General features: G+C 70.6%; 55 protein-coding genes (2 of these 55 cut by a window edge). 27 read left to right on the forward strand and 28 right to left on the reverse strand.

What is annotated here, in order from left to right; translation table 11 throughout:
• Positions 1-772, forward strand: partial view of a malate dehydrogenase (quinone) gene (gene mqo / locus NQV15_RS14090; protein WP_232401356.1) — the 3' portion only. Its footprint begins 758 nt before the window's first position; 772 of the gene's 1,530 nt are visible here — the last part of the coding sequence; its start codon lies beyond the left edge, outside the window; its stop codon occupies positions 770-772.
• 117 nt (positions 773-889) lie between these two features.
• Here the strand turns inward: mqo and purE are convergent, their stop codons facing one another.
• From purE to NQV15_RS14115, 5 genes are read right to left on the reverse strand one after another with little or no spacing between them, the layout of a single operon-like run.
• Positions 890-1,414 carry a 5-(carboxyamino)imidazole ribonucleotide mutase gene (purE, locus tag NQV15_RS14095; protein ID WP_232401355.1) on the reverse strand — a complete coding sequence of 175 codons (525 nt, stop codon included), beginning with the start codon at positions 1,412-1,414 and terminating at the stop codon, positions 890-892.
• Positions 1,411-2,535, reverse strand: coding sequence for a 5-(carboxyamino)imidazole ribonucleotide synthase (locus NQV15_RS14100; RefSeq protein WP_232401353.1), 1,125 nt, complete (start codon positions 2,533-2,535; stop codon positions 1,411-1,413). The genes purE and NQV15_RS14100 overlap by 4 nt, the downstream gene beginning before the upstream one ends.
• Positions 2,536-2,544: 9 nt before the next feature.
• Positions 2,545-3,534 carry an adenylate/guanylate cyclase domain-containing protein gene (locus NQV15_RS14105; RefSeq protein ID WP_232401351.1) on the reverse strand — a complete coding sequence of 330 codons (990 nt, stop codon included), beginning with the start codon at positions 3,532-3,534 and terminating at the stop codon, positions 2,545-2,547.
• Positions 3,521-4,033: a PH domain-containing protein gene (locus NQV15_RS14110; protein ID WP_232401349.1), complete on the reverse strand. Its 513-nt coding sequence runs from the start codon at positions 4,031-4,033 to the stop codon at positions 3,521-3,523. Before NQV15_RS14110 ends, NQV15_RS14105 begins: the two co-directional genes overlap by 14 nt.
• 13 nt (positions 4,034-4,046) lie before the next feature.
• Positions 4,047-4,856: a biotin--[acetyl-CoA-carboxylase] ligase gene (locus tag NQV15_RS14115; protein WP_232401347.1), complete on the reverse strand. Its 810-nt coding sequence runs from the start codon at positions 4,854-4,856 to the stop codon at positions 4,047-4,049.
• A gap of 33 nt (positions 4,857-4,889) precedes the next feature.
• On the opposite strand from NQV15_RS14115, the gene NQV15_RS14120 reads away from it, so the two are divergent.
• The 6 genes from NQV15_RS14120 to NQV15_RS14145 all read left to right on the forward strand — a co-directional run bounded on the left by NQV15_RS14120 (position 4,890) and on the right by NQV15_RS14145 (position 8,982).
• Positions 4,890-6,500 (forward strand): acyl-CoA carboxylase subunit beta, encoded by a 1,611-nt coding sequence (locus NQV15_RS14120; RefSeq protein ID WP_232401344.1) that lies wholly within the window; start codon positions 4,890-4,892, stop codon positions 6,498-6,500.
• Positions 6,497-6,838 carry an acyl-CoA carboxylase subunit epsilon gene (locus NQV15_RS14125; RefSeq protein WP_232401342.1) on the forward strand — a complete coding sequence of 114 codons (342 nt, stop codon included), beginning with the start codon at positions 6,497-6,499 and terminating at the stop codon, positions 6,836-6,838. Before NQV15_RS14120 ends, NQV15_RS14125 begins: the two co-directional genes overlap by 4 nt.
• A gap of 61 nt (positions 6,839-6,899) precedes the next feature.
• Positions 6,900-7,463: a hypothetical protein gene (locus tag NQV15_RS14130; protein ID WP_232401340.1), complete on the forward strand. Its 564-nt coding sequence runs from the start codon at positions 6,900-6,902 to the stop codon at positions 7,461-7,463.
• Positions 7,460-8,125 carry a hypothetical protein gene (locus NQV15_RS14135; RefSeq protein WP_232401337.1) on the forward strand — a complete coding sequence of 222 codons (666 nt, stop codon included), beginning with the start codon at positions 7,460-7,462 and terminating at the stop codon, positions 8,123-8,125. The genes NQV15_RS14130 and NQV15_RS14135 overlap by 4 nt, the downstream gene beginning before the upstream one ends.
• Positions 8,122-8,712 (forward strand): Maf family protein, encoded by a 591-nt coding sequence (locus NQV15_RS14140; protein ID WP_232401333.1) that lies wholly within the window; start codon positions 8,122-8,124, stop codon positions 8,710-8,712. Before NQV15_RS14135 ends, NQV15_RS14140 begins: the two co-directional genes overlap by 4 nt.
• 123 nt (positions 8,713-8,835) lie before the next feature.
• Positions 8,836-8,982, forward strand: coding sequence for a hypothetical protein (locus NQV15_RS14145; RefSeq protein WP_257125056.1), 147 nt, complete (start codon positions 8,836-8,838; stop codon positions 8,980-8,982).
• A gap of 28 nt (positions 8,983-9,010) precedes the next feature.
• Here NQV15_RS14145 and NQV15_RS14150 read toward each other — a convergent pair whose 3' ends face one another.
• From NQV15_RS14150 to NQV15_RS14165, 4 genes are all read right to left on the reverse strand, one after another.
• Positions 9,011-10,342 (reverse strand): glutamate-1-semialdehyde 2,1-aminomutase, encoded by a 1,332-nt coding sequence (locus tag NQV15_RS14150; protein ID WP_232401328.1) that lies wholly within the window; start codon positions 10,340-10,342, stop codon positions 9,011-9,013.
• Complete coding sequence (locus tag NQV15_RS14155) at positions 10,335-11,669, reverse strand: O-antigen ligase family protein (RefSeq protein ID WP_232401326.1); 1,335 nt, start codon at positions 11,667-11,669, stop codon at positions 10,335-10,337. Before NQV15_RS14155 ends, NQV15_RS14150 begins: the two co-directional genes overlap by 8 nt.
• Positions 11,662-12,483, reverse strand: coding sequence for a hypothetical protein (locus NQV15_RS14160; protein ID WP_232401324.1), 822 nt, complete (start codon positions 12,481-12,483; stop codon positions 11,662-11,664). The genes NQV15_RS14155 and NQV15_RS14160 overlap by 8 nt, the downstream gene beginning before the upstream one ends.
• 148 nt (positions 12,484-12,631) lie before the next feature.
• Positions 12,632-13,699: a glycosyltransferase family 4 protein gene (locus NQV15_RS14165; RefSeq protein WP_306459347.1), complete on the reverse strand. Its 1,068-nt coding sequence runs from the start codon at positions 13,697-13,699 to the stop codon at positions 12,632-12,634.
• Between the two features lie 71 nt (positions 13,700-13,770).
• On the opposite strand from NQV15_RS14165, the gene NQV15_RS14170 reads away from it, so the two are divergent.
• From NQV15_RS14170 to NQV15_RS14180, 3 genes are read left to right on the forward strand one after another with little or no spacing between them, the layout of a single operon-like run.
• Positions 13,771-15,195 carry an oligosaccharide flippase family protein gene (locus tag NQV15_RS14170; protein WP_232401314.1) on the forward strand — a complete coding sequence of 475 codons (1,425 nt, stop codon included), beginning with the start codon at positions 13,771-13,773 and terminating at the stop codon, positions 15,193-15,195.
• A complete protein-coding gene (locus tag NQV15_RS14175; protein ID WP_232401312.1) occupies positions 15,192-17,102 on the forward strand; it encodes a glycosyltransferase in 1,911 nt (636 codons plus the stop codon). Before NQV15_RS14170 ends, NQV15_RS14175 begins: the two co-directional genes overlap by 4 nt.
• A complete protein-coding gene (locus NQV15_RS14180; protein ID WP_232401303.1) occupies positions 17,099-18,145 on the forward strand; it encodes a glycosyltransferase family 4 protein in 1,047 nt (348 codons plus the stop codon). Before NQV15_RS14175 ends, NQV15_RS14180 begins: the two co-directional genes overlap by 4 nt.
• On the opposite strand, the gene NQV15_RS14185 is transcribed toward NQV15_RS14180, so the two are convergent.
• Positions 18,087-19,205 carry a glycosyltransferase family 4 protein gene (locus tag NQV15_RS14185; RefSeq protein ID WP_232401302.1) on the reverse strand — a complete coding sequence of 373 codons (1,119 nt, stop codon included), beginning with the start codon at positions 19,203-19,205 and terminating at the stop codon, positions 18,087-18,089. The genes NQV15_RS14180 and NQV15_RS14185 overlap by 59 nt on opposite strands.
• A gap of 73 nt (positions 19,206-19,278) precedes the next feature.
• On the opposite strand from NQV15_RS14185, the gene NQV15_RS14190 reads away from it, so the two are divergent.
• Positions 19,279-20,337 carry a glycoside hydrolase family 6 protein gene (locus NQV15_RS14190; RefSeq protein ID WP_232401300.1) on the forward strand — a complete coding sequence of 353 codons (1,059 nt, stop codon included), beginning with the start codon at positions 19,279-19,281 and terminating at the stop codon, positions 20,335-20,337.
• Here NQV15_RS14190 and NQV15_RS14195 read toward each other — a convergent pair.
• The gene (locus NQV15_RS14195) at positions 20,312-21,403 is read right to left on the reverse strand and encodes a methyltransferase C-terminal domain-containing protein (protein WP_232401298.1); all 1,092 of its coding nucleotides are present in this window, start codon (positions 21,401-21,403) and stop codon (positions 20,312-20,314) included. The two genes, NQV15_RS14190 and NQV15_RS14195, sit on opposite strands and share 26 nt — an antisense overlap.
• 53 nt (positions 21,404-21,456) lie before the next feature.
• Here NQV15_RS14195 and NQV15_RS14200 point away from each other — a divergent pair, with 53 nt between their 5' ends.
• Entirely contained in the window at positions 21,457-22,008 is a 552-nt protein-coding gene (locus NQV15_RS14200; RefSeq protein WP_232401296.1) for a dTDP-4-dehydrorhamnose 3,5-epimerase family protein, read from the forward strand.
• Between the two features lie 2 nt (positions 22,009-22,010).
• Here the strand turns inward: NQV15_RS14200 and NQV15_RS14205 are convergent, their stop codons facing one another.
• The 5 genes from NQV15_RS14205 to NQV15_RS14225 form a co-directional block, all read right to left on the reverse strand.
• On the reverse strand, positions 22,011-23,036 hold the full coding sequence (locus NQV15_RS14205; RefSeq protein ID WP_232401294.1) for an NAD-dependent epimerase/dehydratase family protein: 1,026 nt from the start codon (positions 23,034-23,036) through the stop codon (positions 22,011-22,013).
• 1 nt (position 23,037) lies between these two features.
• A complete protein-coding gene (locus tag NQV15_RS14210) occupies positions 23,038-23,700 on the reverse strand; it encodes a PIG-L deacetylase family protein (RefSeq protein ID WP_232401292.1) in 663 nt (220 codons plus the stop codon).
• Entirely contained in the window at positions 23,697-24,485 is a 789-nt protein-coding gene (locus NQV15_RS14215; RefSeq protein WP_232401281.1) for a glycosyltransferase family protein, read from the reverse strand. The genes NQV15_RS14210 and NQV15_RS14215 overlap by 4 nt, the downstream gene beginning before the upstream one ends.
• Entirely contained in the window at positions 24,482-25,741 is a 1,260-nt protein-coding gene (locus tag NQV15_RS14220; protein WP_306459348.1) for a class I SAM-dependent methyltransferase, read from the reverse strand. Before NQV15_RS14220 ends, NQV15_RS14215 begins: the two co-directional genes overlap by 4 nt.
• Before the next feature lie 85 nt (positions 25,742-25,826).
• Positions 25,827-27,011, reverse strand: a complete 1,185-nt coding sequence (locus NQV15_RS14225) for an acyl-CoA dehydrogenase family protein (protein WP_232401277.1) — start codon at positions 27,009-27,011, stop codon at positions 25,827-25,829.
• A 96-nt stretch (positions 27,012-27,107) separates the two neighbouring features.
• Between NQV15_RS14225 and NQV15_RS14230 the strand changes: the two genes are divergently transcribed.
• Together NQV15_RS14230 and NQV15_RS14235 are read left to right on the forward strand one after the other, a co-directional pair.
• Entirely contained in the window at positions 27,108-28,991 is a 1,884-nt protein-coding gene (locus NQV15_RS14230; RefSeq protein WP_232401265.1) for a vWA domain-containing protein, read from the forward strand.
• Positions 28,992-29,060: 69 nt separating this feature from the next.
• Complete coding sequence (locus tag NQV15_RS14235; RefSeq protein WP_232402083.1) at positions 29,061-30,842, forward strand: acetyl/propionyl/methylcrotonyl-CoA carboxylase subunit alpha; 1,782 nt, start codon at positions 29,061-29,063, stop codon at positions 30,840-30,842.
• 64 nt (positions 30,843-30,906) lie between these two features.
• On the opposite strand, the gene NQV15_RS14240 is transcribed toward NQV15_RS14235, so the two are convergent.
• The 5 genes from NQV15_RS14240 to NQV15_RS14260 all read right to left on the reverse strand — a co-directional run bounded on the left by NQV15_RS14240 (position 30,907) and on the right by NQV15_RS14260 (position 38,443).
• Entirely contained in the window at positions 30,907-31,284 is a 378-nt protein-coding gene (locus NQV15_RS14240) for a phage holin family protein (protein WP_232401264.1), read from the reverse strand.
• A gap of 41 nt (positions 31,285-31,325) precedes the next feature.
• Positions 31,326-32,957, reverse strand: a complete 1,632-nt coding sequence (locus NQV15_RS14245; RefSeq protein WP_232401262.1) for an N-acetylmuramoyl-L-alanine amidase — start codon at positions 32,955-32,957, stop codon at positions 31,326-31,328.
• Positions 32,958-33,006: 49 nt separating this feature from the next.
• Positions 33,007-36,201 (reverse strand): SpoIID/LytB domain-containing protein, encoded by a 3,195-nt coding sequence (locus NQV15_RS14250; protein ID WP_304523580.1) that lies wholly within the window; start codon positions 36,199-36,201, stop codon positions 33,007-33,009.
• 169 nt (positions 36,202-36,370) lie between these two features.
• Positions 36,371-37,741, reverse strand: a complete 1,371-nt coding sequence (locus NQV15_RS14255) for an NAD(P)H-quinone dehydrogenase (RefSeq protein WP_232401252.1) — start codon at positions 37,739-37,741, stop codon at positions 36,371-36,373.
• A 51-nt stretch (positions 37,742-37,792) separates the two neighbouring features.
• Positions 37,793-38,443 (reverse strand): biliverdin-producing heme oxygenase, encoded by a 651-nt coding sequence (locus NQV15_RS14260; RefSeq protein WP_232401250.1) that lies wholly within the window; start codon positions 38,441-38,443, stop codon positions 37,793-37,795.
• 174 nt (positions 38,444-38,617) lie between these two features.
• Here NQV15_RS14260 and NQV15_RS14265 point away from each other — a divergent pair, with 174 nt between their 5' ends.
• The 6 genes from NQV15_RS14265 (at position 38,618) to NQV15_RS14290 (ending at position 45,099) form a co-directional block, all read left to right on the forward strand.
• The gene (locus tag NQV15_RS14265; RefSeq protein WP_232401247.1) at positions 38,618-39,721 is read left to right on the forward strand and encodes a heme/hemin ABC transporter substrate-binding protein; all 1,104 of its coding nucleotides are present in this window, start codon (positions 38,618-38,620) and stop codon (positions 39,719-39,721) included.
• A gap of 8 nt (positions 39,722-39,729) precedes the next feature.
• Positions 39,730-40,818 (forward strand): FecCD family ABC transporter permease, encoded by a 1,089-nt coding sequence (locus NQV15_RS14270; protein ID WP_255670166.1) that lies wholly within the window; start codon positions 39,730-39,732, stop codon positions 40,816-40,818.
• A 5-nt stretch (positions 40,819-40,823) separates the two neighbouring features.
• Positions 40,824-41,621, forward strand: coding sequence for a heme ABC transporter ATP-binding protein (locus NQV15_RS14275; RefSeq protein WP_232401244.1), 798 nt, complete (start codon positions 40,824-40,826; stop codon positions 41,619-41,621).
• Complete coding sequence (locus tag NQV15_RS14280; protein ID WP_232401242.1) at positions 41,603-42,727, forward strand: hypothetical protein; 1,125 nt, start codon at positions 41,603-41,605, stop codon at positions 42,725-42,727. The genes NQV15_RS14275 and NQV15_RS14280 overlap by 19 nt, the downstream gene beginning before the upstream one ends.
• Positions 42,717-44,120, forward strand: a complete 1,404-nt coding sequence (locus tag NQV15_RS14285) for a hypothetical protein (protein ID WP_232401240.1) — start codon at positions 42,717-42,719, stop codon at positions 44,118-44,120. Before NQV15_RS14280 ends, NQV15_RS14285 begins: the two co-directional genes overlap by 11 nt.
• A 64-nt stretch (positions 44,121-44,184) precedes the next feature.
• A complete protein-coding gene (locus NQV15_RS14290) occupies positions 44,185-45,099 on the forward strand; it encodes a hypothetical protein (RefSeq protein ID WP_232401237.1) in 915 nt (304 codons plus the stop codon).
• 60 nt (positions 45,100-45,159) lie between these two features.
• On the opposite strand, the gene NQV15_RS14295 is transcribed toward NQV15_RS14290, so the two are convergent.
• Entirely contained in the window at positions 45,160-45,720 is a 561-nt protein-coding gene (locus NQV15_RS14295; RefSeq protein ID WP_232401235.1) for a TetR/AcrR family transcriptional regulator, read from the reverse strand.
• An 18-nt stretch (positions 45,721-45,738) separates the two neighbouring features.
• Between NQV15_RS14295 and NQV15_RS14300 the strand changes: the two genes are divergently transcribed.
• The 4 genes from NQV15_RS14300 to NQV15_RS14315 all read left to right on the forward strand — a co-directional run bounded on the left by NQV15_RS14300 (position 45,739) and on the right by NQV15_RS14315 (position 49,762).
• The gene (locus NQV15_RS14300) at positions 45,739-46,530 is read left to right on the forward strand and encodes a purine-nucleoside phosphorylase (RefSeq protein WP_232401234.1); all 792 of its coding nucleotides are present in this window, start codon (positions 45,739-45,741) and stop codon (positions 46,528-46,530) included.
• 25 nt (positions 46,531-46,555) lie between these two features.
• Positions 46,556-48,169, forward strand: coding sequence for a phospho-sugar mutase (locus NQV15_RS14305; protein ID WP_232401232.1), 1,614 nt, complete (start codon positions 46,556-46,558; stop codon positions 48,167-48,169).
• A 3-nt stretch (positions 48,170-48,172) separates the two neighbouring features.
• Positions 48,173-48,688: a hypothetical protein gene (locus NQV15_RS14310; protein ID WP_232401230.1), complete on the forward strand. Its 516-nt coding sequence runs from the start codon at positions 48,173-48,175 to the stop codon at positions 48,686-48,688.
• 306 nt (positions 48,689-48,994) lie between these two features.
• Positions 48,995-49,762, forward strand: a complete 768-nt coding sequence (locus NQV15_RS14315) for an SDR family NAD(P)-dependent oxidoreductase (RefSeq protein ID WP_232401229.1) — start codon at positions 48,995-48,997, stop codon at positions 49,760-49,762.
• 29 nt (positions 49,763-49,791) lie between these two features.
• Here NQV15_RS14315 and NQV15_RS14320 read toward each other — a convergent pair whose 3' ends face one another.
• From NQV15_RS14320 to NQV15_RS14335, 5 genes are all read right to left on the reverse strand, one after another.
• On the reverse strand, positions 49,792-51,033 hold the full coding sequence (locus NQV15_RS14320) for a cytochrome P450 (RefSeq protein WP_232401227.1): 1,242 nt from the start codon (positions 51,031-51,033) through the stop codon (positions 49,792-49,794).
• On the reverse strand, positions 51,030-52,181 hold the full coding sequence (locus NQV15_RS14325; protein ID WP_232401226.1) for a thiolase family protein: 1,152 nt from the start codon (positions 52,179-52,181) through the stop codon (positions 51,030-51,032). The genes NQV15_RS14320 and NQV15_RS14325 overlap by 4 nt, the downstream gene beginning before the upstream one ends.
• Positions 52,178-52,549 (reverse strand): Zn-ribbon domain-containing OB-fold protein, encoded by a 372-nt coding sequence (locus tag NQV15_RS18240; RefSeq protein ID WP_404801305.1) that lies wholly within the window; start codon positions 52,547-52,549, stop codon positions 52,178-52,180. Before NQV15_RS18240 ends, NQV15_RS14325 begins: the two co-directional genes overlap by 4 nt.
• Before the next feature lie 95 nt (positions 52,550-52,644).
• Positions 52,645-53,382 (reverse strand): SDR family oxidoreductase, encoded by a 738-nt coding sequence (locus NQV15_RS14330; RefSeq protein WP_232401224.1) that lies wholly within the window; start codon positions 53,380-53,382, stop codon positions 52,645-52,647.
• Positions 53,379-53,804, reverse strand: coding sequence for an EthD family reductase (locus tag NQV15_RS14335; protein WP_232401222.1), 426 nt, complete (start codon positions 53,802-53,804; stop codon positions 53,379-53,381). Before NQV15_RS14335 ends, NQV15_RS14330 begins: the two co-directional genes overlap by 4 nt.
• Positions 53,805-53,872: 68 nt before the next feature.
• Here NQV15_RS14335 and NQV15_RS14340 point away from each other — a divergent pair, with 68 nt between their 5' ends.
• The gene (locus NQV15_RS14340; RefSeq protein WP_232401220.1) at positions 53,873-54,163 is read left to right on the forward strand and encodes a ferredoxin; all 291 of its coding nucleotides are present in this window, start codon (positions 53,873-53,875) and stop codon (positions 54,161-54,163) included.
• Position 54,164: 1 nt separating this feature from the next.
• Here NQV15_RS14340 and NQV15_RS14345 read toward each other — a convergent pair whose 3' ends face one another.
• A complete protein-coding gene (locus NQV15_RS14345; RefSeq protein WP_257125058.1) occupies positions 54,165-54,755 on the reverse strand; it encodes a TetR/AcrR family transcriptional regulator in 591 nt (196 codons plus the stop codon).
• Between the two features lie 170 nt (positions 54,756-54,925).
• Here NQV15_RS14345 and NQV15_RS14350 point away from each other — a divergent pair, with 170 nt between their 5' ends.
• Positions 54,926-55,249, forward strand: a complete 324-nt coding sequence (locus NQV15_RS14350) for a 2Fe-2S iron-sulfur cluster-binding protein (protein WP_232401215.1) — start codon at positions 54,926-54,928, stop codon at positions 55,247-55,249.
• Positions 55,246-56,060 carry the 5' portion of an NAD(P)/FAD-dependent oxidoreductase gene (locus NQV15_RS14355; protein WP_257125059.1) on the forward strand. 406 nt of this gene lie beyond the right edge of the window, so 815 of the gene's 1,221 nt are visible here — the first part of the coding sequence; its start codon is at positions 55,246-55,248; the stop codon falls past the right edge of the window. Before NQV15_RS14350 ends, NQV15_RS14355 begins: the two co-directional genes overlap by 4 nt.

Here is a 56,060-nt window from a genome sequence, read left to right on the forward strand (position 1 = left end):
CGGCGCCGGTGGCGGCGCTCTGCACCTGCTGCAGAAGTCCGGCATCCCGGAGATCCGCGGCTTCGGCGGCTTCCCGGTCAGCGGCCAGTTCCTCAAGACCACCAACCCCGACCTGGCCAAGGGCCACCACGCCAAGGTGTACGGCAAGCCGCCGGTGGGCGCTCCCCCGATGTCGGTGCCGCACCTGGACACCCGTGTCGTCAACGGCCAGCTGAGCCTGATGTTCGGCCCGTACGCCGGCTTCTCACCGCGCTTCCTGAAGGCCGGCAACCTGACCGACCTGCCCCGCTCGATCCGGCCGAACAACCTGTTCTCGATGCTCGGCGTCGGCATGAACTCGATGCCCTTGACGGTCTACCTGATCAAGGAGCTGCTGAAGTCACGCAGCCAGCGGGTCGAGAGCCTGCTGGAGTTCGCCCCCAGCATCGACGGCGACGACTTCGAGCTCATCACAGCCGGCCAGCGGGTCCAGACCATCCGCCGCAACGGTGCGTCCGGCACGCTGGAGTTCGGCACCTGCACGGTCAGCCACTCCGATGGCACCATCGCAGGCCTGCTGGGTGCGTCCCCGGGCGCGTCCACCGCGGTCGCCGCGATGGTCGACGTGCTGGAGAGCTGCTTCCCCGACCGGCTCGCCGCCTGGCGTCCGCGCCTGGTCGACATGATGCCGTCCTACGGCACCGACCTGATGCAGGACACCACGCTGCTGTCAGACCTGCGCCGCTGGTCCGACAAGACCCTGCGCCTCACCGAGGAGCGCGAGCTCTCCTGACCTGAGCCCCGGGGGTTGCGGTTTACCACGGTCCCTCCGCAAACGTCGTCCGCCCCAGGGAGATTTCCCTGGGGCGGACGCTGTTTGCGGAGGGACCGTGGTAAACCGTCGGCTGGGTCAGCGGAAGCCGGCTCCGCCGGTCGGGGGGTTGCGGACCTTCTCGCCCTTGGCGCGGGCGGCGTCGGCGAGATCGGCCTGGAAGGCGATCATCCGCTCGGTCAGCGCGGCGTCGCCGGCGGCCAGGATGCGGACGGCCAGCAGCCCGGCGTTGCGGGCGTTGCCGATCGAGACCGTGGCCACGGGCACCCCTGCCGGCATCTGGACGATCGACAGCAGCGAGTCCATGCCGTCGAGGTGCTTGAGCGGCACCGGGACGCCGATGACCGGCAGCGGCGTGACGGCCGCGAGCATGCCCGGCAGGTGGGCTGCGCCGCCGGCGCCGGCGATGATGACCTCGAGGCCGCGGCCGTGCGCGTCACGCCCGTAGGCCAGCATCTCGTCGGGCATCCGGTGCGCCGAGACGACATCGGCCTCGTAGGCGATGTCGAACTCCTTGAGCGCCGTCGCCGCCGCCTCCATCGTGGGCCAGTCGGAGTCCGAGCCCATCACGATGCCGACGCGGGGCGAAGCTGCTGAGGTCATGAGTCGACTCCTGAGGTGAAGAGCTGGGCGGCGCGACGGGCCCGGGCGAGCACGTCGTCGAGATCGTCGCCGTACGCGGTGACGTGACCGACCTTGCGGCCGGCCTTGACCGCCTTGCCGTACAGGTGCACCTTGACGTCCGGCTCGGCGGCGAGCACGACGGCCCGCTGCGCCTCGAGGTCGTCCACGGAGCCGCCCAGCACGTTGACCATGACCGCCCACGGGGCTCGGGCGTGGGTGCACCCCAGCGGCAGGTCGAGGACGCCCCGCAGGTGGTTCTCGAACTGGCTGGTCTCGGCGCCGTCGATCGACCAGTGGCCGGTGTTGTGCGGACGCATCGCGAGCTCGTTGACCAGGAGGCGGCCGTCGGTGGTCTCGAACAGCTCGACCGCCAGGATGCCGGTGACGTCGAGCTCGGTCGCGATCTGCTCGGCCAGCGCCTTCGCGGAGGCGGCCAGATCAGCGTCCAGACCGGGCGCGGGGGCGACGACCTCGGCGCACACGCCACCGACCTGCCGCGACTCCACGACGGGGTACGAGCGCACCTCACCGGACGGGCTGCGGGCCACGAGCGCCGACAGCTCACGGCGGAAGTCCACGAGCTCCTCGGCCAGGAGCGGACGATCGGCGGCGAACGCCTCGTCGGCATCGGCGGCCGAGCGGACGACCCACACGCCCTTGCCGTCATAGCCGCCGCGGGTCGTCTTCAGCACCGCGGGGAAGCCGAACGCTTCCAGATCGGCGACCGACGAGATCGGGGCGTTGCGCGGGCAGGGGGCGCCGAGCTCGGCGAGGCGGACCCGCATCTGGGCCTTGTCCTGCGCGTAGAGCAGGGCGTGCGGGCCGGGCCGGCAGGCGTGGCCCTCCGCCTGCAGCGCCTGCAGGTGCTCGGAGGGCACGTGCTCGTGATCGAAGGTCACGACCGGGGCATCGGCCACGACGGCCCGCAACGTGTCGAGGTCGGTGTAGTCGCCGACGACGTGATCGGGGACGACCTGTGCGGCCGAGACGCCGGGCGCCTCGGCCAGGAGGCGGATGCGCAGCCCCAAGGCGATCGCGGGCTGCTGCATCATGCGGGCGAGCTGTCCACCGCCGATGACGGCGAGGTCTGGTGTGGGCACGGCACGAGCCTATCGGGAGCGGAACCCACGACGTTCGCTCACCGTGATCGGCGAGATGTTGCCGAATCCACGCAACGGGCGCGGCGGCAGCGTCCGGGTGTCGAACTCGTCGCCGATCGCGGCGGCGGTCGCACTGTCGACCAGCACCCGGTTGCTGCGCGCGACGTGCGAGAGCCGCGCCGCCAGGTTGACCGGCGGTCCGTACACGTCGCCGAGCCGGCTGACGACCGAGCCGGTCGCCAGACCCACGCAGATGTTCGGCAGCTCGGAGCGCTTCGCGATCTGCTTGACCATGTCCAGCGCGGTGCGGGTGCCCTCCGCCGGGTCGTCGCTCACGAACAGCACGGCGTCCCCGAGCGTCTTGATGACCCGGCCACCGTGTGCCGTGACGATGTCGGACGCGCGGATCTCGAAGTTCTCGACCAGGGCGCCCAGGCTGTTGTCGTCGAGGTCGTTGGACAGCGACGTGAACCGCGACAGATCGGCGAAGCCCACCGTCATGACGGTCGACAAGAGCTCCTCGTCGGCGGCTCCGAGAGCTTCCATGCGGGCCGTCGCGGCGGCCAGGTGGCGCCGCCACGCGTAGATCATCAGGTGCTCGAGGTTCGGCGCTGCCTCCTCGGCCAGCACGACCGCCGCGTCCAGCCGGGTCTCGGCGCGGCCGGCCTGGACGTCGCGCTCGATCTGCTCGACGAGGGTCGTCACCTGCCAGTCGGCCAGGCGCGACATCGTCGTGCCGAGTGCCCGGGTCATCTGGAAGATGGTCTGCTCGTCCAGGACGTCGCCGTCGAGCGCCGCGGCCACCGTCGCGAGCGCGTCGACATCGGCGTCCCCGTAGGCGACGCCGTCACCGGTGTCGGCGAAGCCCAGCGCGCGCCACAGCCGCTGCCCGTCCTCGACCGACAGCCCGCCCTTGTCGGCGGCCTCGGCGCTGGTCAGGTTCAGCTCGCCGCCCAGGATCAGCTGGACGAGCCTCTCGCGCAGCTCAGACCGGTTCATCGTTCCTCTGCTGGTCGTGCATCTCGAACACCAGGTTGGTGACGGTGCGGTGGAACGCCTCGACGCGCGGGATGTCGTCCAGCTCGAGCCCCGCCTGCTCGCTGGCGTCGTGGATGATCAGCGTGCCGCAGCCCAGGAGGCGGTCGTTGAGGTTCTTCTCGAAGGCGACGTCGTTGATGCGGCTGAGCGGGATGACCCGGCCCGTGCGGGTCAGGATCCCCTTCTGCTCGACCAGCCGCTTGTTGGTCAGCGTGTACGTCCACAGGTACCAGCCCAGGAAGGGCAGGACCGATCCCCACGCGATCAGGATCGCCGCGATCGCGATGACGACCCAGCCCGCCTTGCCGTCGCCCTTGTCACCGATGCTGGCGATCAGGAAGCCGGCCGCCACGCACACGGCCAGCAGGACCAGGAACGGCACGAAAAGCTTCTTGACGTGCGTTCGCGTGGTCTCGACGGTCTGCTCACCGTCGATCATCAGCTTGCGGGGAAGGCTCATGCGCCCAATTCTCTCACTTCGCGGGGCGCACGTGAGTCACGTCGCCCGCGCTGATCGCGCGCCCGTCGACCAGCAGGCGCCCCAGCTCGTCGATGCCGGTCGCGCGGCCCTCGAGCACCTCGTCGCGCGGGAGCATGACCCGGACCTGCGATCCGAGCGTCACGCAGCGCCGGGCGTAGGAGTCCCGGATGCCGGCCGCCGGGTCTCCGCCGGTCGCCGACCAGGCCCGGTAGAGCGCCTCCAGGTTGCGCAGCAGCGCCCGCAGGACGACCGTGCGGTCGGTCTTGGTGGCTCCTTCGAGGGCCAGCGAGGTGGCACCCGGCACCGGGAGCTCGTCGCGGCGCAGGGTGACGTTCAGGCCGATGCCGATGACCGCGGCCGGGCCCTGCGGGGTCTCGACCCGCTCGAGCAGGATGCCGGCGATCTTGCGCCCGTCGACCAGGACGTCATTGGGCCACTTCAGCCCGGACTCGACCCCGCACTCGTGCACCGTGGCGTCGACGGCCAGGCCCACGAGCAACGGCAGCCACACCCAGCGCGCGGCCGGAACCGCATCGGGGCGCAGCAGCACCGAGACGATGGCACCGGACCCGGCCGGCGAGCTCCACGTCCGGTCGAGCCGGCCGCGGCCCGCCGTCTGCTGATCCGTGGTGTGGATCGTGCCCTCGGGCGCCCCGGCGCGGGCGGCGGCCGCGACATCGGCATTCGTGCTGCCGGTCCGGTCCGTCACGACCACCTCGGTCCAGAAGCGCCCCGGGCCGGTGAGCGCCGCACGCAGGGCCGCGACGTCGAGCGGCGGACGGTCGAGGTCGCGGTATGACATGAGAACAGCCTCACATATCGGTGACCGCCGACGATGGCTACGCTGACCCCCGTGACTGAACACGAGATCGAAGTGAAGCCCGAGCTGCACACGACTGCCGGCAAGCTGGCCGACTTCATCGAGCGTCGCGACACGGCGCTCGTGGAGATGGCGGAGCGTGCGCACGAGAAGCAGTCCGCGCGAGGACGCCAGAGCGCCCGCGACCGCATCGACCAGCTGCTCGACGAGGGCTCCTTCGTCGAGCTCGACGCGCTGGCCCGCCACCGCGCGACCGACTTCGGACTGGACAAGAACCGTCCCCTCGGCGACGGCGTCATCACCGGCTACGGCACGATCGACGGCCGCCAGGTGTGCGTGTTCAGCCAGGACTTCAGCGTCTTCGGCGGCAGCCTGGGCCAGGTCTACGGCGAGAAGATCACCAAGGTCATGGACCTGGCGATCAAGTCCGGCTGCCCCATCATCGGCATCAACGAGGGCTCCGGCGCCCGCATCCAGGAGGGCGTCGTCTCGCTCGGCCTGTACGGCGAGATCTTCAAGCGCAACGTCCACGCCTCGGGCGTCATCCCGCAGATCTCGCTGATCATGGGCGCCAACGCCGGCGGCCACGTCTACTCCCCCGCCGTCACCGACTTCGTGATCATGGTCGACAAGACGTCCAACATGTTCATCACCGGGCCGGACATCATCAAGACCGTCACCGGCGAAGAGGTGACGATGGAGGACCTCGGCGGCGCCCGCGCGCACAACACCAAGAGCGGCAACGCCCACTACATGGGAGCCGACGAGCAGGACGCCATCGAGTACGCCAAGGCGCTCATTTCGTTCCTGCCGCAGAACAACATGGAGGAGCCCGAGGTCTACCCCGAGGTCGCCGATCTGGAGCGCACCGAGACCGACCTCGCCCTCGACACGCTGATCCCCGACTCGGCCAACCAGCCGTACGACATCAAGACCGTCATCGAGGCGGTGCTGGACGACGGCGACTTCCTCGAGGTCATGCCGCTGTTCGCGCAGAACATCGTGATCGGCTACGGACGCGTCGAGGGCCGCAGCGTCGGCGTCGTGGCGAACCAGCCGATGCAGCTGGCCGGCTGCCTGGACATCGACGCGTCCGAGAAGGCCGCCCGGTTCGTCCGCACCTGCGATGCGTTCAACATCCCCGTCCTGACGTTCGTGGACGTGCCCGGCTTCCTGCCCGGCACCGACCAGGAGTGGGACGGCATCATCCGCCGCGGCGCGAAGCTGATCTACGCGTACGCCGAGGCGACCGTCCCGCTCATCACGGTCATCACGCGCAAGGCGTACGGCGGTGCGTACGACGTCATGGGCTCCAAGCACCTCGGCGCCGATCTGAACATCTCGTGGCCCACCGGCCAGATCGCGGTCGTCGGCGCGACGGGCGCCGTCGGCATCCTGTACCGCAAGGAGCTCGCGGCCTCGGACGACCCCGACGCCCTGCGCGCCCAGCTCATCACCGAGTACGAGGACACGCTGTGCAACCCGTACCTGGCGGCCGAGCGCGGCTACGTCGACGCGGTCATCGAGCCGAGCCAGACCCGCGCGGAGATCGTCAAGGGACTGCGGCTGCTGCGCACCAAGCGCGAGACGCTGCCCCCCAAGAAGCACGGGAACATCCCGCTGTGAGCGACGAGACGGGCGTTTCGACAGGCTCAACGGACGCTTCGACAGGCTCAGCGGGCGAAAGCGGCTCAACGGGCGAAAGCGGCTCAACGGGCGATAGCGGTTCAACGGGCGCAGAGGGGCACACGCCGATCCTGCGCGTCGTCAAGGGCGACCTGACCCCCGAGGAGGTGGCGGCGCTGGTGGCCGTCGTCGCGGCCCGCAACGCCGCCGCGGCGAACGCCGCAGCGCGCAGCGCGAAGCCGCAGCCCCGCTCGGAGTGGGGCCACCCGGCCCGTCAGGTGCGTCCGGCGCACGCCTTCGGCCCCGACCAGTGGCGCCGCTCGGCCTTCGGCCGCTGAGATCCGGCGAGCACCCGGGCTTCATCCGGCCGCCGTGCCGGGCGTCTGGGACGATGGAGCCATGTCCCTGACCCCGCTGACCGACGTGTCTGCGGCCGACTGGTTCGTCGACGCGCCGGCCGACCAGTGGACCAAGATCTGCCTCGGACCCCCTGGGTACGCGGCCTATGCCCGCCTGCACCTCGTCCCGGCCGATGACGAGGACGCCGACGACGGCGACATCGACCTCACCCGGTTCACCGCCGAGGCGCTGCGTCGCATCCTGCCCCGCTACACCGCCACCCCGGACGACTGCTTCTTCGGCCAGTGGGAGGGCAGCGGGTGGGAGCCCCCGACGCCGCCTGCGCTCCAGACGTTCCCGAGCGCCCCGGAGACCCCCGGTGAGCTGCCGTGGCGCCGGTACCACCTGTACTCGGGCAGCCTGCAGGACAGCGCCGGCTGGGACGGCGGGGACCCCGCCCACCTCATGTGGCCGGCCGACCGCGCCTGGTTCGTCGCCAAGGACGTCGACCCCGACTGGGTCGCCGTCGCCGGCAGCCACGAGCTGATCGACCAGATCCTGGCCGAACCGACCCTGGCCGCGGCCCCGTCGGCCTACCAGGCCCTCGACTGGGATCAACGATGAACCTCACTCCCTGTGCCGATCTGTCGGTGGCTCAGTGGCTGACCGAGGATCCGGCTCCCGCGACCCTGCGTGCGCACGTCGGCCCGTCCGGCTTCGCGGCGTACGCGCGGGTGCTGCACTCGCCCACCGGTCAGGGCGACCGCTTCGAGGGCCACCTGGACGCGCCGCTGCTGTCGGCGCTGGTCGAGGACCTGGCCGGTCACACCTCGAGCCCGGACGAGTGCTTCTTCGCCCTGTGGGAGGGCTACGGGGACATCCACGGCGGCGAGGCCGCCCGGTTCCTGACCGCCTTCGCCGGCCCGCCCCTGTGGCCGGCCCGGTTGTTCACCAAGGACCGGCCGAAGGCTCCCCCACCGCCGGCGTTCCCCGTGCACGTGATGAATGGTCCGCTGCTGGAGGTCAACGGCGAGAAGCATTTCTTGTTCACCGGACCACTGACCGCGGCGGGACGGTGGGGCGCAGCCGGCTGGGGCAACGGCGCACCCCGCGACATCAACAGCCCCAACCTGATGTGGCCCGCCGACCGGGCCTGGTTCGTCACGACCAGCATCGAGGGCACCTGGACCGGCGTCGGCGGGTCCGCGGCCCTGATCGCCACCCTGCTGGGCGACCCCCGCCTCGAGGTCGTCCGCCAACGCTACGACGAAGGAGCCCTGCGGTGAGGATCGTCCTCGCATCCCAGTCCCCGGCCCGCCTCGCGACCCTGCGCGCCGCGGGCATCGAGCCGGAGGTCGTCGTCTCCGGCGTCGACGAGGACCAGATCACCACGACCGATGCGGCGAACCTGGCCACGGCGCTGGCCCAGCTGAAGTGTCGCGCCGTCGCCGCCCAGGTCGAGCCCGACGCCCTGGTCATCGGCTGTGACTCCGTCCTCGCCTTCGAGGGCGAGATCTTCGGCAAGCCCTCCGGACCGGCCGAGGCCACCGCCCGCTGGCGCCGCATGCGCGGCAGGAGCGGCGTCCTGCACACGGGGCACTGCGTCCGTCGCGGCGGCGAGGAGTTCCTCGAGGCCGCATCGACGATCGTGCACTTCGCGGCGATCACCGATGCCGAGATCGACGCCTACGTCGCCACCGGCGAGCCGCTGCACGTCGCCGGCGCCTTCACGCTCGACGGCCTCGGCGGTGCGTTCATCACCGGCATCGAGGGCGACCACCACAACGTCGTGGGACTGTCGCTCCCGCTGCTGCGCGAGCTGGTCGGCGACCTGGGAATCAGCTGGCCTGACCTGTGGAACCGTAGTTCCTGATCACTTTCGTTGGTCATGCGCTCCCAGAAGTGGGAGAATGGAATCACGATGGCAACCACACCGCGCAAACGTAGATACCACGCATCCAGTCCCTTCCAGGCCGGTCCGGAGGTCGTGCACGAGGTGTACGAGGTCGGAGCCCGCGTCTCGCACGACACCTACGGCATGGGAACGATCGTGAGCCTCCAGGGCACCACATCGGCCCAGGTCGACTTCGGGGACGGGCCCAAGCACATCCCGCTTCCCTGCTCCAAGATGTCTGCCCTGTAGTCCTCCAGCCCCACCGCAGCACCCGGCTTCACGGCAGCCGACGAGGAGCCGCGGTGCGACGGACCGCGGGTGCGACCGGACGACCCCTCAGCAGGCCCTCGACCGATCCCGCCTCCGCCGCCTTGCGGTAGACCGCGCAGGCATCGGCGACGACGTCGATCGTGTGGTCGACGTCGGCTGCGGTGTGCGCCGCCGAGGTCACGAAGGACTGACCCAGGACGCCGCCGGCGATCAGTTCCTGCAGGAACAGGGTGCGCCAGGCCTGGCTGGGCCGACCGTCGGGATCCCGCGTGCCGAACACCAGGCAGGACGGACGTCCGCTGACCGTGACGAGCTCGCCGACGCCGGCGTCCTGCGCGGCGGCGCGCACCCCGTCGGCGAGGCGGCGCCCGGCGTCCTCCATGCGAGCGACCGGATCGCCGGTCGTGTACGCCTCGGCCACCGCCAGGAACGCCGCGAGCCCCGTCGTCTCGGCCCCGTGGGTCGTCGACAGCAGGAACACCCGGTCGTCGTCGGTGCGCAGGCCGCCCAGCTCCATCAGGTCGCGGCGCCCGGCCAGTGCTGAGACCGCGAACCCGTTGCCCATCGCCTTGCCCCAGCACGACAGGTCCGGCCGGATGCCGTAGACGTGCTGCGCCCCGTGCGGCGACCACCGGAAGCCGGTGATCATCTCGTCGAGGACCAGGAGCGTCCCGTGCCGGTCGCACGCCGCCCGGACGCCCTCGAGGAATCCGGGCTGCGGCTCGGCGGAGCCCGTGGCCGCCTCGAGGAACACGCAGGCCACGTCGTCGCCGGCCAGCGCCGCCTCGACCGAGTCCAGGTCGTTGTAGGCGAACCGGGTCGTCAACGAGCGGGCGGCCGCGTCGACGCCGGCGTTCATCGCGGTCGTGCCGATGAACCAGTCGTCGACGGAGAAGAAGGGCTGGTCGCAGACCGCGATCCTCTCCCGCCCGGTGGCCGCCCGGGCCAGCCGGACCGCGGCCGTCGTGGTGTCCGACCCGTTCTTGGCGAACTTGACCATGTCGGCCGTGGGGACGAGGCGCAGGAACGTCTCGGCGGCCTCGAGCTCCAGCGTGGTGGGGCGGCTGAAGCTCGTCCCGCGTCCGATCGCAGCCGTGACGGCCTCGACCACGGGCCGGTACCCGTGGCCCAGGGTCACCGAGCGCAGGCCCATCCCGTACTCCACGTACTCGCGCCCGTCCACATCCCACACGCGCGCCCCCGAGCCGCCGGTCAGGATCGGCGCCATGCCCTCGGGATACTGGTCGGACCCCCGCGCATACGTGTGCGCACCGCCCGGGACGAGCTGGTGGAGCCGCTCCTGCAGCTGTGCCGACCGCGGCATCGACGGTTCAGTCATGGAGGGCTCCGTCCGATGGGCTGGTCGCGACGGCCGACGCTCCCGCCAGGGCGACCAGCACGTACAGCAGGTTCGAGATCTGGGCGAATCCCCCGATGTCCAGGATCAGCGCGATCACGATCACCGCGCTGAGCGCTCCGAGCACGCCGTTGACCAGCTCGAACGTGCCGGCATCGGCCGAGCTGACCGCGCGGCGGGATGCCCGCACGCAGATGAGCCAGGCGCCGGCGAGCATCAGCAGCAGGCAGCCGAGCCCGAACAGGCCGGTCTCCACGAGCCGCGTCAGGTAGTGGTTGTCGAGCACCGGCTGCCGGGCCACGTCGTAGGTGCCCGCCCCCTGCCCGAACAGCCAGTGCTCGGGCAGGATGCCGAGCGCATAGGACAGGCCCGAGGATCGCGATCCCAGCGATCCGTCCTCCGATCCGTTGAGCACGACCCCGGCCAGCCGGGTCGCGATCGGGACGCCACCGATGACGGCGACGGCCACCGCGCCGACGACTCCCACGCCCCCGAGGACGACCCGCCGGACCGGCCAGCGCCACGCCATGACGACCAGTGCCGCGGCGACGCCGACGACCGCGGAGCGGGAGATCGTGGCGACCGCACCCAGGCCGATGACCGTCGCCAGCACTGCCCACACGGCGTGCGGCAGGCCCCGCGCGCGCTGTGCGAGGGCCAGGCCGAGTGCCAGCGGGAAGCACACGGTCAGGATGGCGCTGAGCTCCAGCGGATGTGCCGCGCTGCCCTGCGGACGCAGCGCGCCCGCGCGCAACAGGTCGACCGGGCTGCCGTCATCACCGTGCTGGACCAGGCCGGGCAGCACCAGGTGCTGCGCCGCGTCGAAGCCGGTCAGCACCTGCCCGAGGGCCAGGACGGCACTGACGGACGCGCCGATCACCAGGCCCTGCACGACACGGGTCAGCGCAGCCGGGGTCCTCACCACGACGAGGACGAAGATCGCGGCGGCGAGCAGGCAGGCCTCGCGGCTGACCAGCGTGAGGGACTGGCCGGACCACTCCGCCGCCGGACCGCGCAGCATCAGCGCGGCACTGGAGACCAGCGTGCTGAGCATCGTGCCCATCACCAGCAGGGCCGTCGCGCGGTGCGGCGGTGCGATCCGTTGGCCCGCCGACCAGCACAGGATCAGCAGCGCTCCGGCCACGTACCAGGCGATGACGACCGGGGTCAGACCCAGCGTGAACGGCACGACGGCCGACTGCCGGGTCGCCAGCAGCCACCCACACGCCACCGCCACGGTCGTCGCGCCCACCCCGACCCGGTGGTCGACCACGACGACGGGGCGCATCATCGGCGCCGGGTCAGGCACGGCGCGAGCGCCGCTGGGCGGTCGCCTCGAGCGCGCGCACGTCCGTCCCTCGTTCGGCCGCGAGCAGGGCCTCCGTCCGGCGCCAGGCCTCTCGTGCCTCGGCCCGGCTCAGGGCGACGTTGCGGCCGCTGCGCTCCCACTCCTCCTGCAGACGCGCACGGATCGCCGCCTTGGGGACGCCGCTGCGCGACCGCCCCCCTCCCCGCGCGGAGGGCTGCAGCGCGACGAGCCCGAGCAGCGCGGCGAAACCGCACGCCAGCCCGAGCACACCGGCGGCGCGGAGCCGGGCGCTGCCGACGGCCGATCCTGCGCCGGGCGGCGTGGAGATCACGGCCGTCGCCCGCGCGGCTCCGGGGACGTTCGCCGACTCCTGGATCTCCGCGAGCTGGACGGACACCTGGTCGACGAGCGCGGCGGCGGCGCTGCGCGCGCCCTCGGCGGTCGACGCCGACGCGACCAGCGCGACCATCGGGGTCAGCTGGGCGATGGCGGAGTTCTCGCTGCTGAGGGTGTCCGCGCTGTAGGCCCCGTCGCCGCCCGCGTCGGCGACAGCCTCCTGGACCTGGTCACTCTGCAGCTGCGAGCTCACCGTCAGGGCGAGCTGGGACATGTTGTAGTCCAGGTTGACCAGGGGGTTGCTGCTGGCGGTGCCGTCCGAGCCGGCCGGCGGGAGGATCAGCACGCTCGCGGTGCTCTCGTACGTCGTCGAGGCCGATCGCCACCCGTACCCGGCTCCGCCGAGAGCGATGAGCACGACCAGGACAAGCCCCATCGGTCGCCGCAGCAGCGATCGCACCAGCTCGTCAACCCGCACCGTGAGACTCCCCCGTCTGGTTCGCCACCCGGACCGTGCGGCCCGGACGATCGTCCGTCTCCCATGAAGAGAGGGCACGGGCCGAACAATGACGGCCGGTCGCGCGGGTTCAGGCGATCGGCCGTGTGTCTCCGGTCACGGCGGGCAGCTACACGCTCGACGCGAGGATGCCCGCCAGGACGGCCGACATCCCGGCGGAGGTGAACTCCGCCCGGGCCCGTGCGGCGGCGGCGCGGCCCATCTCGGCGCACCGCTGCGGATCGGCCAGCAGCTCACGCAGCGCCGCGGCGAAGGCATCGACGTCGTCCGGGGGCACCAGCAGGCCGTCGACGCCGTGCTCCACGTAGTCCGACATCCCCGGGTTCGCGGTCACGACGACGGGCCGTCCGCTCGCCATCGCCTCCAGCACGACCGTCAGCCCCGAGCCGGTGCTCGTGCGCTTCAGCGCGACGGCCACGACGGACGAGCGGGCGTAGAGACCGCGCATCGCACCGTCCATGCGCCGCGTGTGCAGCGTCCCGAGGTCGTCGGGCAGCTCGATCGGATGGCTCGTCGCGAGCTCCAGCCGGACCGCCGGGACGTGCCGGCTGACCCGGCGGACCGCCTCGACGAGCAGCGCGTGGTCGCGGAACACGTCCTCGCCCGCGCTCACGACGGTCGCGGTCGCCTGCTCCCACGGCTGCTCGGCGTAGAAGTCCGTGTCGATGCCCAGCGGGACGTAGTGCAGGCGCTCCGCCGGGACCTGCCACTCGCGGCCCAGCATGGGCAGCATCGCGCTGCACTGCGTCCACACCGCGGCCGCCCGTGGCAGGGCCCGCGCGGCCAGTCGCCGCTGCAACGGCGCTGCGGCGGCGCGTGAGGTCAGCCACCCCACCCCGGTCACCACGGGGGCGAACCGGCTGCGCGGCACCGCGAGCGCGGCGGGAACTCCCGTGCGCTCGTCATAACCGAGCACGACGTCACTCTCCGTACGAGACATGCGCCGCAGATCTGCCCCGACCTCGACGAGCTCCAGCCCGGAGGTCCGGTACCGGACGGACCGCGCGATGCGGGCCACCGGCCCGGTCAGCTCCCGACCACCGAAGGTGACGTCCCACCCATGATCCTGCAGGTGGTGAAGTCCATATGGTGAGGCATCGGGGACCTCGCCGCGCTCGTGACGGTGAGCCCATCGGGACGCCGACGTCCCCACCGGCAGTGGAATGTGGACCCGCACAGCACGACCTCCCCTCGGCGACAGACGGTGCAGACACTACGGTGTCCGCCGGGCCACCGACGGTGAAACGCATGGCTGTCGCCTTCGGCTACCAGCTGGTGTTCCGGATCCTGGGCATGATCGCCTCGATCGTGACGGTGGCCCTGACCGTGCGGCACCTGGGCGGTGAGTCGTACGGGCACCTGACCACCGCGATCGTGTTCGTGAGCCTGTGGACGAGCTTCAGCGAGCTGGGCATCGGGGCCGTCGTGGTGCGCCGCGCGACCTCCGGCAACGGCGACCTGCAGCGGCTCGTGCAGGTCAACACCGGTCTGTCGATCCTCTACTGCGTCCCGCTGGCACTGGTGACGACCGTGACGGGCCTGCTGGTCTACCACGACGATCCGGAGGTCCGCACGGTCCTGCCGGTCATCACGCTCGGGCTGGCGCTGACGACGATCGCCTCGTGCGTCGCGCCCGTCTTCTTGGTCACGGTGCGGTTCCGGGCCGTCGCCTGGTCCGATCTCCTCAGCCGGGGGCTGTCGCTGGCGCTGACCGTCGTCCTGCTGCAGACCGGCGCCGGCCTCATGTGGTTCGCGGTCGTGCAGGTCGTCCCGCCCGCGGTCGTGCTGATCATCCAGGGGGCCGCCGCCTCCCGGGTCATGCGGTGGCGTCCGGTCTTCGACCGGCGCGAGAGCTGGGCGCTGCTGCGCGAGAGCCTGCCGCAGACCGCGGTGCTGATCATCGGTGTCCTGTACTGGCGCCTCGACGGGGTGCTGCTGAGCGTGCTGGACTCCCCCGTCGAGGTGGGCACCTACTACCTCGCCACGACGCTGGCGTTCACCCTGTCGGTCGTGGCCACGTTCTTCGAGTCCTCGACGCTGTCCACCATGACCGGCCTGTGGGCCGCCGACCGGCGCCGGTTCAGCGACTTCACCGCCCGCAGCATCGAGACGATGCTGTTCATCGGGCTGCCGGTCGCCGCCACCGGCGTGGTGCTGGCCGAGCCGGTCATGCGGGCCATCGGCTCCGAGACGTTCCTCGGCCACGGCGCACCGGCCCTCGCCCTGCTGTTCGTCGCCGTCGGCATCACCTTCTTGAATGGCACGCTGAGCCAGGCCCTGTTCGCCGCCCACCAGCAAGGCTTCCTGGTGCGGATCAACGTGATCAACCTGGTCATCAACATCGCGCTGAACCTCGCACTCATCCCGCTCTGGGGGGCCGTCGGCGCGGCCCTGGCCCTGGCGGTCACCGAGCTGATCGGGCTGGTCGTGGTGTCGGTGCGGCTCTCCCAGCTCAGCGAGTACCGGACGCCGTGGGTGTTCGTGCTGCGGCTCCTGGTGCCACTGGCCGCGTCGACCGCGGTCGCCCTGCTGCTGCGACCCGCGCCGTTGCCCGTCTCGCTGGCAGCAGCGGCGGCGACCTATCTGGCGGTGAACGCCGCGCTCGGCCCGGTACGCGTCTCGACGGTGCGCGCGATGCTGGCCCAGGACACCGCCGACGGGGAGGACGCATGACGACGCCACGCCCGCTCGCGGTGCTGTGCGTCGCCTATCGGACGCCCGAGCTCCTGGAGTCGTGCCTGACGAGCATCTCGGCGCACCTGCCGGGGGTCCCGGTCCACGTGCACGACAACTCCGCCGAGCACGCAGCACAGCTCGACCCCGTCGTCGGCCGGCACCCCGACGTCCACTGGCACCGGGGAGGGCCGAACATCGGCTTCGCCGCCGCCGTCAACGCACTGGCCGCGCAGGTGCCCGGGCACGACCTGCTGCTGATCAACCCGGACGCCGTCCTGCAGGGGCCACTCACCGCGACCCTGGCCGCCGTCCGCACCCCCGGCGTCGCGGCGGCCGCGCCGCTCGACGTCCTGACCCGGTCCGCCACGTCCCGGCCGTGGGACGTCGCCCATCGGCCGCGCGGCCTGGCGCGTGCCCTGGTCTCGGCCTCCGGCTACGCCGAGCGGCTGCGCGGCACCCCGCTGTCGGACCTGTACCCGGCGCGGCCCCGCGAGGTCGGCGGCTACCTGACCGGCGCCTGTCTCGCGGTCAGCCGGGCGGCCTGGGACGAGATCGGGCCGTTCGACGAGGAGTACTTCCTGTACGGCGAGGAGTCCCAGTGGCAGGAGCGCGCCCGCGCCGCCGGGTGGCGACTGGTGCTGGCCGACGAGCCGGGCGTCGTCCACGAGGCCGCCGGGACGGTCGCCGCCGATCCCGCGGCGTCCCGGCGATCGCACGACCTGCTGCGCGCCAATGTCGCCCTGCAGATCGAGCAGGGCACCTCGGCCCGGCGAGCCGACCTGTACCTGGCCGGGACGTCGGTGCTCGACCGGGTCCAGCGCTCGAAGCGCGCCGCCCGCGTCCCCGTCCGGAGGTCCGGACGTCCTCCGGTGCTCCTGACGATCAACCGCCTCGACTACGGCGGCGCGGAGCGGCACCACGTCGTGCTGGCCACCGAGCTCGCCCGCCGCGGCCACGACGTCACGATCGTCGCGATGCAACGACTCGGACCCCTGGTCGCCGAGATCCCCCACACCGTGCGGGTCGTGCGACAGCCCTGGTGGGCCCCGGCGATCGACGTGCCGCCGGGCCCGGCCGTCCTGGTCACCGGCGACACCAACACCGAGACGGGCTTCGGCACGCTGTGGCGGGCCGGACGGCGCGATCGGCACTGGCTGGTCGGTGCGCACGTCCCGCCTGATCCGCTGGCGCCCACCTACTCGGCCGGGCTGGCCCGTGCGATGAGCCGGGCCGATGGCTTCGTCGCGCTCTCGCCCCGGCACCGCGACGAGGTCTCGGCCCATCAGCGGGTCGCGCGGCGCTGGTTCGTCGCCCCCAACGGCGTCGCCCACGCCGACGGGCTCCTGGACGTCCCGGAACGGACGGTGCCCGACGGCCCGCTGCGGCTGGTGATGCTCTCGCGCATCGTCGAGCTGAAGAACCCGCACCTGCTCGTCGAGGCGCTCGACGGGCTCCGCGAGCTCCCGTGGACGCTCGACATCTTCGGCGACGGGCCCGACCGCGCACGGCTCGAGGCGCTGACCCCGGCGCACCTGCGCGATCGGGTGCGGTGGCGCGGCTGGTCCCCGGGACCGGATCATGCCTTCGCGGGGGCCGACCTGGTGTGCCTGCCGAGCCGTTCCGAGGCGTTCCCGTTGACCATCCTGGAGGCGATGGCCCGGCGCCTGCCGGTCATCGCCTCGGCGACCTGCGCCGTCCCCGACATGCTCGACCACGGCAAGGCCGGCATCGTCGTCGACGATGTCACGGTCGAGGGGTGGCGGCGGGCACTGGCCGAGGTGCTGTCCGCGCGCGAGGACCTTCCCGCGATCGCCGCGCGCGGTCTGGAGCGGATGAGGGACCACTACACGATCGAGGCGATGGCCGATGCCTATCAGGACGCCTTCGCCCAGGTGATGGCATGAGGGTCCTGTGGCTGTCGCCGTGGCTGCGACCCCTGGCGCGGGTGCACGCCGATGCCCTGCGCTCGGCCGGCCACGAGGTGCGGATCGTGACATCGGACCAGCACCCGGAGTCCGGGCCGGCACGCCCCGACGAGTGGGTGCTGGACCCCCGGCCCAAGCAGCCGTCCACGTACCGGCCGTTCCTGCGGGTCCGCAGCGAGGTCGCGGCCTTCGGCGCCGAGGTCGTGGTCACCGAGCTGGTGCGCGATCCCCGGTGGCTGACGCTGGGGCGCGGCCTGCCGCGCATCGACGTCGTCCACGACGACCGTCCCCATGACGCCGCGGAGCAACGGCCACGCTGGGAGCGGGCGGTCTTCGACCGCTGGCAGTCGCGCTCTGACCTGACGATCTTCTTCAGCCGGTTCGTCGCCGATGCCGTCGGCCGCGAGCCGCGGGTCGTCGTCCCGCTCAGCAGCGATGTCGCGGACGCCGCGGTCCCGCCGTTCGTCGAGGCCGACGGCCGGCGTGACTTCGTGCTCAGCGGACGGCTCAACGACTACAAGAACATCCCGGTCGCGCTGGCGGCCTGGCGCCTGCACCGGTCCGGTCCGCACCACCGGGGCGACCGGCTCGTGCTGATCGGCGACGGCGACGTGCCGCACGACCTCCCCGAGGGCGTCCGGTGGCAGCGGGGGCCGTTCCGGTACGCCGACGAGCTGACGACCCTGGCGCGGGCCAAGGGCTCCTTGGTGCACTACCGGCGGGCCACCCAAAGTGGCGTCCAGATGCTCGCGATGCAGCTGGGCGTCATGCCGGTCGTGTCACCCGAGGGCGCGCTGCCCGAGCTGCAGCCGTCCGGTGGACCGGTCGTGGGCGTGGACGACCCGCGCGGCCTGGCCGACGCCCTCGACACGCTGGCCGATCCGCACGAGGCGGTCCGGGCCGGCCGGGTGGCGCGCCGGGCCTATCTGGACCGGCATGCCCAGAGCCGGGTCGCAGCAGCCCTCAGCGATGCGGTCGCGCAGGCCGCCGCCGGCCGGCGAGGTCGATCCACAGCCCGGTGAGCCGGTCGTGCCAGCGCCGCACGTCGAAGCCCGCCGAACGGGCCTCGGCTGCCCCGGCGATCCGGGTGCGCAGGTCATCGTCCTCGACGAGGCGGCGCAGCGCCTTGCCCAGGCCCTCGATGTCCCCGGCGGGCACCAGGAGGCCCTCGACGCCGTCACCGACGACGTCCGGAATGCCACCGACCGGGCTGACGAGGGGCGCGAGCCCGTGCGCCATGGCCTCCAGCAGTGCCATCGGCAGCCCTTCCTCGTGACTGGGCAGCAGGAACACCTGCGAGACGCGCATGAGCTCGTCGCGCTCGGCCGGTCCCTGCCAGCCGCGGACCTCGACGACGCCGGCCACGTCCGCGTCGGCGACCGCCCGGCGCACCTGCTCGATCTCGCCGTCGCCGGCCAGCACGATCCGCAGCCGGCTGCGGACCTCCGCCGGGAGCGTCGCCACCGCCGCCACGACGTCATAGCTGCCCTTGCGGTGGCCCAGACGGCCCAGGCTCACCGCATGGACCACCCCACCCGGGGCCGCGGCGCGTGCCATCTTCTCGCGGTCAGGCAGGACGACCGGGTTGTGCAGCACCTCCAGGCGTTCGGCGGGCAGGTGCAGGCGGGTCCCGAGCTCGTCGACGTGCTGCGTGGCCAGCACGAGCCACCGGTCGGCGGCGACGCCGCGACGGACCAGCGTCCGTCCCCACGCGGGGAGACGGTCGAACCAGCCGGCGAAGTCATAGCTGTGCGCGTGGACGACGGTCGCGGTCCCACGCAGCCGGGCCGCGGCCAGCGGCAGCGACTTGCGCACGACGCTGCCCCCGTGCGACAGGTGCACGTGCAGCACGTCGACCCGGCCCGCCACGATCAGCGCGGTCGACCAGAGCATCCCGCGCACGCCGATCCACACCCGCCACGGCAGCGAACGGTCGACATACGTCGCGACGACCCGAACCGCCACGCGCGGATCGGGATGGGCCGCCATCAGGGTCAGCACCGAGGCCATGCCTCCCCGGCTGTCCGGGCCCGACGGCGCCGGCCCGATCGTCAGGACCCGCACGCTGCGAAGTTCACCCATTGACCCGGCCCCGTCCCGCTCGCGCCCCTACAGTGGCAACCATGTGCGTGGACGTGGTCAGACAGGTCAGGGCGTGAGGCGCGGTGGCGCCCTCGCCGCCTTCGCGCTGGCCGTGGCTGCGGTGCTGGTCACGGCCGTCCTGATCGGCCGGGACGGTGGCGACGGCGCCAGTGCCGGCAACGGCCGCGCCGAGGCCACGGACGACGCCCCGGCGGCCGTCCAGATCGAGCGTCCTCCGATCGATCTGGGCAAGGGGCTGCTCAGGGTCCCGAACGAGACCGCTGCCTGGTTGGACCGCCAAGGGCGCAAGGCCGATCCGGCCGTGCGGAAGCGGATCGGCGCCCAGCCCGATGCGTTCTGGCTGGTCGGCGATCCCAAGCCGGACCGGCTGCTGGGACGCCTGATCAAGCTCGCCCGCACGAAGGACCGCACGCTGCAGCTGGTGCTGTACAACATCCCGGAGCGCAACGATCCGGCCGGCGGCGGCGGTGCCTCCGATGCGGCGGCCTACGCCAAGTGGGTCGAGAAGATCTCGGCCGATCTCGGCGACACCCGCGCGATCGTCGTGATCGAGCCGGACGCCTTGCGGTTCACCGATCGCCTGGCCCCCAAGGACCCGGCCCGCGCGGAGCGGATGGACTCCCTGCGCCTGGCCGTCGCGACGCTCGTCGAGCGCAATCCGCGCGCCCGCGTCTACGTCGATGCCGGCACCGCGTCCGGGCCCGGGTCCGTCGTGCCGGCCCGGATGGCCGAGCTGTTGACCGATGTCGGCGTGTCGGACTCGGTCGGGTTCGCCGTCAACGTCGCCGGCTACTCGCCCGATCCCGAGGCCACCGCCTATGCGCGCAAGATCCGCAATGCGCTGATCGACCGGCACGGGCTCAGCGATCCGCGCTACGTCGTCGACACCGGCCGCAACGGCAACCCGGTGTGGGACTACGAGCGGTGCAACCCGCCCGGTCGGCTGCTGGGCCGCCCACCGGAGCTCGTCGAGGACCCGGACGGGCTCGACCTGCTGCTGTGGATCAAGCCCCCGGCGACGTCCGACGGCGACTGCGGCATCGCGCCGGGCAGTCGCGGGGGCGAGTTCCTGCCCGACGAGGCGATCAGGATGAGTCACGATCGCCCCTGACCACCCAACGGCCGGCGAGCTCCGGGTACGACGCCTCCAGCTCGGGCAGCAGGTCGGGCAGCGTCAGCAGCACCAGGTCCGGCGAGGCGGCGACCAGCTCGGCGGGCGAGATGATCGCGATGTCGGTGCCGGGCATCCGGCGGCCCTGCTTGGCCGGTGACGCATCCGCCACGGACGCCACGAGGGAGCGGTCCAGGCCGGCCAGCCCGAACTGCGCGACGGCGACGGACGCCGCCCCGTACGCGTGCACCCGCAGACCAGCGTCGCGGCGGTCCTGCAGCCACCGGCGCAACCCGGCCACGTCGGAGTCGACCGTCGTCTGCAGCGCCGCCACCGCCACCGGATCGGTCACGCCGAGGCGGGTCTCGTCGGCCAGCACCTCGGTCGTCCGTGCATCCGGCTCGTGATCGCCGTGACGGGCCGCCACCAGCACGGTGCCGCCGTACAGATCGAAGGTCTCGACGCCGACCACGCTCATGCCGACATCGGCCAGCAGCCGCGTCAGGGCGGTCAGCGAGTAGTAGGCGGCGTGGCCGTGGCGCAGGGACGTCCACTGGCCGTGCCGCACGATCGCGGCCAGGGAGTGGAACTGGACCAGCAGGACCCCGTCCGGGTCGGTCGCGGCGGCCCGGGACCGCCAGGCGGCCCGCTGGTCGGCCTCGTGCATGATGCCGAAGCTGTCCAGCACGACCGCGGCCCGCCCCGTCGCCCGGACGTGCCCCCGCTCCTGCAGCATCGGCAGCCACGTCCCGCCGTGCGGGCTGGGGAACTCCCGCACGGTCGTGCCGGCGAGCCAGCCCCGGTCGGCGGCAAGGGCGATCGCGGCCTCCGCCTGCTCGACCAGCGCCCGTGGCTCGATGCCCAAGGGCTGCTCGGGGGCGGTGTCGTCGTGGGCGATCTGCGCCAGCCCGCACGCGGTGCACAGCACCATCGCCAACGGGTGCCGCGGGTCGGTCGCCGGCCCTCCCCCGGACGGGAACACGTCCGCTGCGGGGACCTCCCCCAGGTCGAGCACCGGCGTGGTCTCGGCAGCACCGCAGGCGCAGCACGGCGTGCGCCCGCTCATCCGCGCCCCGTCTCGACGTGCCCGTGCCCCCGTCGACCGGGCATCATGACCCCATGCGCGTCGAGACCACGTCCCTGCACGACGTCCTGCTGTTCGTGCCCGAGCCCTTCCAGGACGAGCGCGGCTGGTTCTCCCGGACCTTCGACACCGCGATCTTCGACGCCGCGGTGACGGGGGTGCGCGCGGCCGACTTCACCCAGGACTCGCAGTCCCGGTCGCACCGCGGCGTCGTCCGCGGGATGCACGGGCGCGGCGGCCGGGGCGAGGCCAAGCTGGTGCGCTGCGCCCACGGATCGGTGCTCGACGTGCTGGTCGACATCCGCCCGGACTCCCCCACGTTCGGCCAGCAGGCAGCCTTCGAGCTGGACGACGTGCGCCTGGCGCATTTGTACGTCCCGCCAGGGCTGCTGCACGGCTACCAGGTCACCAGCGATGCAGCCGATGTCTGCTACCGGATCGACCGCCCGCACGCCCCGGGAGAGGACATCGGGGTCGCCTTCGACGACCCCGACCTGGCGATCGCGTGGCCGGAGCCGATCACGGTCGTCTCGGCGCGCGACCGGGCGGCCGGGTCGTGGGCCGCGCTGCGGTCGTCGCTGGGCTGACGTCACGGCGATGACGGCCGCATCGCGTCATCGAGCGTCCCCTCGGCCTGCCGGCGCTTCAGCACCGCCAGCCGGGTGAAGCGCTCGTCGAACGAGTGCTGCGTCAGGCCGTGGCGGGTGTAGTTCTCGTACAGCTCCGCGGCGCCGTCGGGGATCGACCAGGTGGCCTCGTAGCCGGGCAGGATCTTGCGGATCAACGAGAAGTCGACCCGGTACGAACGGGGGTCGGAACCGGTCTCCCCGGTGATCGACAGGCGTGATCCGGGCACCGTGTCGGCGACCGCCCGGGCGATCTCGGCGACCGTGACGTTGTTGGCCTCCGTGCCGACGTTGAAGGCCCGGTCGTGGATGGCCTCGGTCGGTGCCTCCAGGGTCTGGATGAAGGCCGCGGCGATGTCGCGGGCGTGCACCAGCGGACGCCACGGCGTCCCGTCCGAGAGCACCTTGACCTCCCCCGTGAGCACGGCATGCCCCACCAGGTTGTTCAGCACGATGTCGGCGCGCAGCCGCGGCGAGAACCCGAACGCCGTCGCATTGCGCAGGTACGACGGGCTGAACGAGTCATCGGCCAGCGCACTGACATCGGCCTCGACCCGGACCTTGCTCTCGGCGTACGGCGTCAGCGGGCGCAGCGGCGCGTCCTCGGTGACCAGGTCCTCACCGGCCGAGCCGTAGACCGAGCACGTGGAGGCGTACAGGAAGCGGGAGACACCGGCGTCCTTGGCGGCGCGCGCGAGCCGGACCGAGGCGGCGTGGTTGATGTCGTAGGTGATCTGCGGGGCCAGCGACCCGATCGGGTCGTTCGAGAGAGCGGCGAGGTGGATGACCGCGTCGAAGCCCGCCAGGTGCTGGGGCGTGACGTCGCGCAGGTCGACCGCCAGGGTCGTCGGGTCCTGCGGCTGCGGGCCCAGGACGCAGTCGGCGAACAGGCCCGTGTCCAGGCCCACGACCTCATGGCCGCGCGCCGCGAGCAGCGGGGCCATGACGGTGCCCAGGTAGCCCTGGTGGCCGGTGAGGACGATCTTCATGTCAGCGAGCTCCTGTGCGGTGCGGAGTGGTGAGGGTCAGGACGGCCTTCTCGAGCACGAAGGCCTCGGCGTGCTCGTGGTGGCACTGCACGCCCCGCAGACGCAGCAGGGCCCGGAAGGCGCCCTCGTCGTACCAGTCCTTGGACTGCTGCGACGGGTACGAGCCCATCAGGATGCGCAGCTTCTCGTCGGCCACGGCAGGATCCAGCGGGTGCAGGACGGTGGGCTGCGGGGTGTCGGTCTCCCACTTGAGGATCTCGTAGCCCAGGATCAGGTGATCGCGGAACTCCGTGGGCGCGAGCTCGGCGACGAGCCGGTGGTCCTGGTGGGCGTCCCCGCGGTGCGGCGCGAAGACCAGGTCGGCGTCGCCGCCGCGGGCGAACTGGCCCATCGCGTCCTTGATGCGGTCCCAGTGCGCGGGAGCCCGCCCGTCCGGGACGTCCAGGATCGTCAGGTCGACCTCACCGGCCAGGGCCGACAGCGCCTCCCGCTCCTCGGCCTCCCGCGGCGTCCCGGCACCGCCCAGCACCAGCGCCCGCACCCGGATGTCCGGGCGGTTCTTGCGCAGCGTCAGCAGCGTCCCACCCAGCCCGATCGCCAGATCGTCGCAGTGCGCCGCCAGCAGGGCGACCTCGCGGACGCCCTCCAGCCCCAGCGGGATCATGCGGGCAGCCCGGGCATCTCCCACACGGCCCACGGACGGGTGCCGTCGTGATAGGCCGCATCGAGCTCGGCGCGCTCCTTGAAGGTGTCGGCCGGCTTCCAGAACCCGTCGTACCGGTAGCCGTACAGCTTGCCCTGCTCGGCCAGCGCGGCGCACGCATCGGCGACCAGGTCGCCGTTCTCGGGCAGGTGGTCGAACACCTCCTGCGACAAGATGAAGTAACCGCCGTTCTCGCCCAGCGGCAGATCGCTGACCGGCGTGATGCCGGTGATGCCGCCGCCCGGGGCCACGTCGACGACGTGGAACGACGACTGTGGTGGCACCACGATCATCGAGGCCGCGGCACCGAAGTCGTGGAACTCCTTGATCATCGCGTCCAGCGGGACGTCCGACAGCACGTCGGCGTAGTTGGCCAGGAAGTACTCGTCGCCGTCCAGGTACGGACGCACCCGGCGCAGGCGCTCGCCGATCGGCGTCTCCAGCCCCGTGTCGACGAAGGTGATCGTCCAGTTGCTGATGTCGCTGGACAACAGCTCGATCTTCCCGTCGCGCAGCACGAAGTCATTGGACTCGGTCTCGCAGTACGTCGTGAAGAACTCCTTGATGCGAGCCGCTCCGTAGCCCAGGCACAGCACGAACTCCGTGTGCCCGTAGTACGCGTAGTACCGCATCACGTGCCACAGGAGGGGCCGCGGACCGACCATCTGCATGGGCTTGGGGATCAGATCGCCCTCGCCGTTGCGCATGCGCATGCCGTAGCCGCCGCAGAACAGCACGACCTTCATGACAGGACCTCCGTGCGGGTGCCGGCCCGGTGGACCGTGGGGAGGGGAACGACGATCTGGCCACCCCACTCGTGGACATGTGCCAGCTGTTCGGCGATCTCGGTCTCCAGGTTCCACGGCAGCACCAGCACGACATCGGGCCGGTCGGCCGCGATGCGCTCAGGGGCATGGATCGGGATGCGGGTGCCGGGGGTGAACCGGCCGTGCTTGTACGGATTGCGGTCGACGGTGTACTCCAGCAGGTCCGAGCGGATGCCGCAGTAGTTGAGCAGGGTGTTGCCCTTGCCGGGGGCCCCGTAGCCGACGACCCGCAAGCCGTCGGCCTTGGCGTCCAGCAGGAAGCGCAACAGCTCCTGGCGCACCGCCTGCGAGCGCGGCTCGAGATCCAGGTAGCCCTCGACCGTGTGCAGACCCGCCTGCTCCTCCTGCGCCAGTGCGTCGACGACCGCTTGCGTCGGCGGGCCGGCGATCTGGCTGGGCTGCGCCCAGACGCGGATGGATCCGCCGTGGGTGCTCAACAGGTCGACGTCGACGACCGTCAGGCCGGCCGTCGCGAGGGCACGGCTGATCGACAGGACGGTGTAGTACTGGAAGTGCTCGTGGTAGACGGTGTCGAACTGCCCCAGCGCCACCAGGTTGAGCGCGTGGTGGACCTCGATGCTGACCCACCCGTCGTCGGCGGTCAGCGTGCGCAGCGCCCGCGTGAAGCCCAGCAGGTCCGGGACGTGGGCGTAGACGTTGTTGGCGACCACCAGGGACGCCGGCCCGCGCTCGGCGCGCACCTGCTCGGCGACCGCCTCGTCCAGGAAGGTCGTCAACGTGGGGACGCCGCGCTCCCGGGCCGCCTCCCCCACGTTGACCGATGGCTCGATGCCCAGGCACGGGATCCCGGCGGACACCACGTGCTGCAGGAGGTAGCCGTCGTTGCTGGCGACCTCGACCACCGACGAGCTCTCGTCCAGGCCGAGCCGCTGGATCGCCGCGTCGACGAACGTCCGCGCGTGCTCGACCCAGGAGTCGGAGAACGAGGAGTAGTAGGCGTAGTCGACGAAGGTCTCCTCCGGCAGGATCAGCGCCGGGATCTGCAGCAGCAGGCAGTCCTCGCACAGTCGCAGGTGCAGCGGGTAGGTGACCTCGGGACGGTCGAGGGCGTCCGCGGTCAGGAACAGCTCGCACGGGGGCGTGGCCCCGAGATCGAGCACGCTGCGCAATCGGCTCGAACCGCACAGGCGACACGACACTGGAGCTCCGTCCACTCAGATGGGCGGCCTCTGCCGCACACCGGTGAAGAGAGAGGTTGTCCTCGGCTATGACGCCACCGGCCGGTCTCCCCCCGGGGGGCTACTCGACGGGCAGGCCGAGACCGCGGGCGATCAGCATGCGCTGGACCTCGGAGGTCCCCTCACCGATCTCCAGGATCTTGGCGTCCCGGTAGAACCGGGCGACGGGGTACTCCTCCATGAAGCCGTACCCGCCGAAGACCTGCGTCGCGATGCGCGTCGCGGTGACGGCCGACTCCGAGGTGTACAGCTTGGCGATCGACGCGGCCTGCTTGACGTCCTTGGCCGGCGCCCCGGCGTCCTTCATGGCCGCTGCCTGGTAGGTCAGCGCGCGACCGGCCTGGGCCATGACGGCCAGGTCCGAGATCTGGAAGGCCACACCCTGCTTGGTCCCGATCGGGACCCCGAAGGTGGTGCGCTCGCCCGCGTACTCCACGCACAGGTCGAGACAGGCCTGGATGCAGCCGACGGCCAGGGCGGCGATCGCGATGCGCCCGTCGTCGAGCGTGGCCAGGAACTGGGCGTAGCCGCGCCCGCGCTCACCCAGCAGCGAATCGGCCGGAACCCGGACGTCGGTGAAGGACAGGGGGTGCGTGTCGGAGATGTGCCAGCCGAGCTTGTCGTAGGGAGCCTCGGCCACGAATCCGGGCGTGCCGGCGGGCAGGATGATCGCCGAGATCTCCGGCGAGCCGTTCTCGCGCGTCCCGGTGCGCGCGGTGACGGTGACGCACGAGGTGATCGGGCTGCCCGAGTTGGTGATGAACTGCTTCGACCCGTTGACGACCCACTCCGCTTGCCCTGAGCCTGTCGAAGGGTCGAGCTCGGCGCGGGTCCGCGTCGCCGAGGCATCCGAGCCGGCACCGGGCTCGGTGAGCCCGAAGCCCGCCAGCGTGCGCCCGGCGACGAGATCGGGCAGCCAGTGCTCCTTCTGCTCCTGCGTGCCGTACGCCAGCAACGGCAGGATGCCCAGGCCCACACCGGCCTCGAGGGTGATGCCGATCGACTGGTCGACCCGCCCCAGCTCCTCGATCGCGACGCACAGCGAGGTGAAGTCGCCGTCCGCGCCACCGAACTCCTCCGGCGCGGTGAGCCCGAACAGGCCCAGATCGCCCATCTTGTGGACGAGGTCCACCGGGAAGTGGTGGTCCTTGTCCCACTGCGCGACGTGCGGAGCGATCTCGGCCTCGGCGAACTCGCGCACGCTGCGACGGAAGGTTTCATGTTCACGGGACAGGGCGAAGGTCATCCAGGCATGTTAACAACCATTAACCTTCCTCGTCACCCCGCGCACCCCGGTTGCCGCTACCCTGCTGCCACTTGCACCGACGTCCAGGGGGAGACGATGCGACGCACATCTTCAGCACTCACCGCCGCCGCCATCGCCGTGGCCGGCACGATGACGGCCGTCGGCATGACGCAGCCGGCCGCCGCACAGTCGACCAGCTCGGCAGAGATCAACGGCAAGCTGGTGCTGCTGCTCGACGCGTCCGGCTCGATGAAGGAGACCGCGACCGGCGGGACGACCAAGATCGAGGCGGCCAAGTCGGCGCTGACCGATGTCGTCAAGCGCCTGCCCGACGACGCCCAGGTCGGCGTCCGCGTCTTTGGTGCCACGGTCGAGAACCGCGGTGACAAGGGCGCCTGCAACGACACCCAGAACGTCGTCCCGGTCGGCCCGCTCGACCGCGACGGCATCGTCGGCGCGGTGCGCAGCTACAAGCCCTACGGCGAGACCCCCATCGGCAATGCGCTCAAGGGCGCCGCGAAGGACCTCGGACCCACCGGCAAGCGCACCATCGTGCTGCTGTCGGACGGCGAGCCGACCTGCGACCCCGATCCGTGCAAGGTCGCCAGGGACCTGCGCGCCGGCGGCATCGACCTGACGGTCAACGTCGTGGGTCTGAACGTCTCCGGCAAGGCCCGGTCCGCGCTGCAGTGCATCGCCGACGCCGGCGGCGGGACGTACTACGGCGTGGACGAGCCGGACGAGCTGGCGTCCAGCCTCGTCTCGGTGTCGGTGCGGTCCCTCCGGGCGTTCCGGCTGACCGGCACCCCCGTCGTCGGCGGCACCACCACCGCCGCTCCGCTGGACATCGAGCCGGGCCGGTACACCGACACCACCGAGGGACCGTCGACCAGCCGGTACTACGTGGTGACCAAGCCGAAGGACTCCGATGTCGTCGTGTCCGCCGTGGCCCGGCCCCCGTACGACTTCAAGACCTACAACAAGCTCGAGGTCGAGCTGCTGACGCGAGACGGCCGGCGCTGCGGATTCGACCAGGACATCCGGATGAACGTCCTGCAGGACGCCTCGATCCTCACCACCGGCGCCCTGTTCTCGGGCCGCTCGACGGGCGCGAGCAAGGAGCCGTGCCTGGCCGCCACGACCCTGCTGGCGCGCGTGGCCCTGCAGGCACCTGGCGGGACCGCCTTCGAGCTGCTGGTCAGCACCCGCCCACCCATCGAGGGCGTCACGTCCCTGCCCGAGGCGGTGACCAACGACCAGCAGCGCGCCGCCCGGGACGCACCCTTCCCCGATCCCGGTCCACCGACACCCGTCGTCGGCGGAGCGGCCTTCACCGACGCGCCCACGGTCGAGCCCGGCACGTACTCGGACACCCTGCGCCCCGGCGAGCAGCTGATCTACAAGATCCCGGTGGGGTGGGGTCAACGGGCCCGCGCCAGGGCGACGCTCGAGAGCGACGTGCAGGGGGCGGCTGAGCTGTCCCAGCCGGGGATCAGCGCCGAGATGACGATGATCTCGCCCACCCTGCACTCCCTGGGGCGCACTGGAGCCAACGGCGGCAACTTCTGGTCCGGCGAGCGGCCGGTCACGCTCACGGCGGAGGGCGTCGAGGTGCGCGCCCGCAACATCGAGAGCCACTCCTCGGCCATCACGTCCCACTCCGCGGCCGGCGACTCCTACATCGTGCTGTCGATGGGCGGGACCCTGGGCGGTGACGGGATGAACTTCGCGGCGCCCGTGACGCTCACGATCGCGGTGGACGGCCAGGAGAATGGGGAGCCCCGCTTTGCCGGCAAGTCCGCCGGCCCGGAGTCCGGGACGTCCGAGGAGACCAAGGAGAAGACGAAGCAGACGTCGGCGGCTGCGGAAGACTCCGGCGGCTCCGTGCCGTGGCTGCCGATCGGTCTGGGCGTCCTGGTGGTCGCCCTCGTCGCCGGTGCGTTCGCCCTCGGCCGCCGACGCCCCGGCGCCGCCGGGTAAGACACCTCACAGGGATCGCGCCGCCCCCAGGCCCTAGACTGCGACGGCAGCCGTCGCAATGAGGAGAATATTTCAGTGAGCAAGCCCCTGGCAAAGGTCCTGATCGCCAATCGCGGCGAGATCGCCGTCCGTGTCATCCGAGCCTGCAAGGACTCCGGCATCGAGAGTGTCGCCGTCTACGCGGAGCCCGATCGGGACGCCCTGTTCGTGCGGCTCGCCGACGAGGCCTACTCGCTCGACGGAGCGACGCCGGCCGACTCGTACCTGTCGATCGAGAAGATCGTGGCAGTCGCGAAGCGCTCCGGCGCCGACAGCGTGCACCCCGGCTACGGCTTCCTGGCCGAGAACGCCGACTTCGCCCAGGCCGTCATCGACGCCGGGCTGATCTGGATCGGTCCCCCGCCGTCGGCGATCGAGAGCCTCGGCGACAAGGCCAAGGCCAAGCAGATCGCCCTCAAGGCCGACGCCCCGCTGGCGCCCGGCACCAAGGACGCGGTCAAGGACGCCGACGAGGTCGTGGAGTTCGCCAAGGCCAACGGCCTGCCCGTCGCGATCAAGGCCGTCTTCGGCGGCGGCGGCCGTGGCCTCAAGGTCGCCCGCACCCTCGAGGAGATCCCCGAGCTGTACGAGTCGGCCGTCCGCGAGGCCGTCAGCGCCTTCGGACGCGGCGAGTGCCTGGTCGAGAAGTTCCTCGACCAGCCCCGCCACGTCGAGACGCAGTGCCTGGCCGACAGCCACGGCAACGTCGTCGTGGTGTCCACCCGCGACTGCTCGCTGCAGCGCCGTCACCAGAAGCTGGTCGAGGAGGCGCCCGCCCCGTACCTCACCGACGAGCAGATCGAGCGCCTGTACACCTCGTCCAAGGCGATCCTGAAGGAAGCCGGCTACGTCGGCGCCGGCACCTGCGAGTTCCTGGTGGCCCGTGACGGCACCATCAGCTTCCTGGAGGTCAACACCCGCCTGCAGGTCGAGCACTGCGTGTCCGAGGAGGTCACCGGCATCGACCTGGTGCGCGAGATGTTCCGCATCGCGGCCGGCGAGGAGCTCGGCTACGGCGATCCGGAGATCCGCGGCCACTCGATGGAGTTCCGGATCAACGCCGAGGACGGTGGCCGCGGCTTCCTGCCCGCCCCCGGCACCCTGACCAAGTGGGCTCCCCCGTCGGGCCCCGGCATCCGCCTCGACGGCGGCTACGAGGAGGGCGAGACGATCCCCGGATCGTTCGACTCGCTCATCGCCAAGCTCATCGTCACCGGGACCAGCCGCGAGCAGGTCCTGGCCCGCTCGCGTCGCGCCCTCGACGAGTTCGTCGTCGACGGCATGCCGACGGTCATCCCGTTCCACCGCTCGGTCGTCAGCGACCCGGCGTTCACCGCCGAGAAGGGCTCGTTCGACGTCTACACGACGTGGATCGAGACCGACTACGTCAACGACCTGGAGCCGTACTCCGGCCCGTCCGTGGACTCCGAGCCGGACGAGCGCGAGCGCGTCACGGTCGAGGTCGGCGGCAAGCGCGTCGAGGTCGTCCTGCCCGGCGGGCTGGGCGCATCTGCTGCTCCCGCCGCGGGCGCGAAGAAGGCCAAGCGCAAGGCCGGCAAGGGCGGTGGCGCCGCAGCATCCGGTGACTCGCTCGTCGCCCCGATGCAGGGCACCGTCGTCAAGGTCGCCGTCGAGGAGGGCCAGGAGGTCGCCGCCGGCGATCAGGTCATCGTCGTCGAGGCCATGAAGATGGAGCAGCCCATCAACGCCCACAAGGCCGGCGTCATCACCGGCCTGGTGGTCACCGTCGGCGGCCCGATCGGTTCCGGCGAGATCGTCGCGGAGATCAAGGACGCACCCGCCGCCGAGTAGTCCCCAGCATCGACAGAAGGGCCCGTCCTCCAGTGGAGGACGGGCCCTTCTGTCGTGTCGTTGCCTACCGGGTGCGCTGCTGTGGGGCGGCGTTGTCGACCTCGCCATAGGCGACGCCGGCGGCCCAGACGATCAGGGTGACTCCCAGCCAGGTGCCCCAGCCGTCGATCGAGAAACCGGCGGTGGGCACCAGCAGATCGGTCACCTCCAGCCCGAGCAGGGTCAGCACCAGACCGCCGACGATCGTGTACCCGCGCATGAACCTGTTGACCGAGCTGATGACCACGCCGCGCAGCGCGACCGTCAGCACCGTGAAGATCACGACCGCGAGGACGAACCAGCCCAGCTCGATGGTGAACCCCTCGAAGATCCACGCTGCCAGGGCCAGCGAGACCGTGTTGGCCGCAGCCGAGATGAGGATGGACTTGAGAACTGCGGGCATGTCCCGATTCTCCCAGAAGCCGCTGCGCTCCCCCGGGCGGCTCACTTCTTGACGGACACCGTCACGCGTCCGTTCTTCTCCAGGGTCAGCGTGCCCTTGGTGAACCAGGCCCGCTCGCGTCCGCCGCTGAGCTTCTTGTGCGTCTTGGTGGGCACTCCGAGCTTGCCGCTGGCCTCGTTGAGGGACCGGTACTTGTTCTCGAGCCGGCCGTACAGCGCGAACGCCGCGAGCTTCTTGTTCTTGCGCTTGACCCGGTAGATCGTGCCGTGGTGGAAGCGCTGGTGCCGCACCTGCGACCGCTTGGTCGTGGTGATGATGCCCGTGGGCACGCCCAGGGCGCCGGACTGGGCGCTGAGCGAGTTGTAGCGCGAGCGGACCACGTCGCCGATCGAGTAGGTGCCCATCGGCGAGGAGATGATGTCGATCTTCTTGTACCGCGCCTTCGTGCCGCCCGGTGCGCTGTAGAACGGGTACTCCGGCGCCACGACGGCACCGGTGGCGCCCACGCCGAGCTTGGCGGCGCGGACCGAGATCTCGGTCGTGTAGCTGCCGACGTACGAGCTGACGCTCTGTCGCAGCCCACCGGGCGCGCTGAGCCAGGCATAGGCCGCGGCCCCCGGGCACTCGGTGCCGACGACGTCACGGTGACCCGAGATGCGGTTGAGCGTCTTGCCGCCCAGCGAGTAGGTGCCGGTGGCGGGGACGCCGCCGATGCCGAAGCGCCACGCGATGAGCTTGACCACCGCGGCCTTGTTGGCGGACGTGGGTGCCGATGTCTGGAACGAGCCCATCATCGAGATGCCCATCGCATAGGTGTTGACCGACGCGTTGCCGGAGTGGGCGGCACGGACCTGCTTGTCGACGCCGCCGTTGCGACCCTCGAAGATCTGGCCGTACTTGTCGACCAGGAAGTTGTAGCCGATGTCGCACCACTTGCGCGACTTCATGTGATAGGCCTGCGTGGCCCGCACGATCGAGGCCGACTGCTCCCGGGTGTACGAGTTGGTGCCGGCGGTGTGGTGCACCACGGCGCCGAGGGTCTTGTCGACCACCGTCGGGCTGTCGCACTTGGTGTTCTTGGTGGCGCCCCAGCCGGACCGGTAGATGATGGCCGGACGGGGTGTGGCGGCCGCGGAGCTGGCCGTCATCGTGACGTCCGCGGTGCTGCTGTACATCGCGGGGCTCGTCGTGGCGGCGGGCGTCGCGCCCGGATCGATCGTGGAGACCTGCAGGCCGGCGGGACGCTGACCGGTGGGACTCGCGACGCGGACGGCGACGCCGTCGGCCGATCCGACCCACAGCGGCTCGGTGCCTGGACGACCGCCCTCGTCGTCGGACTCGACGTGCAGGTGCTGCCACGCGCCCCACACGCCCTCGCTGCGCAGCCGGACCTCGACGTCGATGCCCGTGGCGTCGAATCCCTCGTCCCAGGTGACGCCGACCATGCCGAACTCGTCCGTGCCGCGCGGGGGCAGCTCCGCCACGAGGTCGTCCTCGTGCGCGGCGCTCTGCACCGCCGCCGTGTCGGCCGGGGCCGGGACGGCCGTCGTCGAGACGGCAGCCGGTTCCGCCGCGGGCGCCACGACCTCGTCTGCTTGGGCACTGGACGATGACATGAAGGTCACGGACGTGGCCAGCACGGCCCCCGCGATCGCCCCCGAGAGATAACGCATGATGTAAACCCTAACCGCCGAACTGGTGTGACTGAAAACCTGTCTGAAACTACTGGAACCCGAACCAGTGGGACTTCAGACCGAACGCCCAGCGGGCGTCCGTGCCTGAGATCGTCTTGCTCGTGCGCGACCCCACGAGGGTCATGCTGCTGACCCGGCCGCCCCACGAGCCCCCGCCGGTGCGCCGCGTGATCGTGATCGACCGCAGCTTCCCGATCGTCGGGTACGCCTTCTGGATCTTGCTGGCCGTGACCGTCGTGGCCCACGTGTGGTTGGGGTTGCCGGCCCAGCCGTCGTACGGATCGGCGGCGGCCGACAGGTACGGCTGCGAGCCGGCGGCCGTGCGCCCGCCTGACGACGACGAGAACTGCGTCAGCGCCGGGGCGCCGCGGTAGCTCACGTACTGGCCGCTCGTGGCGCGTGCCGCGGCGTCGGTGGTCGCGGTCTCCCGCGACGCTCCGCCGTACACCTGGCACGCGGTGGTGCTGCAGATGTCGTAGTAGCGCGCCGGCGACATGCTGCGGACGCCGAAGGTCCGCGCGGCAACCGCCTGCGCCTTCAGCGCCTCCGGCGCCCAGGTCGCGGGCATCTCGGCCGCGATCACGCCGCGGACGTAGTGCTCGATCGGCAGCACGTTGACCGTGTCGCGGGCCGTGGATCCCTTCGACGGCACCGCCGACCGGATGGCGCCGCGGTACTTGACCACGGAGCCGCCGGGCAGCATCAGGCTGATCTTCGAGGGCCCCTCGAACTGCCCGTCACCGGTCCACTTGATGTTCTTGTAGCCGCGGTACCCGCCGGTCGTGCGGTACTGCAGGGCCGATTGCGTCTTGCGCGACGACACCCGCACGATGCGCCAGTTCTTGACCTTGGCGCCACCGATCTTCGTCGGCAGGGACTTCTTGTACGAGCTGGTGAGCTTGCGGAACACCAGGCCGGAGGCCGGCTTGACGTCCACGGCGTCGGAGGTGTCCTGCGAGATCAGCACACGGATGTTGCCCGAGCGCTTCGCGAGCGACGTCCCGGGGTAGTACGTGGCCAGGATCTGGTCGTACGGGACTCCGGCCTTCGCCGCGCCCTGGGCGCCGTACTGGCTCATCCCGATGCCGTGTCCGTAGCCATGCCCGTTGAACGTGATCCGGCCCGAGGCGGGCACCGTCACGGTGTTGGCAGATCCGGTGGGAGCAGCGGGTTCGGGCATGAGGGCGGCAGGCGCCGTGGACGTCTTCTTGACCGCACCCGTGGCCAGGTTGAAGCCCTTGAGCGCGGAGTAGCTGCCCTTCAGCGAGCCGTTGACCGCGCGGATCTTGGCGTAGTAGTCGGTGTCCTTGGTCGGCTTCAGCTTCGGGACCAGCGCCGTGGTGGCTGCGACCCCGGTGACCGAGCGCGCGCAGGACTTGGAGGTCTTCGACGCGTACAGGCAGATGTCGTAGCTCGTCGCGCCCGCGACACCGCCCCAGGTCAGGCGGGCGGAGTGCTTTCCGGCCTTGACCGTGATCTTGCCGACCTTCGCGGGCTTCTTGGTGGCGCCGGTGGTGCCGCTCTCGCTGATGACACCGCCGGCGCTGGTGTAGGCCCTGGTCTGGCCGGTCGCCGCATTCGACGTGATGTACCCGGTCGCGAAGTTCGCCCGGGAGATGCCCGCGGCGTCCGTCATGGTCGACGACGTCGGCACGCCCAGCGCGCTCGCGGTCTCGCCGAGATTGGCGTAGGCCGTCGCGATCGCACCCTGCAGCGTGTGCACCGAGCTGCCCACCTGGTAGATGCGACCCGCGGCGAACACCTGGCGGGTGGCGCCGGCGATCGTGGCCGGATCGCTCGCCGGGTAGCCGAGCACACCGGTGCGCGACTTGAGCCGGTCGTACTCGGCACGGATGGGGCCGGAGACGTAGAACGCCGCAGCGCTGTTGCCCTGGGAGTAGATGTCGACGAGCTTGGCCCGCAGCCGGCTGCCGGCCGAGGACTTCGCCTCGCCGACGAAGATCGCGCCGGTGACGCCGGTGCCGAGGGCGGTGTACTTGGCCTTGACCGGCGTCGAGTACGCCGCCAGGTAGGCCGCGACGCGGTCACGCAGGCCGCCGGACTCCGAGAGCCATGCATATCCGTGCGTGCCCGGGCAGCCGGTGCTGACGACGTTGCGGTGCCCCGCGATCATGTTGAGCTTCTTGCCGCCCAGCGAGTAGGTGCCCTTGGCCGGCAGGTACGTCGTGCCCATGCGCCAGCCGATGAGCTTGACCATCGCATCCTTCAGCGCGGCCTGGGGCTTGGTCTTGTCGTAGTTGCCCATCATCGAGACACCCATGGTGTAGGTGTTGACGGCGGCATTGCCCGAGTGGGCGGCACGGATGGCGCGGTCGATGCCCCCGCGGCGGCCCTCGAAGATCTGGCCGTACTTGTCGACCAGGAAGTTGTAGCCGACGTCGCACCACTTGCGCGACTTCACGTGGTACGCCTGCACCGCGCGGACGATCGAGGCGGACTGCGCCTTGGTGTAGCTGTTGGAGCCCGCCGTGTGGTGCACGACGACGCCGCGCGTGGTGTCGCCGGCTGCAGGGGTGTCGCACGGCGTCCCGGCCGATGCGCCCCAGGCGCTGCGGCTGATGATCGCCGGCTGCGGGGTGTAGGCCGGAGCCCCGTCGCTGGTCGCGGTCGTCGTCGCGCGGGCCACGCCGTCCAGCGGGGCGGCGTAGGAGGCGCCGGAGACGCCCGAGGCGGTGTCGGCGCTGCCCGGGTCGATCGTGGCGATGCGGACGTCCTGCGGGGTGCCGGACACGCTGGTGACGCGGGCCGCGACGCCGTCGGCGTCATCGACCCACAGCGGCTCGGTGCCGGGCACGCCACCCTCGTCATCGTCCTCGACCTCCAGCGGCGTCCACTCCGACCACGTGCCGGCGGTGCGGGTGCGGACCTCGACCTGGACGCCCGTCGCCGGGCCGTCGGCCCACGTCACGCCGATCATCCGGAATCCAGACGTGGGCGTCTTCGGCAGCTCGGCCACGAGAGTGCCGGCCGAGGGTGCCTCGGCAGCTGCGGGGGCGCTGGTCCGCGCCTGCGGCACGACCGGCACCGCGGTGGACGTGACATCGACCGGCGGCGCCGTCACCGCGGGTGCGACGGCGCCGGGACCGGCACCGGTCACCTCGGTGCCGGCGGCGTGGGCAGAGGAGGGCATGAGCGTGCCCACGCCCACCACGACAGCGATCGTGAGGGTGGACGTACGTCGTGCCGCGCGCCAGGAAAGCATGGGGGAAGTCCATTCCTGTGACTGATGTTTCTGGTGTGACCAGAGTGGTCGCCGGATGATTATGCTCACACAATTTGCCGAAATGCGACCGAAAATCGGAGTTGCTCGGAACTACAACGGTGTCATTCCTGCGGTTGCAGGGGTGGACGCCGAGACGATGTCGGAGGCGTCAGTCGAGCCGGTGCAACCGGCGGGCCGCCTCGGCCACCGAGCCGGACATCGAGGGGTAGACCGTGAAGGCGTCCGCCACCTGGTCGACGGTCAACGAGGAGGACACCGCCAGCGACAGCGCGTGGATCAGCTCGCTGGCGCGCGGAGCGACCACCACTCCCCCGACCACGATGCCCACGCCGCGCCGGCAGAAGATCTTGACGAAGCCGTCGTGGACTCCCTGCATCTTGGCGCGGGGGTTCGAGGCCAGCGGCAGCATCGCGACATCGATCTGCAGATCACTGCCCTCGACCTGCTGCTGCGACATGCCGACCGTCGCGATCTCCGGTGAGGTGAAGACATTGCTGGAGACCTTGGTCAGGTCGAGCGGGCGCACGGCGTCACCGAGCAGGTGCGACATGGCGATCCGACCCTGCTGGGCGGCGACGGAGGCCAGCATCAGGACGCCCGTGCAGTCACCGGCGGCGTAGATCCCGCGCACGCTGGTGCGGGACACCCGGTCGACCTTGATGAACCCGCCGTCGTCGAGCACGACGCCCACGTCCTCCAGGCCGAGGCCCGCGGTGTTGGGGATCGAGCCGAGCGCCAGCAGGCAGTGCGAGCCCTCGACGGTCCGCCCGTCGGTCAGCGTCACGAGGACGCCGGTCTCCGTGCGCGCGACCGAGGCCATGCGGGAGTTGCCCATCACCGTCATGCCGCGCCGCGTGAAGACGTCCTCGATGACATTGGCGGCGTCGACGTCCTCGCCGGGCAGCACCCGGTCGCGGCTCGACACGAGGGTGACCGCGGCACCGAGGCCGTTGTAGGCACTGGCGAACTCCGCGCCCGTGACACCCGAGCCGACCACGATCATGTGCTCGGGCAGCTCCTGCAGTCCGTAGACCTGCTCCCAGGTGAGGATGCGCTCCCCATCGGGCTGCGCATCGGCGCTGACCCGGGGATGCGCGCCCGTCGCGACGAGGATGGCATCGCTCTCGATGCGGCGCGGGCCGTCCGCGGTCTCGGCGACGACGACGCCGGGGGCCTCGATCATCGCGGTGCCGGAGATCATCGTGACCCCGCTGGCGGTGAGGCGGTGGGCGATGTCGGCCGACTGGGCCTGGGCCAGGGAGAGCACGCGGGCGTCGACGGACGCCAGATCGGCGCGGATCGATGCGGGCACCTGCACGCCCAGCTCGCCGGCGGTGCTGACGTCGGTCAGCAGGTCAGAGGTCGCGATGAGGGTCTTGCTGGGCACGCAGTCGGTCAGGACCGTGGACCCGCCGATGCCGTCACGCTCGACGAGCGTGACCTCTGCACCCAGCCTTGCGGCGACCAGCGCCGCCTCGTATCCACCAGGTCCGCCGCCGACGATCGTTACATGAGCCACCTCGCCATTGTCGCTCACCGCACCAGCCGCGGGCGAATCGCCTGCCGGGCGCTAGCGCGCGTACCGGTCCAGGTGCGTCGTCATCTCGGCGAAGATGCCGCCATTGAGGGCGAAGGCGACCTTGACCTCGTCGAGGACGCGCTGACGCTCGGCCTCGTCGAGCGGCAGGCCGTCCAGCCGGGCCCGGTAGTCGTCCTTGTAGACCTTGGGCTTGGTGATGGCGTCGAACTCGTAGAAGGCGACCCCGGCCCCGTCGAGGCCGAACTCGCGGCTGATGATGCGCCCGATCGCCTGGCCGCCGGACAGGTCGCCGAGGTAGCGCGTGTAGTGGTGCGCCACGAACAGTCCGCCCCACTCGGCCGACGCCCGGATGCGCGCGACATAGGCATCCGTGGCCGGGCTCTGGACGTCGACGCGTCCCCAGTGGTCGAGATCGGCATCGATCGTGCCGAGCCGCTCGATCGCGGGATCGATCACCGCCGAGGCCAGCGGGTCGTCGGCCAGCTCGGCCGCCGTGGTCTCGAGGGCCTCGTACACCCGGCGCAGGAGGGTCAGGAAGTGCGTGTATCCGGCCTCGTTGATGCGTCCGGCCATCAGCTCGGACATGAAGTCCGAACCCTCGGCCGCGGTGTGCTCCGACCGCGAACCCGTGCGCAGCAGGGCCGACAGGGAGATCGCCTGGTTCTCGGCGGTGACGGTCATGGATGGCTCCTGGCTGTGGGGAAAACGGATGTCCGAAGGATTATGACACAAAGTCAGCATGTTCTGACAGAGTGTCAGCACAAAAGCTTCTTAGGCGAGCCTTCCTAATGTTAGTCTACCCTTGCTTACCGGTCGGGGGGCCGCAAAATCACGCAGAGATGAGGAAACAGAAACGTGCATCGCCTTGCTCGCGCCCTGCCGATCCGAGCCGCGGCCGCCGTTCTGGCGATGGGTCTCGTGGCGTCCTGCGGAACCGGATCGGACACCGGCAGCGCCTCCGAGGAGGGGAAGGCGGTCGATCTGGCGTCGGCCTCGCTGCTGGACGACCCGAAGGGCTACGTGGGCCCTGCGCACGCCCCCATGCCGGAGACCGCGATCGACCCGGTCGCGGACGACCCCACTCCCCGCCTGCCCGCCACGGTGACCGACAGCCAGGGCACCAAGGTCACCGTGACCGATGCCAGCCGCATCCTCGCGCTCGACATCTACGGCACCATCTCCCAGACGGTCTTCGAGCTCGGCCTCGGTGACCGCGTCGTCGGACGTGACGTGTCGACCCAGTTCGCCGAGGCCAAGAAGCTGCCACTGGTCACCAGCAGTGGCCACGACCTGAACGCCGAGGCGATCCTCGAGCTCGACCCGACCGTCATCCTGACGGACACCTCGCTGGGCCCGTGGGACGTCGTCCTGCAGATGCGCGATGCCGGCATCCCCGTCGTCGTCGTCGACCCCAGCCGCAGCCTCGACAACGTGGGCAGCCTGACCCAGGAGATTGCCGACGCCCTGGGCGTGGGCCCGGAGGGCGAGATCCTGGCCGACCGGATCTCCCAGCAGACCGCCAAGACCGCAGCCGCGATCGCCGCGGTCGCGCCGTCGGACGTGAAGGACAAGCTGCGCACGGTCTTCCTGTACGTGCGTGGCCAGGCCGGCGTCTACTACATGTTCGGGCAGGACTCCGGCGCTGACGGCCTGATCGAGGCACTGGGTGGCTACGACGTCAGCGGCGAGATCGCCTGGAAGGGCATGAAGCCGGTCAACGACGAGGGCATCATCTCCGCGCAGCCCGATCTGATCCTGATGATGTCCGACGGGCTCAGCTCGGTGGGCGGCGTCGACGGGCTGCTCGACCGGTTGCCCGCGATCGCGCAGACCCCGGCGGGCAAGAACCGGCGCATCGTCGACATGCGCGACAACGCGATCCTGAGCTTCGGCCCCCGCACCGCGGACATCCTCAACTCGCTGGCCGTCGCGATCTACGCACCCGAGTCGCTGTCGTGACGGCCACGATGCCGGAGCGTCGCACGACGCCCGACACCGACCTGCCGGCGCTGCCGGCCAGCCGGTCACGACTCGTGACCGCGGTGTTCGTGGTGCTGCTCGTCGCCGCGGCCGTCCTGACGGTGTTCGCCGCCGGACGCGGACAGCTGGAAATTCCGGCCGGTGAGGTGTGGGGCTCGATCATGCACCGGCTGGGGCTGGACCTCGGGACGATGCCGACCCACCCGCAGGGCGACAACACGCTGTGGCAGGTGCGGTTCCCACGCATCGCCATGGCGCTGCTGGTGGGCGCAGCCCTCGCGGCGGCCGGGACGATGATGCAAGGCATCTTCGGCAACCCCCTGGCCGAGCCCAGCGTCGTGGGGGTGTCGACCGGTGCGGCCTTCGCGGCGGCTGTCGTCATCGTCTTCCAGATCCAGTTCCTCGGCAGCTGGACGGTGGCGCTGTTCGCCTTCGTCGGCGGCCTGGTGACGACCCTGGCGGTCTACTTCTTGTCGCGTGCCGACGGACGCACCGAGGTCGTGACGCTGGTGCTCACCGGCATCGCGGTCAACGCGGTGTGCAGCGCCGGCCTGGCGATGATGATCTTCCTCGGCGACACCGCCGCGCGCGAGCAGATCATCTTCTGGCAGCTCGGCAGCCTGAACGGCACCCGCTGGGACCACGTCTGGGTCGTCGCGCCCCTGGTGGTCCTGGGCATCGTCGGCACGATGCTCATGGCCCGCAAGCTCGACGTCCTGTCCCTGGGTGATCGTGCCGCGCGCCACGTCGGCATCGACGTCGAACGGCTGCGGCTCGTGGCGATCGTGCTGGTCGCCCTGCTGACCGCGGCCGCCGTGGCCTTCGCCGGCATCATCGCCTTCGTCGGCCTGGTCGTCCCCCACCTCATGCGGATGATCCTCGGACCGGGCCACCGCGTGCTCGTCCCGGCCAGCGCCCTGGCGGGAGCGGTGCTGCTGCTCGGTGCCGACCTGATCGCCCGCACCGCGATGGCCTACGCCGATCTGCCGATCGGCATGCTGACCTCGCTCGTCGGCGGTCCGTTCTTCTTCTGGCTGCTGCGACGCACGCGCAAGAGTGCCGGCGGATGGGCGTGAATGACATGACACTCCAGCTCACCGACGTCTCTGCCGAGCTCGGCGGACACCCCGTCCTGCACGACGTGACCCTCGAGGTCCGTCCCGGCGAGCTCGTCGCGCTCGTCGGCCCCAACGGCGCGGGCAAGACGACGCTGCTCAGCGTCATGGCCGGCGACATCACCCCCACCTCGGGCACCGCCTGCCTGGACGGGACGGAGCTGCGCCGCTGGAAGATCGCGGACCTGGCGCGCGAGCGGGCGGTGCTCCCGCAGGAGCAGCGGCTCGCCTTCGGCTTCCGCGTCGTCGACGTCGTCCGGATGGGACGCGCGCCGTGGGCGCGTCGCCCCGAGGAGGATCTGGACGACGTCATCGTGGCCGAGTCGATGCGACAGACCGATGTCGACGCCATGGCCGACCGCGCCTTCCCGACGCTGTCCGGCGGCGAGAAGGCCCGCACCTCGTTCGCGCGGGTCCTGGCCCAGCAGACCTCGCTGGTGCTGCTGGACGAGCCGACCGCCGCCCTGGACATCCGGCACTCCGAGCAGGTCCTGTCACGGGCCCGCCGGCTGGCCGCCGACGGTCATGCCGTCGTGGCGGTGCTGCACGACCTGACCGTCGCGGCCGCGCACGCCGACCGCATCTGCGTCCTGGCCGACGGGCGCCTGCGTGCCGACGGACCACCCGCGCAGGTGCTGACGCCCGAGCTCGTCGCGGAGGTCTACGGCCATCCCGTTGACGTCATCACCCATCAAGGACGCACGATTGTCCTGCCCCACCTCGTCCCCATCGATCAGGAGGCCTCATGCGCACCCGTGCACTAGGCACCGTCCTCGCCTCGGCCGTCGTCGCGACGGCCCTGCTGGCGCCCACCGCGGCCCACGCCGCCGGCAGCGTGTCCGTCCGCAACGAGCAGGGCAAGGCGGAGGCCGACACGACCTACTCGACCACGATCACGGTCACGGGGTCGGGCTTCCAGTCCGTCAAGAACGCCCACGGCGGAGTGTACGTCGCCTTCGGCACGGTCTCCGGCACGTGGCGGCCCAGTCAGGGCGGGGTCACCGGCAAGAACTACCGCTACGTCCCCGACACGGAGGCGAAGGGCAACAAGGGCTACCTGCGCTATGTCGCCTTCCCCGGCAGCGACACCGCGGCCAGCGCCAACGGAGGGACGCTCAAGAACGGCCGGTTCACGACGACGCTGACGATCCCCGGGCCGAAGTTCCAGACGTACGACCGCAACAACAACGTCACGACGGTCGACTGCCTGAAGGTGCGCTGCGGTGTCATCACCTTCGGCGCCCACGGCGTCAAGAACGCCAACAACGAGACGTTCACCCCGGTCAAGTTCACCAAGCTCTCCGGTGCCCAGGCGGTCACGGAGCCCGAGTCCCAGACCGAGGCGGAGTCCCAGACCCAGACCGAGCCCGAGAACGCCGAGGAGCCCTCGCCCGCCGCGGCCACGCTCGTCACCCCCGCGCCGCCGGCGAGCAGGAAGGCCACCGGGGCGATCACGATCGACCGCCGCACCGCGGTGCAGGGACGGGTGATGGCCTTCACCGCCGTCGGATTCGCGCCGGGCGAGCAGGTCATCGCCGTGCTCGACGACGGTGTCGCGGCGGTCGGCCCCATCGTCACCGGCGCCAATGGCGAGCTTGCGGCGGCCATCCAGGTGCCCGCCGGCACCTCGCCGGGCACGCACACCCTGCGTCTCACGGCCGCGGGCTCGGGCACCGAGCTCCAGCAGAACTTCCCGGTGGCGGCCGAGGAGGGACCGAGGTCCTCTTCCGCGACGAAGGGTGAGGACCAAGAGTGGTTGCCGTGGGCTGCTGCCGCTGCGGCTGCGGTCCTGTTCCTGCTGGCGGTGGCATTTGCCGTCGTCCGCACCCGCCGCCTTCGATCCGCGAACGGAGCCGATCATGCGAGCTGACCCTCGTCCCCTGGTCGCCGCCGTGCTGGCGGCGCTGCTGATGCTGGGCGCTCCGCTGTCGGCCCAGGGCGAGGAGGCTGCGCCGAGCGCGGCAACGCCGACGTCCGCCACCCCGGACCCGTCCCCGACCGCGACCCCGGATCCCACTCCCTCGCCCAGCCCGACTCCCTCGCCCAGCCCGACTCCCTCGGCGAGCCCGACGCCGAGCCCTTCGCCGACGCCGAGCCCTTCGCCGAGCCCGACGCCGACGCCGAGCCCGACGGTCGAGACACCGACCGGCACGACGCTCAAGGACGCCCAGCTGAGGTGGAGCCTGAACTCCCTGCTGCACCAAGCGCCGCACTTCGGAAAGAACTTCCTCACCGCGGGCCTGCTGGCCGACACCGAGGGCGGTGAGATGCCGTCGAGCCGGTGGAGGCAGTCCGAGGGCGCGGTCCGCATCGAGCGCGCCTCGGGCGGCTCGTACGTGCCGGCCACCTGGGAGGGCTTCGGCACCGGCGCCGACCACCAGGTCGTGATCAACGGCGGCACCGGGACGGTCGACGCCGCGGCGGGGTCGGCGCGCATCGCGTGGCGCGGCAGCTTCGGTGTCGCCCGGTACTCCGGCATGACCGGTTTCTCGGTCTCCGATCCGGTGCTGATCGTCCAGAACGGCACCGGACGGCTCGAGGGCACGATGAGCGGTTTCGGTGTGTCCCGCGACGGCAATGGCTCGGGCGGCGCCAGCGGCCCCCTCGCCAGCACCACCGTGGTGCTGGCCGAGCTCGGCAAGGTCGACCTGTCGAAGCCGGCCGGCCTGACCGCGACCCCGGTGTTCTACGGCGTCAAGGTGGCGCACACCGAGCAGCGCCAGGACCCCAAGAAGGGGTGGGGATCGTTTCCGGCCGACTTCATCAAGTTCGTCGACCAGGTCGGGCAGGCCCCGTTCTGGATGACCAGCGGCTCCGATGACGACCTCAAGCCCGGCTTGCCGGTCGCGATCAGCTTCGACGCCGCCGCCCCGCTCGCCGTCACCCCTCCCCCGGTGAAGAAGAAGACCAAGAAGCCGACGGTCTCCAACCCCACCAAGAAGGCTCCCGCCGGCGCTCCGGCCACGGGACCCTCCACCGGACCGTCGGCCGGGCTGCCGACGGGGCCGTCCGCTCCGCTGAGCTCGGCGAGCGTGCCCCCGTTCGTCCCGCTCAGCACTTCCGAGCTGTCCGCGCTGCCGGCGGCCGTCCCCGCCTCGGCGGCATACCGCAACTCAGCGTCGATGATGTCCGCGCCCACGGTGCTGACCGCCCCGGACGGCCGAGCCTCGGAGCTCGGCTGGTGGGTCGCCGTGACATTCCTGCTGATGGCCGCCGCTGCGGTCGCCGGTCCCACCCTGCTCATCCGACCGCGCGTCTCCTGACGTCGCCCCGCCTGAAAGCTCCCTCCCGCAGCGGCACTTCGCCGCGCCCCTTGAAAGGAAATCAATGAGCAACACCATCACCCGCCCGGGCACCCGACTGCGTCGGACCCTCGCCGGCGTCGCGACGACGGCTCTTGCCGCATCGACCCTCGCCCTGGTGCCCACCAGCGCCCAGGCCGCGAGCCAGGCGACCGTCGCCGTCAGCCAGACCTCCTTCGCCGCAGATGGCACGCAAACGGTCACGGTGACGGGCAGCGGCTTCGCCCTCGCGGACGCGACGGGCGTCCGGCCGCCTCTGGCCGGCAAGCCGGCAGGCGCCTACGTCGGAGTCGGCAAGTTCGCCGCCCAGTGGCGTCCGTCCGAGAATGCTGCCGCCGGCACGCGCAAGCTCGTCTCCGCCGACAAGGGTGGCCAGAAGTGGGCCGTCCCGGCCGACAGCATGGCCGCGATCGGTGGCGATGCGGCCGGCGCGATCGAGCTGAAGCCTGACGGCACCTTCTCCACGACGCTGACCGTGTCCAAGGCGGACATCGACAGCATCGCCGGCCTGGACGGCTCGCACGTCAACTACGGCATCTACACCTACGCGGGCAGCGGCGCCAAGGCGGCCGGCTACGAGACCTACACGCCGATCACGTTCACCGCAGCACCCCCGGCTGCCGCTCCGGCGAAGCCGTCGAAGGTCTCGGTCAAGCGCGGCTCGACCAAGAAGCCCACGACCAAGAAGACCGGCAAGACCTCGGTCACCGTCAAGGCGCGCAGCGGTGCGGTCGTGACCGGCGGCAAGGTCAAGGTCACCTTCAAGAGCAAGGGCAAGAAGACCAAGACCAAGACGGTCACGGTCAAGAACGGCAAGGCCAACGTCACGATCCCCAAGCTCGCGAAGGGCACGTGGAAGGTCTCGGTCAAGTACCTCGGCACGGCGCAGTTCACCAAGACCGGCACGCTCTCGCGCGGCTCGTTCACGGTCAAGAAGTAACCAGCAGCACCATGCGGACGGCGGGCCCCTCGGGGCCCGCCGTTCGTGCGTCCGGAGCCGTCAGGCGCCGAGGGCGCGCAGGACGAAGCGTTCGACCGCCTCGGCCGTGACCCGGCGGGTCGACAACGAGGAGTGCACCAGCGCCATCGTCGCGGTGACGTCCTCGACGGTGAACACGCCGGCGGCCACGCCGTCGTCGATGATCGTCCGCAGGACCGTCTCGACCGCGACGACGTGCTCGCGGATCTCGGCGATCGAGTCCCGCGAGAGCATCCCGTACAGCTCGGGACCGAAGCCGAAGTGGAACTCCTCGGAGGAGTCCATGTGCTCGCGGATGTAGATGCGCATCGCATCGGCCGGTCCGGTGGCGCGCTCGAGGGCCGAGCCCAGGCGGTCCAGGTAGCGATCGGTCTCCGCGCCGGCGAAGGCCACGACGACGGCGTCCTTGTCGGCGAAGTGGTTGTAGATCGCGGTGCGCCCGATACCGGCCTCGGAGGCCAGGTCCGCCATCGTCACGGTGTCGAACGAACGCTCGGCCAGCAATGATGAGAGGGCCTCGAACACGCGGCGACGGGTCTGCTCGCGGTGCTGCTCGAGCGAGCCGCCGATGATCTTGGGCATTGTCGTAATGTACGGCAGGTGACCACCACCGAACTCGCCCGCCAAGCCGCCGATGCTCTCCGCGAACGGACCGGCGGTGGTGACCATGACATCGCCCTCGTGATGGGCTCCGGCTGGCTGCCCGCCGCGGACGCCCTGGGCGTCCCCGATCACGAGGTGCCGCTGGCCGAGCTGCCCGGCTTCAGCGCCCCCGCGGTCGAGGGGCACGGCGGGACCGTGCGCTCCCTGACCATCGGCGACAAGCGGCTGCTCGTCTTCCTGGGCCGCACCCACTACTACGAGGGCAAGGGCGTCGCCGCCGTCGTGCACGGCGTGCGCACCGCCGCCGCCGCGGGCGTCAATACGCTGGTGCTGACCAATGGCTGCGGCGGGCTCAACCCCGCGTGGTCGCCCGGCACGCCGGTGCTGATCAGCGATCACATCAACATGACGGCGACGTCCCCGCTGGAGGGCGCCCACTTCGTCGACCTCACCGATCTGTACTCCAGCCGCCTGCGCGCACTGTGCAAGCAGGCCGATCCGAGCCTCGACGAGGGCGTGTACGTCCAGCTGCCCGGCCCCCACTACGAGACCCCCGCCGAGATCGGGATGGTCCGCGCGATCGGCGGTGACCTGGTCGGCATGTCGACGACGCTGGAGGCCATCGCGGCGCGCGCCGAGGGTCTGGAGGTGCTGGGTATCTCCCTGGTCACCAATGCCGCGGCCGGCATGACCGGTGAGCCGCTGAACCACGAGGAGGTGCTGGCCGCCGGACAGGCAGCCGCCACCCGCATGGGCGCACTGCTGGCGGACGTCCTGCCGCGCATGTGATCTCGGTGTGCGCGAAACTGTCCTCATGGACTTGATCGAGCGCGCCACCGACTGGCTGAGCCAGGATCCCGACCCCGCCACCCGCGAGGAGCTGCAGCAGCTCATCGACGCCGGCGACACCGATGCCCTCCAGGACCGCTTCGCCGAGCGGCTCCAGTTCGGCACGGCGGGCCTGCGCGGCGCGCTGGGGGCCGGGCCCAACCGGATGAACCGGGTCATCGTCGCGCAGGCCGCCGCCGGTCTCGCGGCGTACCTGCTCGAGCACGGGGACGACCCCAGCGTGGTCGTCGGCTACGACGCCCGGCACAACTCGGACGTCTTCGCGCGCGACACCGCCGAGATCATGCAGGGCGCGGGCGTGCGTGCCTTCCTGCTGCCGACCCACCTGCCGACGCCCGTGCTGGCCTTCGCGATCCGCCACCTGGGCTGCAGCGCCGGGGTCATGGTGACCGCCTCGCACAACCCGCCGCAGGACAACGGCTACAAGGTCTATCTCGAGGACTCCAGCCAGATCGTCCCGCCCGCCGATGCCGACATCTCCGCAGCGATCGACGCCGTCGGGCGGGTCGACGAGATGCCCCGCAGCGACGACTACGAGACGCTCGGGCCCGAGGTCGCCGAGGCGTACGTCGACGCCGTCGTCGCGCTCCCCCAGGACGGGCCGCGTGAGATCGTGGCGGTCTACACGCCGATGCACGGCGTCGGCCGCGACACGCTCGTCGAGGCGGTGTCGCGGGCCGGTTTCCCGCCGATGCACGTCGTGCGCGAGCAGGCCGACCCCGATCCGGACTTCCCGACCGTCGCCTTCCCGAACCCGGAGGAGCCCGGCGCGATGGACCTCGCGCTGAAGCTGTCGTCGCAGGTCGGCGCGGACCTCATCGTGGCCAACGACCCCGACGCCGACCGTTGCGCCGTGGGCGTCAAGGACGGCGAGTCGTACCGGATGCTGAGCGGCGACCAGGTCGGCGTGCTGCTGGCGGACTTCCTGCTGCGCCGCGGCATCGAGGGCACCTACGGATCCTCGATCGTGTCCTCGGACCTGCTCGGCCGCCAGGCCGCAGCCTTCGGTCAGCCGTGGGAGCAGACGCTCACCGGATTCAAGTGGCTCGGCAAGATCCCGACGCTCGTGTTCGGCTACGAGGAGGCGCTGGGCTACAGCGTCGCCCCCCACATCGCACGCGACAAGGACGGCGTCTCGGCGATCGTCACGGTGCTGGAGATGGCGGCGCAGCTCAAGGCCGAGGGGCGCACGCTGATCGACCGGCTCGACGACATCTACCGCGAGCACGGCCTGCACGGCACGAGCCAGCTGTCGGTGCGGGTCGACGACCTGACGATCATCAGCCGGGCGATGGACGTGCTGCGCACCTCCCCGCCGCAGTCCCTGGGCGGCCTGGACGTGACCTCGGTCGACGACCTCGCCGAGGGCTATCACGGCCTGCCGCCCACCGACGGGATCCGGCTGGGCCTGGACGGCGGGGCCCGCATCATCGCGCGTCCGTCCGGCACCGAGCCCAAGCTCAAGTGCTACATCGAGGTCGTCATCCCGGTCACCGGCTTCGTCGACGCCGCTCGGGAGACCGCCGACACCCAGATCGCCGCGATCAAGGCCGATCTGTCCGACGTCCTCGGGCTCTAGACGATGTCGGCTGCGGCCGGTCCCCGTCGCCCCTATGCGGTGGCAGCGGGGCTGGTCGTCGTGGCGGTGGCGCTCGGCGCGCTGTTCGGTGTCATCGTCGCGAGGGCCATCTCCGGCTACGACATCACCCGGCTCCCCGATCCGAGTGGGTCGACGGTGACCGTGGGCGACCGCTCGGTCGCGGTGTGGGTCTCACCGCGGGACGCCGCGGTGTCCTGCGACGCCACCGCGGACGGGACGTCCCGCAAGACGCTCACCAGCACCGGCAGGGGCCTGTCACTGTCCGACGGAGGGCGGACCTGGCGACGCGTCGGAGTCCTGTCCGGCGAACCGGGCACGACGTTCACCGTGTCGTGCAGCGGCGACGACCTCGCGGGCGTCGGCTACGCCGACAACCCCCGGCCGGTCCGGTACATCGTGCTCGGCGTCCTGCTGGCAGGAACCGCCGCGCTGCTGATGCTCAGCGCCTTCGTCCTGGCCCTGGTCACCGCCCTCCGCAGCAGGGCGGACCGACGATGAGGGTTTCAGGCAGCCATGGCTACCCGAAACCCTCAAGCCGTACGACAACACGGGCAATGGACCAGACTGGACGGAGACCGTACATCACTCGGCCTGTTCATAACCAAGAACGAAGGGCTGCCGTGGCGAACTCCCAGCCGGACCTGAGAGACGACCCCGTCGGCCTCGAACGGCCGCCATCGGCGCCGATCGACGTCGTCGGATGCCCCCGCAGCGCGGCCGACGGTCCCCTTGCGCATCGCCGGACGGCGGCACCCGTAGAGATCAAGAACACCCTGTCGTATACCAAATGAGCAAGGAAGATAAATGAGCCCTCTGGACCGTTTCCGTCTCGACGACCAAGTCGTCATCGTGACCGGCGCGAGCTCGGGGCTCGGCGTCGGCTTCGCTCGGGCCGTGGCCGGGGTGGGCGCGACGGTCGTCCTCGCAGCAAGGCGGGAGGACCGGCTTGCCGCCGTGGCGGCCGAGCTCCGCGATCAGGGGACCACCGTCCTGACCCACCGAACGGATGTCTCGGTGCTGGCCGACTGCGAGGAGCTGGCCGCCACCGCCGTGGGCGAGTTCGGTCGAATCGATGTCCTGATCAACAACGCCGGTATCGGACTTCCGGGAAGCGCCTTGCGCCAAGATCCTGCCGACTACGTACGCACCATCGACATCAATCTCAACGGGACTTACTGGATGTCACGCGCCTGCGCGCCTCACATGCCGGAGGGATCGTCAATCGTCAACATCGCCAGCGTCCTGGGGTTGAGCGCCTCGCGCTTTCCTCAGGCGGGATACAGCGCGAGCAAGGCCGGGATCGTGGGCCTGACGCGGGATCTGGCCCAGCAGTGGTCGAGACGCCGCGGCATCCGGGTCAACGCGTTGTGCCCTGGCTTCTTCGAGTCAGAGATCACCAGTTCCGAGGGCGCCGAGAACCTCGTCACAATGGTCGCCGACAACTCTGTGCTGGGCCGGTTCGGCCGCCAGGAGGAGCTTGACTCTGCGCTGCTGTTCCTCGCCAGCCCTGCGTCGTCCTACATGACGGGCGCATCGCTGGTGGTCGACGGCGGGCTCAGCTCGACGATCTGAGCCAGACCCGCCGTCGCCCTCCCGCCGGCCTACGAGGCGTTCAACCTCACCGGGAGCCGCTTCATCCCCCGGGTCAGGATCACCCGGTCCCATTCCAGTTCCTCGTCTGCGAGCTCCATCTCGGGGAACCGCTCCAGCAGTCTCGGCACCACCACCGTGCCCTCCAGCCGCGCCAGGGTCGCGCCCAGGCAGTAGTGGACGCCCACCCCGAACCCGAGGTGTCCCCCGCCCTTACGGGTGATGTCGAATCGATCCGGATCCTCGAACACGTCCGGATCCCGATTCGCGCCGGCCAGCATCACGAATACTCGGTCGCCGGCACGGATGGTCTTGTCACCCATCTCGATGTCCTCGGCCGCGATCCGAACCACCGACTTGGCGGGTCCGTCGAACCGCAGCATCTCCTCGATGGCCGCACCCGCCAAGGACGTATCGGCGCGCAACAGGTCTGCCTGATCAGGGTGCTCGATGAAGGCCAGCACACTGTTCGCGATCAGGTTCGTCGTCGTCTCGTGGCCGCCGAACAACAGATTCACGCAGATCGCGATGAGCTCGTCGTCCGTGAGTGACTCGTCACCATCTGTCGCCTGCACCAGCGCCGAGGCCAGATGGTCGTCCGGGGCCTCCCGTACGCGGTCCAGCAGAGATGAGATGTAGTTGACCAGCTCCATCATCCCCAGGCGTGCGCGACTGTGCCGCCCCGGATCGTCCAGGGCCCCGAACACGAGCGCTGAAATGTCGTCCGACCAGTCCTTGAACCGGTCTCGATCCTGAGCAGGTACCCCGAGCATCGAAGCGATCACGATGGCCGGCAACGGGAATGCCACCTCACGGATCAGGTCGATCACACCGTCCGAGGCGTCCGCCTGCACGCGCGCCGCGTCGACCAGGTCGTCGGCCACCCGCTCCACCTCGCCCCGCATCGAGGCAATGATCCGCGGGGAGAAGGCCTTGTGGACCAACCGGCGAAATCGGGTGTGCTCCGGCGGATCTCGAAACACCAGCCACCGGTCCAGCAGCTCGAAGGTCTCGATCAAGTCCAAGTCCGGCCGCGCCCGAGCCCGCTCACGAGCGATCACCGGCGCGATACGGTCCGATGAGAAGCGGGTGTCGGTCATGGCCACCGACACGTCCGCATGACGCGTGAGCACCCATGACCGGTACCGCGCATTCCAATACACCGGATCCGTTGCACGCAGGCCGCCGAGATACCCGTACGGATCGTTCACCGCGCTGGTCGACAACATCTCGTCGTCCATGTTGGTTGTCATCGCTCATTCCTCCCTGCGCGCCCGAAAAGGGCGACTACACAAGCATTTCCGTCGACTCCGGAGACGCCGCCGCCCATGGTCTCGACCAAGCCGACGCGGGCTTCGTCCACCTGACGAGTCCCAGCCTGACCACGCAGCTGCCAAACCACCTCCGCGACTTGCGCGACCCCAGTGGCGCCCAAGGGATGTCCGCGGGACAACAGGCCACCTGACGGGTTGACCGGCAGCTGACCGCCGAGGGCAGTCCTGCCGGACTGCGCATAGTGGCCAGCCATGCCCGGTGGGGCAAGACCGAGCGCCTCCGTCGTGGTGAGCTCGCCGATCGTGAACGCATCGTGCACCTCTGCCAGATCGACGTCACCGGGGCCCAAGGCGGCCTGTTCCATGGCCTCAGCGGCGGTGTCGCCGATCAGCCGGTACCCCCACACCTCTGAGCTCCTGTGGTCCCAGGGACCGCCCGCACGCTGCGCAGACGCGATCAGCTCGACGTCACGTGACGAGCCTGACGCGCTGAGCACCACAGCGGCCGCCCCGTCGGAGATCGGACTGCACTGCAGCAACGTCAACGGATCGGAGATCATCGGCGAGTCGAGCACCTGATCCACCGTGTACTCGCCTCGGTACTGGGCACGATCGTTGTGCATGGCGTGCCGGTGGTTCTTCACCGAGACCGATGCCATCTGCTCGCGGGTCACCCGCCCTTCGTGCAGCCAACGGCTCGCCTCCATCGCGTACAGGCTCGGCATGGCCAGCCCCGTTCGTCCCTCGACGTCTGTCTGCTGCGGGACGATGGGGCCTTTGAAGAGCGTGCTCATCTGCTCCAGACCGAGCACCAGCACGTTCTCGTACCGACCCTGACGGATCGCCACGGCAGCCTCGTGCATGGCCGAGGTCCCGCTGGCACACGCGTTCTCGACCGTGATGATCGGCAGGCCTGTGAGCGCGTACCCCTGCAGCGCCCTCATTGCGACCCCCGGCTCGCCAAAGACGCTGCCCACGAAGATCGCGTCCAGCGGCGGTCGGACACCTTTCTCGCGCTGCTGGTCCGCGAAGGCTTCGCCGATCGCCGTCCACGCGAGCTCAGCAGGTGACAGATCCGGCTGCTTGCCGAAGTGGGAGGTGCCCACCCCCGTGACGTAGACGGTCATGACATCACCTCCACGACCACGTCTCCATCCGCGGGCGCGACCAGACGTACCCGGGAAGCGACGGGCGGGGCGCTGGCGCCATTTCCCGCCACGTGGGCCAGGATCCTCGGGCCGTCGTCCAGATCGACGTAGGCAAGTGCGTATGGCGGGGTGCGGTTGCCGACCGCGATCCGTACCACGGTCGAGGCGTAGACCGTGCCTGATGGACCGAACTTGGCCGGCACCACCTCACCACCACACGCCGCGCAGACGGGGCGTTGCGTGGCCATCGGGTGGCCACAGGAACGGCACGCAGCCCCTAGCACGGCCGGCCCTTCGTGGGTGTCGACCTGGGGCCGAGGATCAGGCATGGGGGGCTCCTTGTGCATTGACGCTCGACCTGCGAGCACACACGAAAGTATCGTGGTTGGCAAACGATAGTTTGTCTAACTGGACAGATCAAGCATCCACGACGGACGGGCACCTAAAGAGAGATGCCACCGTCCACCATGAGCGTCTGCCCCTGCACCATCGCGGCCCCAGGAGACGAGACCATCTCCACCGCGGCGACCACGTCTGCCATGCCCAGGCCACGTCCGCTCGGATTGGCCTTCGCCGCGGCATCCAGCCGATCCTGCGCCCGCTCGCCGAACATCGTGCGGAATGCAGGGGTGTCGAGTGCACCTGCTGCGACGGTGTTCGCCCTCACGCCGTGCGGTGCCAGCTCCACTGCCAGGTACCGGATCAAGGCCTCGCCCAATGCCTTGGACGGCCCCAACGCGACATAGGACGGAACATAGCTCTTGGCTCCGCGACTACTGATGTACACCAAGCTACTGCCGGGCTTGAGCACCGGCAGCAGGCCCTGAGTCAGCGGCACCAACGACGTGGCGTTCACGGCGATTGCCTGAGCGAGGCGCGCCGGATCGATGTCCAGAGCGCTGCCTGTGACGGCGAGACCCGCACAATGCACGAAGAGATCCAACGATTCAGTGGCGTCCCGCACCGCAGCGACGAGCGCATCGACCCCGGCCTGGGTCCCGACATCGGCCTTGACGAGATGAGCACGTCCGCCGAGCGCCTCGACCGATTCAACCGCCTCCCGGGCGGCAGAATCGTTGGCGTGATAGTTGATGACGACATCGTGCCCGAGGCGGCCGCCCCAGTGCTCGGCCACCGCACGACCGATACCGGAGGATCCTCCGGTGACCAGAATTGTCATGCCGGCTTCAGCTCTGCTTCGATCGCGGTGCCGATGCCGACCTCGAGGGTCACTCCGAACTGCTCGATCATCTGGCCGGCGTCGGCCCGCATCGCCGCGAACTCAGGGGTCTTCTCGCTGGCATGCAGATCCGCCTCGCTGTCGAAGTGGAGTTCTGCGACCCGATAGAAGGAGGGCTCGGCCCCCTCCAGATTGCTGTCGGTACGGATTGCGACGAGCTTGCGGAGGTGCGGCGACGCCGCGGCAGCCGGCAGATGGACCTCCGCATAGTGCTGCTCGAAAGCGTCGACGTCTTCACTCTTCGGTGCGGACCAGCAGGCGATGAGCTTGTACATGAATGTCTCCGGTTCTCTCAGGGTGCGTTGAAGCCGCGCCTCGGCTGCGGCCTGCGCCTGCTCGCGCGCGGTGGCATCCGTCGCCACCGTAGGGTGCTCGTCATCGCAGGCTCCTTCGTGGACTCACTCAGGCGGCCATCGCGAAGAATTCACAGATGCTCGTCGTCTTAACCGACCGAATGTCTGGCTACACTCTGCATGAATGTGACCAGCAGCACAAGAAGGAAGATCGGAGCGAGGACATGAGCGGGTCGGACAAGGTGTGGGCCAGGGTCGACGAGCAGGTCTGCGTGGGTTCAGGAACCTGCGCGATGGTCGATCCGGCCCACTTCAGCCTTGTGGACGGAAAGGGGCGCGCCACGAACGAGCCCGTCGAGCGGACCGAGGAGCTGGATGACGCCATCCTGGACTGCCCCGTACAGGCCATCCTCAGTGGTCAGGCGTGACTTAGGACGGGTCGGCCGTGCGGCGAGCGAGCACGCCGGAGAGGAAGACGTCGGAGAGCTGGGCTGCCACGGCGCGAGCCTGAGCCGGGTCACCCGGCTCGTACCAACGAGTCATCCAGTTCATGGCGCCGATGAGAGAACGAGCTGCCATCTTCGCGTCCAGACCACGGTCGAAGGCACCCGACTCGGCCCCCTCCACGAAGACCTGCTCTACCAGGTGCATGTACTCGCGGTCCATGTCCGCCCATTCCTTGGAGATACCCCGTCCGGCGATCTCCTGGACGTAGACGCTCACGTAAGGCAAGTGCCGGTCGATGATCTCCACATGTACCAGCACGATCTGCCGCAGCTTCTCCGAGGCAGGCAGATCCTTGACCTTGAGCTGGCGGGCGTTGGTCAATAATTCTTCGGCGTCTGGACGAACCACCGCGAAGAGGAGGTCTTCCTTGGACTTGATGTAGTTGTACAGGCTGCCCTTGAGCATCCCGACCTCGGTGGCGACATCCTCGAGGGAGGCTCCACCGAATCCCTTCTCACTGAAGACGCGAGCGGCTGCCGCTACGACGTCGTCCCAACGGCTTGGACGAGGCACTTCTGAACGCTCCGCTCGGGTGTGGTGGTGCTACGTATACAACGTTACGAAGCGCAACCAACTTATCGCAGTCGGCCCCACCCACATGACATCACTGGCGTCTTTCTTTTCCTACCATCCGTTTGCTAACGTGTTATCCAAGTGTGGGAACATCCAAAGGAGCGACGCACATGTCGACAGTAGTCTTCATCGACCCGTACGGCGAGCGTCAGACGGTCGAAGCAACGCTCGGCCAGTCCGTCATGGAGGCAGCGGTGAACCACGACGTTCCCGGTGTCGTCGGGCAGTGCGGCGGGTCGCTGGCCTGCGCGAGCTGCCACGTCTACGTCCAGCAGCCGTGGAGCGCGCAGGTGGGAGGTCCTTCCGAGATGGAGGACGACATGCTTGACGGTGCACTCGCCGAGCGTCGCGCCGAAAGCCGGCTTTCGTGCCAGCTCACGATGGGTCCTGAGCTGGATGGCCTGACCGTCGAAGTGGCGCCGGAGCAGCTGTGAACGACCACGTCCTGATCGTCGGGGCAAGTCACGCCGGCGTGCAGCTCGCCGCCCGGTTGCGCGAGCGCGGTCACGAAGGTCCGGTGACACTCGTGGGCGAGGAATCGCCCCTGCCCTACCACCGACCCCCGCTGTCGAAGGCCTACCTGGCCGGCAGCGTCACCGCTGAGTCGATGTCCTTGCGCCCGGAGACCTTCTACTCGAGCAAGGCCATCACACTGGTGCCAGGAGCCCGCGTGGAGGAGATCGACATGGCCGCCGGGACGGCCCACTGCTTGACCGGCCAGAGCTTCGACTTCGATCACGTGGCGCTGACGACCGGCGCTCGAGTGCGACGTCTGGACATACCCGGCGCCGACTTGGCCGGCGTTGTCTACCTGCGCGACATGCAGGACGCCACCGGTCTGCGCGAGGCACTTGGGCCGGTGCGACGAGCAGTCGTCGTCGGAGGTGGATTCATCGGGCTCGAGGCCGCCGCCGTGCTACGCCAGCGAGGAGTGGATGTCACCGTCGTGGAGGCTGCAGACCGGCTGATGGCCCGCTCGGTCTCCGAGGAGATGTCCGCCTTCTTTGCCGGAGTGCATCGTGACCGCGGAAGCCGTGTGCTCCTGGAGACAGGCGTGGTCGCCATGAACGGCCGGGAGGGCCGAGTCGAGGAGGTCGTGCTGGACGACGACTCCACCGTGCCGGCGGACCTGGTGGTCGTCGGTATCGGCGTAGTTCCCCGCACCGAACTGGCCGACCGCATGGGCCTGGCGGTCGACGGCGGAATCCTCGTCGACCGCCAGGCCCGGACCAGCGACCCCCGCGT

The organism is Aeromicrobium wangtongii, from assembly GCF_024584515.1.
GTDB lineage: Bacteria > Actinomycetota > Actinomycetes > Propionibacteriales > Nocardioidaceae > Aeromicrobium > Aeromicrobium wangtongii.

What these genes read in the sequence shown, in the direction of transcription:
- NQV15_RS14185 (WP_232401302.1), bottom strand. Translation starts at nt 19,205, where the DNA reads ATGGGTGAACTTCGCAGCGTGCGGGTCCTGACGATCGGGCCGGCGCCG.
- NQV15_RS14275 (WP_232401244.1), top strand. Translation starts at nt 40,824, where the DNA reads ATGACACTCCAGCTCACCGACGTCTCTGCCGAGCTCGGCGGACACCCC.
- NQV15_RS14180 (WP_232401303.1), top strand. Translation starts at nt 17,099, where the DNA reads ATGAGGGTCCTGTGGCTGTCGCCGTGGCTGCGACCCCTGGCGCGGGTG.
- NQV15_RS14105 (WP_232401351.1), bottom strand. Translation starts at nt 3,534, where the DNA reads ATGAACCGGTCTGAGCTGCGCGAGAGGCTCGTCCAGCTGATCCTGGGC.
- NQV15_RS14215 (WP_232401281.1), bottom strand. Translation starts at nt 24,485, where the DNA reads ATGAAGGTCGTGCTGTTCTGCGGCGGCTACGGCATGCGCATGCGCAAC.
- NQV15_RS14290 (WP_232401237.1), top strand. Translation starts at nt 44,185, where the DNA reads ATGAGCAACACCATCACCCGCCCGGGCACCCGACTGCGTCGGACCCTC.
- NQV15_RS14250 (WP_304523580.1), bottom strand. Translation starts at nt 36,201, where the DNA reads ATGCTTTCCTGGCGCGCGGCACGACGTACGTCCACCCTCACGATCGCT.
- NQV15_RS14170 (WP_232401314.1), top strand. Translation starts at nt 13,771, where the DNA reads ATGGCTGTCGCCTTCGGCTACCAGCTGGTGTTCCGGATCCTGGGCATG.
- NQV15_RS14130 (WP_232401340.1), top strand. Translation starts at nt 6,900, where the DNA reads ATGTCCCTGACCCCGCTGACCGACGTGTCTGCGGCCGACTGGTTCGTC.
- NQV15_RS14150 (WP_232401328.1), bottom strand. Translation starts at nt 10,342, where the DNA reads ATGACTGAACCGTCGATGCCGCGGTCGGCACAGCTGCAGGAGCGGCTC.
- NQV15_RS14200 (WP_232401296.1), top strand. Translation starts at nt 21,457, where the DNA reads ATGCGCGTCGAGACCACGTCCCTGCACGACGTCCTGCTGTTCGTGCCC.
- NQV15_RS18240 (WP_404801305.1), bottom strand. Translation starts at nt 52,549, where the DNA reads ATGCACAAGGAGCCCCCCATGCCTGATCCTCGGCCCCAGGTCGACACC.
- NQV15_RS14240 (WP_232401264.1), bottom strand. Translation starts at nt 31,284, where the DNA reads ATGCCCGCAGTTCTCAAGTCCATCCTCATCTCGGCTGCGGCCAACACG.
- NQV15_RS14115 (WP_232401347.1), bottom strand. Translation starts at nt 4,856, where the DNA reads ATGTCATACCGCGACCTCGACCGTCCGCCGCTCGACGTCGCGGCCCTG.
- NQV15_RS14210 (WP_232401292.1), bottom strand. Translation starts at nt 23,700, where the DNA reads ATGATCCCGCTGGGGCTGGAGGGCGTCCGCGAGGTCGCCCTGCTGGCG.
- NQV15_RS14260 (WP_232401250.1), bottom strand. Translation starts at nt 38,443, where the DNA reads ATGACCGTCACCGCCGAGAACCAGGCGATCTCCCTGTCGGCCCTGCTG.
- NQV15_RS14270 (WP_255670166.1), top strand. Translation starts at nt 39,730, where the DNA reads ATGCCGGAGCGTCGCACGACGCCCGACACCGACCTGCCGGCGCTGCCG.
- NQV15_RS14195 (WP_232401298.1), bottom strand. Translation starts at nt 21,403, where the DNA reads ATGAGCGGGCGCACGCCGTGCTGCGCCTGCGGTGCTGCCGAGACCACG.
- NQV15_RS14135 (WP_232401337.1), top strand. Translation starts at nt 7,460, where the DNA reads ATGAACCTCACTCCCTGTGCCGATCTGTCGGTGGCTCAGTGGCTGACC.
- NQV15_RS14110 (WP_232401349.1), bottom strand. Translation starts at nt 4,033, where the DNA reads ATGAGCCTTCCCCGCAAGCTGATGATCGACGGTGAGCAGACCGTCGAG.
- NQV15_RS14320 (WP_232401227.1), bottom strand. Translation starts at nt 51,033, where the DNA reads ATGACAACCAACATGGACGACGAGATGTTGTCGACCAGCGCGGTGAAC.
- NQV15_RS14305 (WP_232401232.1), top strand. Translation starts at nt 46,556, where the DNA reads ATGGACTTGATCGAGCGCGCCACCGACTGGCTGAGCCAGGATCCCGAC.
- NQV15_RS14230 (WP_232401265.1), top strand. Translation starts at nt 27,108, where the DNA reads ATGCGACGCACATCTTCAGCACTCACCGCCGCCGCCATCGCCGTGGCC.
- NQV15_RS14120 (WP_232401344.1), top strand. Translation starts at nt 4,890, where the DNA reads ATGGCTACGCTGACCCCCGTGACTGAACACGAGATCGAAGTGAAGCCC.
- NQV15_RS14350 (WP_232401215.1), top strand. Translation starts at nt 54,926, where the DNA reads ATGTCGACAGTAGTCTTCATCGACCCGTACGGCGAGCGTCAGACGGTC.
- purE (WP_232401355.1), bottom strand. Translation starts at nt 1,414, where the DNA reads ATGACCTCAGCAGCTTCGCCCCGCGTCGGCATCGTGATGGGCTCGGAC.
- NQV15_RS14310 (WP_232401230.1), top strand. Translation starts at nt 48,173, where the DNA reads ATGTCGGCTGCGGCCGGTCCCCGTCGCCCCTATGCGGTGGCAGCGGGG.
- NQV15_RS14285 (WP_232401240.1), top strand. Translation starts at nt 42,717, where the DNA reads ATGCGAGCTGACCCTCGTCCCCTGGTCGCCGCCGTGCTGGCGGCGCTG.
- NQV15_RS14245 (WP_232401262.1), bottom strand. Translation starts at nt 32,957, where the DNA reads ATGCGTTATCTCTCGGGGGCGATCGCGGGGGCCGTGCTGGCCACGTCC.
- NQV15_RS14175 (WP_232401312.1), top strand. Translation starts at nt 15,192, where the DNA reads ATGACGACGCCACGCCCGCTCGCGGTGCTGTGCGTCGCCTATCGGACG.
- NQV15_RS14280 (WP_232401242.1), top strand. Translation starts at nt 41,603, where the DNA reads ATGCGCACCCGTGCACTAGGCACCGTCCTCGCCTCGGCCGTCGTCGCG.
- NQV15_RS14315 (WP_232401229.1), top strand. Translation starts at nt 48,995, where the DNA reads ATGAGCCCTCTGGACCGTTTCCGTCTCGACGACCAAGTCGTCATCGTG.
- NQV15_RS14225 (WP_232401277.1), bottom strand. Translation starts at nt 27,011, where the DNA reads ATGACCTTCGCCCTGTCCCGTGAACATGAAACCTTCCGTCGCAGCGTG.
- NQV15_RS14330 (WP_232401224.1), bottom strand. Translation starts at nt 53,382, where the DNA reads ATGACAATTCTGGTCACCGGAGGATCCTCCGGTATCGGTCGTGCGGTG.
- NQV15_RS14205 (WP_232401294.1), bottom strand. Translation starts at nt 23,036, where the DNA reads ATGAAGATCGTCCTCACCGGCCACCAGGGCTACCTGGGCACCGTCATG.
- NQV15_RS14325 (WP_232401226.1), bottom strand. Translation starts at nt 52,181, where the DNA reads ATGACCGTCTACGTCACGGGGGTGGGCACCTCCCACTTCGGCAAGCAG.
- NQV15_RS14340 (WP_232401220.1), top strand. Translation starts at nt 53,873, where the DNA reads ATGCTCGTCGTCTTAACCGACCGAATGTCTGGCTACACTCTGCATGAA.
- NQV15_RS14295 (WP_232401235.1), bottom strand. Translation starts at nt 45,720, where the DNA reads ATGCCCAAGATCATCGGCGGCTCGCTCGAGCAGCACCGCGAGCAGACC.